The sequence below is a fragment of the Streptosporangium sp. 'caverna' genome, assembly GCF_003203775.1.
Classification (GTDB): Bacteria; Actinomycetota; Actinomycetes; order Streptosporangiales; family Streptosporangiaceae; genus Streptosporangium; species Streptosporangium subroseum.
On sequence record NZ_CP029711.1, the window covers coordinates 10,923,259 to 10,979,088 of the forward strand.

At 68.3% G+C, this 55,830-nt stretch carries 54 protein-coding genes, 1 tRNA gene, 1 pseudogene and 1 riboswitch (2 of these 57 cut by a window edge); of the genes and pseudogenes, 27 read left to right on the plus strand and 29 right to left on the minus strand.

All coding sequences use genetic code 11. The features are described from left to right. Nucleotides 1-563, minus strand: the 5' portion of a protein-coding gene (locus tag DKM19_RS47270) for a helix-turn-helix domain-containing protein (RefSeq protein ID WP_110705095.1). 163 nt of this gene lie to the left of the window's left edge; 563 of the gene's 726 nt are visible here — the first part of the coding sequence; the start codon lies at nucleotides 561-563; its stop codon lies beyond the left edge, outside the window. A gap of 75 nt (nucleotides 564-638) precedes the next feature. Here DKM19_RS47270 and DKM19_RS47275 point away from each other — a divergent pair, with 75 nt between their 5' ends. Continuing rightward, on the plus strand, nucleotides 639-1,565 hold the full coding sequence (locus DKM19_RS47275; protein ID WP_110705096.1) for an LLM class flavin-dependent oxidoreductase: 927 nt from the start codon (nucleotides 639-641) through the stop codon (nucleotides 1,563-1,565). 172 nt (nucleotides 1,566-1,737) lie between these two features. On the opposite strand, the gene DKM19_RS47280 is transcribed toward DKM19_RS47275, so the two are convergent. The 6 genes from DKM19_RS47280 to DKM19_RS47305 all read right to left on the minus strand — a co-directional run bounded on the left by DKM19_RS47280 (nucleotide 1,738) and on the right by DKM19_RS47305 (nucleotide 7,338). Beyond that, a complete protein-coding gene (locus tag DKM19_RS47280) occupies nucleotides 1,738-2,283 on the minus strand; it encodes a DUF4282 domain-containing protein (RefSeq protein WP_162642304.1) in 546 nt (181 codons plus the stop codon). Between the two features lie 333 nt (nucleotides 2,284-2,616). Beyond that, nucleotides 2,617-3,624: a hypothetical protein gene (locus tag DKM19_RS47285; RefSeq protein WP_110705098.1), complete on the minus strand. Its 1,008-nt coding sequence runs from the start codon at nucleotides 3,622-3,624 to the stop codon at nucleotides 2,617-2,619. Between the two features lie 109 nt (nucleotides 3,625-3,733). After that, entirely contained in the window at nucleotides 3,734-4,708 is a 975-nt protein-coding gene (locus DKM19_RS47290) for a glycosyltransferase (RefSeq protein WP_162642305.1), read from the minus strand. 320 nt (nucleotides 4,709-5,028) lie between these two features. Continuing rightward, on the minus strand, nucleotides 5,029-6,078 hold the full coding sequence (gene trpS / locus DKM19_RS47295; RefSeq protein ID WP_369990808.1) for a tryptophan--tRNA ligase: 1,050 nt from the start codon (nucleotides 6,076-6,078) through the stop codon (nucleotides 5,029-5,031). A gap of 267 nt (nucleotides 6,079-6,345) precedes the next feature. After that, nucleotides 6,346-6,756 carry a hypothetical protein gene (locus tag DKM19_RS47300; RefSeq protein ID WP_110705101.1) on the minus strand — a complete coding sequence of 137 codons (411 nt, stop codon included), beginning with the start codon at nucleotides 6,754-6,756 and terminating at the stop codon, nucleotides 6,346-6,348. A 165-nt stretch (nucleotides 6,757-6,921) separates the two neighbouring features. After that, nucleotides 6,922-7,338, minus strand: a complete 417-nt coding sequence (locus tag DKM19_RS47305) for an STAS domain-containing protein (RefSeq protein WP_162642307.1) — start codon at nucleotides 7,336-7,338, stop codon at nucleotides 6,922-6,924. Nucleotides 7,339-8,085: 747 nt separating this feature from the next. On the opposite strand from DKM19_RS47305, the gene DKM19_RS47310 reads away from it, so the two are divergent. The 5 genes and pseudogenes from DKM19_RS47310 (at nucleotide 8,086) to DKM19_RS47330 (ending at nucleotide 11,189) form a co-directional block, all read left to right on the plus strand. After that, nucleotides 8,086-8,388, plus strand: coding sequence for a hypothetical protein (locus tag DKM19_RS47310; RefSeq protein WP_204358556.1), 303 nt, complete (start codon nucleotides 8,086-8,088; stop codon nucleotides 8,386-8,388). Nucleotides 8,389-8,657: 269 nt separating this feature from the next. After that, nucleotides 8,658-8,750, plus strand: a pseudogene (locus DKM19_RS53205) (AAA family ATPase); the annotation flags it as partial. A 39-nt stretch (nucleotides 8,751-8,789) separates the two neighbouring features. Beyond that, nucleotides 8,790-9,239, plus strand: coding sequence for a DUF1931 family protein (locus DKM19_RS47320; protein WP_110705103.1), 450 nt, complete (start codon nucleotides 8,790-8,792; stop codon nucleotides 9,237-9,239). A gap of 203 nt (nucleotides 9,240-9,442) precedes the next feature. Then, entirely contained in the window at nucleotides 9,443-10,594 is a 1,152-nt protein-coding gene (locus tag DKM19_RS47325) for a glutathione-independent formaldehyde dehydrogenase (protein ID WP_110705104.1), read from the plus strand. A gap of 124 nt (nucleotides 10,595-10,718) precedes the next feature. After that, nucleotides 10,719-11,189 carry an ester cyclase gene (locus DKM19_RS47330; protein WP_110705105.1) on the plus strand — a complete coding sequence of 157 codons (471 nt, stop codon included), beginning with the start codon at nucleotides 10,719-10,721 and terminating at the stop codon, nucleotides 11,187-11,189. A gap of 72 nt (nucleotides 11,190-11,261) precedes the next feature. Here the strand turns inward: DKM19_RS47330 and DKM19_RS47335 are convergent, their stop codons facing one another. Next, on the minus strand, nucleotides 11,262-12,131 hold the full coding sequence (locus DKM19_RS47335) for an alpha/beta fold hydrolase (protein ID WP_110705106.1): 870 nt from the start codon (nucleotides 12,129-12,131) through the stop codon (nucleotides 11,262-11,264). Nucleotides 12,132-12,205: 74 nt separating this feature from the next. Next, entirely contained in the window at nucleotides 12,206-12,502 is a 297-nt protein-coding gene (locus DKM19_RS47340) for a type II toxin-antitoxin system Phd/YefM family antitoxin (protein ID WP_110705107.1), read from the minus strand. 133 nt (nucleotides 12,503-12,635) lie between these two features. Between DKM19_RS47340 and DKM19_RS47345 the strand changes: the two genes are divergently transcribed. Beyond that, a complete protein-coding gene (locus DKM19_RS47345) occupies nucleotides 12,636-13,913 on the plus strand; it encodes an MFS transporter (protein WP_162642309.1) in 1,278 nt (425 codons plus the stop codon). A gap of 221 nt (nucleotides 13,914-14,134) precedes the next feature. On the opposite strand, the gene DKM19_RS47350 is transcribed toward DKM19_RS47345, so the two are convergent. Next, on the minus strand, nucleotides 14,135-14,647 hold the full coding sequence (locus DKM19_RS47350) for a hypothetical protein (protein ID WP_110705109.1): 513 nt from the start codon (nucleotides 14,645-14,647) through the stop codon (nucleotides 14,135-14,137). 211 nt (nucleotides 14,648-14,858) lie between these two features. Here DKM19_RS47350 and DKM19_RS47355 point away from each other — a divergent pair, with 211 nt between their 5' ends. Continuing rightward, complete coding sequence (locus DKM19_RS47355) at nucleotides 14,859-15,395, plus strand: peptidylprolyl isomerase (protein ID WP_110705110.1); 537 nt, start codon at nucleotides 14,859-14,861, stop codon at nucleotides 15,393-15,395. Between the two features lie 116 nt (nucleotides 15,396-15,511). Beyond that, nucleotides 15,512-16,402: a rhomboid family intramembrane serine protease gene (locus DKM19_RS47360; RefSeq protein WP_110705111.1), complete on the plus strand. Its 891-nt coding sequence runs from the start codon at nucleotides 15,512-15,514 to the stop codon at nucleotides 16,400-16,402. 47 nt (nucleotides 16,403-16,449) lie between these two features. On the opposite strand, the gene DKM19_RS47365 is transcribed toward DKM19_RS47360, so the two are convergent. Then, on the minus strand, nucleotides 16,450-16,695 hold the full coding sequence (locus DKM19_RS47365; RefSeq protein WP_089213181.1) for a cell division protein CrgA: 246 nt from the start codon (nucleotides 16,693-16,695) through the stop codon (nucleotides 16,450-16,452). 224 nt (nucleotides 16,696-16,919) lie between these two features. Here DKM19_RS47365 and DKM19_RS47370 point away from each other — a divergent pair, with 224 nt between their 5' ends. Genes DKM19_RS47370 through DKM19_RS47375 form a run of 3 tightly spaced genes read left to right on the plus strand, consistent with a single transcriptional unit; the run spans nucleotide 16,920 to nucleotide 18,288 of the window. Next, nucleotides 16,920-17,522, plus strand: a complete 603-nt coding sequence (locus DKM19_RS47370; protein WP_239513980.1) for a class E sortase — start codon at nucleotides 16,920-16,922, stop codon at nucleotides 17,520-17,522. A gap of 22 nt (nucleotides 17,523-17,544) precedes the next feature. Next, on the plus strand, nucleotides 17,545-17,703 hold the full coding sequence (locus DKM19_RS51425) for a hypothetical protein (RefSeq protein WP_204358557.1): 159 nt from the start codon (nucleotides 17,545-17,547) through the stop codon (nucleotides 17,701-17,703). Between the two features lie 12 nt (nucleotides 17,704-17,715). Then, a complete protein-coding gene (locus tag DKM19_RS47375; protein ID WP_110705113.1) occupies nucleotides 17,716-18,288 on the plus strand; it encodes an aminodeoxychorismate/anthranilate synthase component II in 573 nt (190 codons plus the stop codon). Between the two features lie 314 nt (nucleotides 18,289-18,602). Here the strand turns inward: DKM19_RS47375 and pknB are convergent, their stop codons facing one another. From pknB to DKM19_RS47410, 7 genes are all read right to left on the minus strand, one after another. Further along, entirely contained in the window at nucleotides 18,603-20,459 is a 1,857-nt protein-coding gene (gene pknB / locus DKM19_RS47380) for a Stk1 family PASTA domain-containing Ser/Thr kinase (protein WP_110705114.1), read from the minus strand. Between the two features lie 82 nt (nucleotides 20,460-20,541). Continuing rightward, on the minus strand, nucleotides 20,542-21,954 hold the full coding sequence (locus DKM19_RS47385; protein ID WP_110705115.1) for a serine/threonine-protein kinase: 1,413 nt from the start codon (nucleotides 21,952-21,954) through the stop codon (nucleotides 20,542-20,544). Continuing rightward, a complete protein-coding gene (locus DKM19_RS47390) occupies nucleotides 21,951-23,408 on the minus strand; it encodes a penicillin-binding protein 2 (RefSeq protein WP_110705116.1) in 1,458 nt (485 codons plus the stop codon). Before DKM19_RS47390 ends, DKM19_RS47385 begins: the two co-directional genes overlap by 4 nt. After that, nucleotides 23,405-24,787 (minus strand): FtsW/RodA/SpoVE family cell cycle protein, encoded by a 1,383-nt coding sequence (locus DKM19_RS47395; RefSeq protein ID WP_110705117.1) that lies wholly within the window; start codon nucleotides 24,785-24,787, stop codon nucleotides 23,405-23,407. Before DKM19_RS47395 ends, DKM19_RS47390 begins: the two co-directional genes overlap by 4 nt. Nucleotides 24,788-24,796: 9 nt before the next feature. After that, the gene (locus DKM19_RS47400) at nucleotides 24,797-26,086 is read right to left on the minus strand and encodes a Stp1/IreP family PP2C-type Ser/Thr phosphatase (RefSeq protein WP_110705118.1); all 1,290 of its coding nucleotides are present in this window, start codon (nucleotides 26,084-26,086) and stop codon (nucleotides 24,797-24,799) included. Beyond that, nucleotides 26,083-26,553 carry an FHA domain-containing protein gene (locus DKM19_RS47405; RefSeq protein ID WP_089213172.1) on the minus strand — a complete coding sequence of 157 codons (471 nt, stop codon included), beginning with the start codon at nucleotides 26,551-26,553 and terminating at the stop codon, nucleotides 26,083-26,085. The genes DKM19_RS47400 and DKM19_RS47405 overlap by 4 nt, the downstream gene beginning before the upstream one ends. 17 nt (nucleotides 26,554-26,570) lie before the next feature. After that, complete coding sequence (locus DKM19_RS47410) at nucleotides 26,571-27,311, minus strand: DUF3662 and FHA domain-containing protein (RefSeq protein ID WP_089213171.1); 741 nt, start codon at nucleotides 27,309-27,311, stop codon at nucleotides 26,571-26,573. Nucleotides 27,312-27,548: 237 nt separating this feature from the next. Between DKM19_RS47410 and DKM19_RS47415 the strand changes: the two genes are divergently transcribed. Next, nucleotides 27,549-27,631, plus strand: a tRNA-Leu gene (locus DKM19_RS47415). 352 nt (nucleotides 27,632-27,983) lie between these two features. Here DKM19_RS47415 and DKM19_RS47420 read toward each other — a convergent pair. Both DKM19_RS47420 and DKM19_RS47425 read right to left on the minus strand, forming a co-directional pair. Further along, nucleotides 27,984-29,018 (minus strand): hemolysin family protein, encoded by a 1,035-nt coding sequence (locus DKM19_RS47420; RefSeq protein WP_110705119.1) that lies wholly within the window; start codon nucleotides 29,016-29,018, stop codon nucleotides 27,984-27,986. Further along, entirely contained in the window at nucleotides 29,015-30,469 is a 1,455-nt protein-coding gene (locus DKM19_RS47425) for a hemolysin family protein (RefSeq protein WP_110705120.1), read from the minus strand. Before DKM19_RS47425 ends, DKM19_RS47420 begins: the two co-directional genes overlap by 4 nt. A gap of 293 nt (nucleotides 30,470-30,762) precedes the next feature. Here DKM19_RS47425 and DKM19_RS47430 point away from each other — a divergent pair, with 293 nt between their 5' ends. Further along, the gene (locus DKM19_RS47430) at nucleotides 30,763-32,049 is read left to right on the plus strand and encodes an LCP family protein (protein WP_239513981.1); all 1,287 of its coding nucleotides are present in this window, start codon (nucleotides 30,763-30,765) and stop codon (nucleotides 32,047-32,049) included. A gap of 130 nt (nucleotides 32,050-32,179) precedes the next feature. On the opposite strand, the gene DKM19_RS47435 is transcribed toward DKM19_RS47430, so the two are convergent. Continuing rightward, nucleotides 32,180-32,842, minus strand: a complete 663-nt coding sequence (locus tag DKM19_RS47435) for a GPP34 family phosphoprotein (protein WP_110705121.1) — start codon at nucleotides 32,840-32,842, stop codon at nucleotides 32,180-32,182. Between the two features lie 136 nt (nucleotides 32,843-32,978). Between DKM19_RS47435 and DKM19_RS47440 the strand changes: the two genes are divergently transcribed. The 3 genes from DKM19_RS47440 to DKM19_RS47450 all read left to right on the plus strand — a co-directional run bounded on the left by DKM19_RS47440 (nucleotide 32,979) and on the right by DKM19_RS47450 (nucleotide 36,475). Beyond that, nucleotides 32,979-33,302, plus strand: a complete 324-nt coding sequence (locus DKM19_RS47440; protein ID WP_110705122.1) for a rhodanese-like domain-containing protein — start codon at nucleotides 32,979-32,981, stop codon at nucleotides 33,300-33,302. 768 nt (nucleotides 33,303-34,070) lie between these two features. After that, a complete protein-coding gene (locus tag DKM19_RS47445) occupies nucleotides 34,071-34,772 on the plus strand; it encodes a hypothetical protein (protein ID WP_110705123.1) in 702 nt (233 codons plus the stop codon). A 254-nt stretch (nucleotides 34,773-35,026) separates the two neighbouring features. Then, nucleotides 35,027-35,138: riboswitch (TPP riboswitch) on the plus strand. Further along, nucleotides 35,129-36,475 (plus strand): cytosine permease, encoded by a 1,347-nt coding sequence (locus DKM19_RS47450; RefSeq protein ID WP_110705124.1) that lies wholly within the window; start codon nucleotides 35,129-35,131, stop codon nucleotides 36,473-36,475. It overlaps the preceding riboswitch by 10 nt. 147 nt (nucleotides 36,476-36,622) lie before the next feature. On the opposite strand, the gene DKM19_RS47455 is transcribed toward DKM19_RS47450, so the two are convergent. Continuing rightward, on the minus strand, nucleotides 36,623-37,207 hold the full coding sequence (locus DKM19_RS47455) for a methylated-DNA--[protein]-cysteine S-methyltransferase (protein WP_089213506.1): 585 nt from the start codon (nucleotides 37,205-37,207) through the stop codon (nucleotides 36,623-36,625). A gap of 126 nt (nucleotides 37,208-37,333) precedes the next feature. Here DKM19_RS47455 and DKM19_RS47460 point away from each other — a divergent pair, with 126 nt between their 5' ends. After that, nucleotides 37,334-39,229: a PAS domain S-box protein gene (locus DKM19_RS47460; RefSeq protein ID WP_110705125.1), complete on the plus strand. Its 1,896-nt coding sequence runs from the start codon at nucleotides 37,334-37,336 to the stop codon at nucleotides 39,227-39,229. 156 nt (nucleotides 39,230-39,385) lie between these two features. Continuing rightward, complete coding sequence (locus DKM19_RS47465) at nucleotides 39,386-39,850, plus strand: ATP-binding protein (RefSeq protein ID WP_110705126.1); 465 nt, start codon at nucleotides 39,386-39,388, stop codon at nucleotides 39,848-39,850. Nucleotides 39,851-40,000: 150 nt separating this feature from the next. Here DKM19_RS47465 and DKM19_RS47470 read toward each other — a convergent pair whose 3' ends face one another. From DKM19_RS47470 to DKM19_RS47480, 3 genes are all read right to left on the minus strand, one after another. Beyond that, nucleotides 40,001-40,696: a membrane protein insertase YidC gene (locus DKM19_RS47470; protein ID WP_110705127.1), complete on the minus strand. Its 696-nt coding sequence runs from the start codon at nucleotides 40,694-40,696 to the stop codon at nucleotides 40,001-40,003. Between the two features lie 66 nt (nucleotides 40,697-40,762). Beyond that, nucleotides 40,763-41,029: a DUF6412 domain-containing protein gene (locus tag DKM19_RS47475; protein WP_110705128.1), complete on the minus strand. Its 267-nt coding sequence runs from the start codon at nucleotides 41,027-41,029 to the stop codon at nucleotides 40,763-40,765. Further along, nucleotides 41,026-41,211 carry a hypothetical protein gene (locus DKM19_RS47480; RefSeq protein ID WP_162641157.1) on the minus strand — a complete coding sequence of 62 codons (186 nt, stop codon included), beginning with the start codon at nucleotides 41,209-41,211 and terminating at the stop codon, nucleotides 41,026-41,028. The genes DKM19_RS47475 and DKM19_RS47480 overlap by 4 nt, the downstream gene beginning before the upstream one ends. Before the next feature lie 176 nt (nucleotides 41,212-41,387). Here DKM19_RS47480 and DKM19_RS47485 point away from each other — a divergent pair, with 176 nt between their 5' ends. Together DKM19_RS47485 and DKM19_RS47490 are read left to right on the plus strand one after the other, a co-directional pair. Then, a complete protein-coding gene (locus DKM19_RS47485) occupies nucleotides 41,388-42,083 on the plus strand; it encodes a response regulator transcription factor (RefSeq protein WP_110705130.1) in 696 nt (231 codons plus the stop codon). Then, complete coding sequence (locus DKM19_RS47490; protein WP_204358559.1) at nucleotides 42,080-43,237, plus strand: sensor histidine kinase KdpD; 1,158 nt, start codon at nucleotides 42,080-42,082, stop codon at nucleotides 43,235-43,237. Before DKM19_RS47485 ends, DKM19_RS47490 begins: the two co-directional genes overlap by 4 nt. Here the strand turns inward: DKM19_RS47490 and DKM19_RS47495 are convergent. Further along, nucleotides 43,224-43,739: a hypothetical protein gene (locus DKM19_RS47495; RefSeq protein ID WP_239513982.1), complete on the minus strand. Its 516-nt coding sequence runs from the start codon at nucleotides 43,737-43,739 to the stop codon at nucleotides 43,224-43,226. The two genes, DKM19_RS47490 and DKM19_RS47495, sit on opposite strands and share 14 nt — an antisense overlap. Before the next feature lie 225 nt (nucleotides 43,740-43,964). Here DKM19_RS47495 and DKM19_RS47500 point away from each other — a divergent pair, with 225 nt between their 5' ends. The 3 genes from DKM19_RS47500 (at nucleotide 43,965) to mptB (ending at nucleotide 46,796) form a co-directional block, all read left to right on the plus strand. Next, nucleotides 43,965-44,315, plus strand: coding sequence for an STAS domain-containing protein (locus tag DKM19_RS47500; protein WP_089213510.1), 351 nt, complete (start codon nucleotides 43,965-43,967; stop codon nucleotides 44,313-44,315). Beyond that, nucleotides 44,315-44,995, plus strand: a complete 681-nt coding sequence (locus DKM19_RS47505) for a glycosyltransferase (RefSeq protein WP_110706498.1) — start codon at nucleotides 44,315-44,317, stop codon at nucleotides 44,993-44,995. Before DKM19_RS47500 ends, DKM19_RS47505 begins: the two co-directional genes overlap by 1 nt. Before the next feature lie 328 nt (nucleotides 44,996-45,323). Next, a complete protein-coding gene (mptB, locus tag DKM19_RS47510) occupies nucleotides 45,324-46,796 on the plus strand; it encodes a polyprenol phosphomannose-dependent alpha 1,6 mannosyltransferase MptB (protein ID WP_204358560.1) in 1,473 nt (490 codons plus the stop codon). Here mptB and DKM19_RS52400 read toward each other — a convergent pair. Beyond that, entirely contained in the window at nucleotides 46,678-49,209 is a 2,532-nt protein-coding gene (locus DKM19_RS52400) for a hypothetical protein (RefSeq protein ID WP_239513983.1), read from the minus strand. The genes mptB and DKM19_RS52400 overlap by 119 nt on opposite strands. A 159-nt stretch (nucleotides 49,210-49,368) precedes the next feature. Here DKM19_RS52400 and DKM19_RS47520 point away from each other — a divergent pair, with 159 nt between their 5' ends. From DKM19_RS47520 to serS, 3 genes are all read left to right on the plus strand, one after another. Continuing rightward, the gene (locus DKM19_RS47520) at nucleotides 49,369-50,805 is read left to right on the plus strand and encodes a glycosyltransferase 87 family protein (RefSeq protein WP_110705131.1); all 1,437 of its coding nucleotides are present in this window, start codon (nucleotides 49,369-49,371) and stop codon (nucleotides 50,803-50,805) included. Between the two features lie 121 nt (nucleotides 50,806-50,926). After that, a complete protein-coding gene (gene pheA / locus DKM19_RS47525) occupies nucleotides 50,927-51,847 on the plus strand; it encodes a prephenate dehydratase (protein ID WP_110706500.1) in 921 nt (306 codons plus the stop codon). Nucleotides 51,848-52,066: 219 nt separating this feature from the next. Next, entirely contained in the window at nucleotides 52,067-53,329 is a 1,263-nt protein-coding gene (gene serS / locus DKM19_RS47530; RefSeq protein ID WP_110705132.1) for a serine--tRNA ligase, read from the plus strand. A gap of 72 nt (nucleotides 53,330-53,401) precedes the next feature. On the opposite strand, the gene DKM19_RS52870 is transcribed toward serS, so the two are convergent. Both DKM19_RS52870 and DKM19_RS47540 read right to left on the minus strand, forming a co-directional pair. Further along, nucleotides 53,402-55,396 (minus strand): hypothetical protein, encoded by a 1,995-nt coding sequence (locus DKM19_RS52870; RefSeq protein WP_162642310.1) that lies wholly within the window; start codon nucleotides 55,394-55,396, stop codon nucleotides 53,402-53,404. Between the two features lie 354 nt (nucleotides 55,397-55,750). Continuing rightward, a protein-coding gene (locus DKM19_RS47540; protein ID WP_012886943.1) for a cold-shock protein crosses the window boundary here: on the minus strand, nucleotides 55,751-55,830 show its end. 124 nt of this gene lie beyond the right edge of the window; only the last 80 of its 204 coding nucleotides appear in the window; its start codon lies beyond the right edge, outside the window — the gene reads right to left on this strand; the stop codon is at nucleotides 55,751-55,753.

The window sequence follows — 55,830 nt, forward strand, 5'->3', positions numbered from 1 at the left end:
ACGTGGTCGGGCCCCGGCGCGACGTGCGGCACGTAGCCGGACAGCTCGTCGTAGAGGTCGCCGCGTGGGATGCGGTCGAAGATGTGCTGCGCCCACTGCGACAGGTTGGCGATCCGCGCCGCCAGGCCCTCCGGGTGCAGGGAGAGGCGCAGCACGTTGACCGGCGGGCGCAGGAGGTGCTCCGCGACACCCTCGGTGAGCAGGGAGAACGCGTCGTTGGCGAGCACCAGCTCATGCTCCGCGTCCACGACGATCGCGGGGTAGGGCAGGTGCCCGGTCAGGATGTGCCCCAGCGCGGTGCGTACGTGCTCCAGGCTCGGATCGTCGAGCGGGGTCTGCGGGTAGACGGGGGCGTAACCGGCCGCGAGCAGGAGCTCGTTGCGTTCCCTGAGCGGCAGTTCCATCGACTCGCCCAGCCGTACCACCATGGTCCGGCCGGGCCGGGAGCGTCCGCTCTCCATGAAGCTGAGGTGACGCTGTGTCGTGCCCGCGCGCAGGGCGAGATCGAGCTGGCTGAGGTGGCGGCGATGCCGGTTCGCGCGCAGGGTCTGAGAGAAGTCCACACTCCCAGTCTGCGGGGTCCGTCTATTCCGTCGAGGGAATTGTCGGTATTCACGGGCGGGAGCACGATCCGTCCCATGAACACGCGACTGGGGGTTCTGCTCCCCACCAACCACAGCCAGTGGAACGACGCCCGCCGGTTGGTCGACTTCGGCGTTCGCGCCGAGCGGCTCGGCTACGACTCGGTCTGGGTCAATGACACCCTGCTCGGCGCGCGCGTCGAGCCGCTGGCCATGCTCGCCGCGCTCTCGCCGATGACCGAACGCGTCACGCTCGGCACCGCGGCGCTGCTGCCAGCCTTCCGCCGCCCGATCATGGCCGCGCAGGAGCTGGCCTCCATCGATCACCTGTCGGGCGGGCGGCTGGTCGTCACCGTGGGCGCGGGTTTCCCCGGCCGGTCGGAGGTCGAGTACGCGCTGTCAGAGGTGCCGTGGGAGCGCCGCTTCGGGCGGCTGGACGACACGGTCGCCCTGTGGCGGGCCTTGTGGGCGGGCGAGCGGGCGTTCCACGGCAAGACGCTGCGCTTCGACGAGCTGCCCGAATCCACGCCGTCCTACCGGCCCGGCGGGCCACCGATCTGGCTGGGCGGGGGGAGCGAGTCGGCGCTGGGGCGCACCGGGCGGCTCTACGACGGGTGGATGCCCTACCCGCCCGACCCCGCCGACTACCGCGCGGGCCTCCAGACGGTACGGCGCACCGCGAGGGAGGCGGGGCGCTCCGCCGGCGCGATCACCCCGGCGTTGTTCCTCACGGTGCTGGTCACCGACGACGCGGAGCGGGGCGGACGGGAGCTCGACGCCTACTGCCGGACCACGTACGGCCTGCCGTACGAGAGGGTGCGGAAGATCCAGGCGATGGTCGCCGGCTCTGCCGAGCAGGTGGTCGCCACGCTGACCCGTTACGCGGAGGCGGGCACGGAGCACGTGGTCTGCCGTATCGCGGCCCCGGACCTCGACACGCAGCTCGACCAGCTGGAGATGATCGCCGGGATCGTCCGCCCATGACCGGGCGGTGGTGCGGCACAACCACGTCGGATCGCCATCCCATCGAGACGGGTGCCGGTGGATCCGGGTCCGTGGATCGACGCGGTGCCTGACAGCCTCGCCTCCGTGATCATGCGGGCCGGGACGCGGTCTCCGTCCGGTGATTCCGATCCCCCTGAAGAAACGGGACACCTCAGATTTCGCCGCGGGCGCGGATTGCTCCCAGGTCTTCCTTGATCTTGAAGATGACGATCAGCAGTTCCATCCATACGCGGGTGAGGAGGACGGCGAAGAACCAGACGATCGGTGCGACCAAGAACGTGATGATGCCGGCCGTCGTGCTCGCGACGAAGGCGGAGGCCACAAAGGAGAGCGCCGAGAGCCCCTGGAGCACCACGATGACGATAAAGATGACCTTGATGACGCTCGTCGTCACATAGTGGTCGAAGCTCAGATCGAAAAGGCGGGCGAAGAACCCGTTTCCCGTGGTCTTGGGCTGCTGGTACATCTGCTGCTGGTAGGTGGGCTGTGAGGGCTGCTGTCCGTAGTTTCCGTAGCCCTGCTGTGGATCCTGAGTCTGGTAGGGATTGGCGCCGTACTGCGGTTCCTGGCTCTGATAGGGGCCGGCCCCGTACTGCGGGTCCTGGGCCTGGTAGGGGTTGGCCCCATACTGCGGATCCTGCGCCTGGTAGGGGTTGGCGCCGTACTGCGGATCCTGGTTCTGGTAGGGGTTGGTCATCGTTCCGTCCTTGATCGGGGGGTGGTGATCCCAGATACCTTGCCAGAAAATCGACAGGGGCAAGGGGGGCGTTATACGGAGAGGTTCGACTTCCTGCGAGATTGATCGAGATCACCATGGACTCGCAGCGATGAGTCCCATTGGGGTTTTATGGGCTTGTGCTTGATGGTGTGCTCTGATCTCCTGTTTCACAGGGGAAAGAACGTGGAAATCGGGAGATGCCCGCAGCGCGCGATCGTACGTGCTCCCCTCGGTCTTCGTCAGGTCCTCGGCGATTTCCGCGGCGCTGTCGCCTGCCGGCTCCGCGACGAGAGGCGAGGGTGCCGCCGGGTGTCACGGCGAGGCCGGCTCGAAGGAGGAGATGACGAGCCAGACGGCCGCGACCACGATCACGACCAGTACGGCGAGGTCCTTCGGCCGTCCCGGGATCCTGCTCCGCAGCGAGCGAACGACCCCGGTCACGGAGAGCGGCTCTCGGCGGCTCCAGGTGGCTGCCACGACGAGAGCGGCCGCAAGGAGCAGGGGCCATCTGACCAGGCCGAGGGGATGTTCCTGAAAATCACCCTCGTAGGGGCTGAACCGCACGACGGCATCAAGCAGGGCGAAGACGAGAAGGAGCGCCCCGGCTCCGGCACCGGCCGGCCGCCCCCACCGGGCGGAGGCGCCCTTCGCCGCCGCGGCCAGTGCGACGATCACGATCGGCAGGCCGATCGCGTCGGCTCCGGAGACCCATGCGTTAAAGGCGTCCCAGAACGACTCCGGAGCCCCATAGCGGAGGCCGGGGGTCAGGACATCGGTCGCTGTCGGAAAGCTCCAGGTCATCGTCGGAAGGCGGCAGGTGATCGCCGTCCACGCCGCGGCGGCGACGGCGAGCATCCAGAGAGCGCCTCCACGCTCCGTGCGTGACAGCGGTGACCGGGCCGCCAGGGCCAGTGACACCGCGGCCACCGGGTAGCAGGCGATCAGAAGCCAGGGCAGCACGACGGGAAGCTCCCGCACGCCGCACGGGTCGGTGCCGGGTAGGAAGATCGCTGTGAACAGCCCGAGCGCGAGCACGGAGCCGATCGCCAGGGCGGCCGTGAGAGTGGCCCGGCGCGGCGCGCGCAGGACGAGGCCGGCCAGGACGACCGGTAACAGGAGTTCGGCCCAGAACAGCAGCTCCCGCGACGCGCTCTCCAGGGCGTGGGAACCGGAAAAAGTTCCGGAGCAGACCCATACGGTGCTTTCCCCGCCGATCTCGAGAGCCATCAGGATCACCGGTCCCGCCGCGGCCAGAACCGCGCCGAAGCGGAGAGCCGCCGTCGCCGATGATGCCGTCTCCGCCTGCGGTACCTGAGCCATGTGACCCTTTCTGTCTTCGCCCCCGAAAACAGATCAACTCAGGTGAGGGTAGTGGAGCGCCGTCCGCTCCGCGGCACAGCACGGGTGCGACCTCGGCTGACGATTCACCTCAGGATTTCTGCGATGAGAGAGAGCGCCGGGAGGCGAGGGAGTAGGCCTCACGGAGACCGTGCGTGAGCATCTGGGTTCCGTATCGCGCAGCCACCTCCGATGCCTGCTCTCCCCACTTCGCCCGCTGTGCCTCGCTCTCCATGCTCCGGATCATCTCAACGTAGTCCGTTACCGTCTCGCCGTGCACATACGCATCCTGGAGCCAGTTCTGATAACAATCCAGGTCGCTGAGGATCAGGGGCAGGCCGGCGGTGGCGGCCTCCAGGGTTGCCAGTCCGAAGGTCTCGTGTTTGGACGGGAGAAAGAAGACGTCGGAGGCCGCGTAATATTCGAAGACCTTTTCCCGGGGAAGCAGTCCGGTGAATCTGACGTTTTCCGGTGCGTTCTCGCAGAGATGCGTGAGCTCGCTCCGCCTGTCAGACAGTACGCCGAAGGGCATTCCGCCCACCCAGACGAACCGCAGGTGCGGGAGCCTCCTGGCGCACTCGACGAATTCTTCTATGCCCTTTCGCGACTGTATTTGGCCGACGCCGAGAACGACCAGTTCGTCGCCCCAGCCGAACTCCTGGCGCAGGCTGACTCTCTGGTGGGAAAGCAGTTGGATCTGCCGTTCGTCGATGGCGTTGACCGTGAGATGGATCCGGCGCCGGACGCCGATCTCCTCAAGCTCCGCCGTCGTGGCCTGGCTGACCGACAGGACGAGATCCGCCAGGTTATAGACGACCTTCATGTACCAGCGGGCGAATCCGGGGAAGTAATCGGCTCCAAGAATGTTTCCGATAAGCGATGCCGGCGTGACGTGAGCGGTGATCAGTCGCGGACCCCGATGGGTCAGCATCCGAAGCACCATTACGGGGCCCATCGTGTGCACGTGAAGAATGACAGATCTGCCATACGCCCGAAGGCCTGAAACCTGCTCTACGTCGGGCATTCCACTGGTCGCCTGGAGGCACTCCTCATAGGCGGTGTGCACCCCGTGGCCACGTATGGTGAAAGTGGTCTCTGATACCACACGCACCCGTAAGGACGACGGTCCGCCTGACGTGGGCCTGCGTCGGAAATGAAGCACTCATCGAGCGTAGCAAAAGCAACACTAATCCCTTAGGTGGTAACTGAGGATTATCCGCCTATTCACCCTGTGATACGGCTGTGTCCCCGAGCCTGGGCGAGAGCGGCGGTCCCGCTGGCGGGATGCGGTGGCGCTCTCCACGGCGGAGGCCCTTCGGCGGCGGCTGAGAAGGGCCGCCGGTCTGCGGTGGCGCCCTCCCGTGGAGAGCGCCACCGGGGTCGGTGCTAGTAGAGGGCGTTCATGGCGGTTCGTACCTCTTTGAGGGTGGTCTCGGCGATGGCGTTGGCGCGTTCGATGCCGTCGCGTAGGACCTGTCGGATGTAGGCGCGCTCTTGGGCGTACCGGGCGCGGCGTTCCCGGATCGGGGCCAGGTGTTCGTTGACGGCCTCGGTGACGGTCCTCTTCAGGGCGGCCGCTCCTCCCGCGCCGATGTCCTCGGCGACCAGACGGGGGTCGCGGTTCAGGCAGAGCGCGGCCAGCAGGACGAGGCTGGAGACCTCGGCCCGGGCGGCCGGATCGTAGGTGATGTGCCGGTCGGCATCGGTCTTGGCGCCCCGGATCAGCTTGGCGGTCTCATCGGCGCTCGCGGCCAGGGCGATGGCGTTGCCGCGGCTCTTGCTCATCTTGGTGCCGTCGGTGCCCAGCAGCAGCGGCGCGGCGGACAGCAGGGCGTCGGGCTCGGGGAACACCGCCGCGTCGGTGCCGTAGCGGTCGTTGAAGCGGCGGGCGATGGTACGGGTGAGTTCCAGGTGGGGCAGCTGGTCCTGGCCGACCGGGACGAGGTTGGCCTTGCAGAACAGGATGTCGGCCGCCTGGTGGGCGGGGTAGGTGAACATGAGCCCGCTGACGGAGGACTGCCGGGAGTGGGCGATCTCGTCCTTGACGGTGGGGTTGCGGCTCAGCTCCGCGACCGAGACCAGGCTGAGGAAGGGCAGGAGCAGCTGGTTGAGAGCGGGAATCGCGCTGTGAGCGAAGATCGTGCTCCGGTCGGGGTCGATGCCGATGGCCAGATAGTCCAGCATCAGGCCCTCGACGTGCTCGGTGAGGTGATCGGCGACGTCCCGGTCGGTGAGGACCTGGTAGTCGGCGATGACCAGGAACATCTCCACACCGAGGTTCTGCAGGCGGACCCGGTTGTGGAGGGTGCCGAAGTAGTGGCCCAGGTGCAGCGGGCCGGTGGGACGGTCTCCGGTGAGCACGCGGAACCGCCCGGGATCCCGGCGGATCGACTCCTCCAGCGAAGCGGTGCGGCGCTGGGCGGTGGACACCCCCAGCACGTCGGAGGGAGGAGGAAGGCGTGCGGCGTGGACGGGCTGTTCAACATCGAGGCTGGTGTTCACAAGGGTCTCCTGGCTGCTGGGTGATCCGCCGTTCTGAGGGCGGTCCTCTTCATCCGGGGAAGACGCGGAAGCATCCAGGAATGCAGAAGGGCCGTCCATTCGAACGGCCCGGGGTCATGCGCGAGAGATGGCCGCTCCTACGAGGAGCGCCACCAGCTCAGACACGACAGACGATGCATGTCTCTACTTTATCAGCCCGGATCATCCGGCCTCGGAGCGAACGATCCGTCCGGTGATCAGGAGGAGGAGGGAGGATAGTTCGTCCTCGACAGGCCGATGTTGCGGTGGATCGCCCACGTAGTGCTCGGAGAGCAACCCCGTGGCACTGAGATGGTCGATCACCGCGACCTTCGCGTGCGGGCGTGGCATGGACTCCGGTAGCCGGAAAGCGATCACATCGAGTGAGTCGATCCCGATCCCCGGATAGCGGGCCCTCACCCGGCCGATATCGGGATCTGGATCGTGAAGATGGAGCCAGGTCCTGACCTCCGGAGGAAGGCCGGTGGTACCCACGTAGATCACATGGCCTTCGAGCATCCAGACGTAGATCCAGGATCCGGAGTCGGCGAGGTTTCCGTCACGGACACGCAGCTCTACCAGATCACGTCCCATGTGAGAATCCTGCCGCAACGTCTCCGCCGATCTCTTGATCACCAAGATGCGGTGATCAAGACGTTACGGGCCTGACGGAATCGCTGCCATCACGGCGGGTCTCAATCGCCGTCCGGACAGGGTGAGCACGGCCGGCGGCGATGAGATATCCCCATCCGTCGCCGCTCAGACCCTGCTCTGTCCGGCCATGGGTCGTTTCTCGCTCGATTCCGCCGTGGACCGCTCGGGGCGATGGTCGGCGAGCCGGAGGTAATCCGCCGCCGCCATTTGAGGAAACGCACAGAAGTGCTTGTCCAGGTGGGTGATTCTGAGAAGCGACAGGACGACGGGCGGCGTTCCGGCAAGCACCAGTTCCGTGTGGACCAGCTGAGCCTGACGCTTGACCATGATGAGCGCGCTCAGGCCCTGGGCGTCGATGAAGGTGATCCCGCTGAGATCGAGAACGACCATGCCGACGCGAGTACTGATGATGTTGTTCACATAGTGGATGAGCTCCGGCTTGGTGGCTATGTCGAGTTCACCGGAGACCGTGACCAGCACGCAGCCGGTCAGGCTCTTGGTTGTGAACCGCAGCGCGGTCATCGTCACCTCCTCGCAGGTATCGCATGAAGACACGTGAAGGTGGCGGAGCGGCATCGAGGTATTGACCTCGGTCGCGATCGCTCAACCCCCACCGCGTCGGTGCTGCAGGGTCTGAACAGCCCTGGAGCTTGCGATGTCCGCGACGCTTCGGACGGTACAAATCATAGCGTTCCTTGATGAAAGGCATCCGAGATCAATCGCAAATGTAACTTTTCGCATTCATCATGAAATCCAAACGCCCGAAGACCTGATATGAGCACGATCGGCGATGGGATTCCGATCCGCCGGTAATCACTTACCGGTGATCACATGGTCGGGACCCGTGGCGCATATGAGTTGTCGCGTTCTCCGAAGAAGTCCACACCGAAGCGGTTTCTCATGGAGCCCTTTGCCGAGGAATCAGGATTTCTCCCAGGATATGCACCGTTCTCGCGGCGCGGGTCATCGGTGGGTAAAGAGCGTGGCGCGTTGGTCCGAACGGCCGTCAACGACCGGACCTCGGCCGAGGTCCTGCCTGCTTCGGCGTGTCATGCCCGCCCAGCTTGCGCCCCTACCCCCGGAAACTCCCTGCGAACGCCCTGGGAACTTCCTGGGAATGAGCGGGGGAACCGGGCCCGTGGCATCGGCCGGCGGGGCAGGGCACGGCGGGGGCCTGGGTCAATGATTCACGTGAAACCTTCGTTGTCGATTGCGACCATCGCCCCGAGAACCCCCGCTACGTGGGCCGTACGCAACCTTCGGGATCTTGTGCGGCTTACGTCGCTGATGGGCTGCCTGCCGGTGCGGGAGGTCGAGCGGGCGCTGCTGACCCGCGTGGCGGCGCTGGAGAGCGCGGTCTTCTCCTGTGACGCGCACATGAAGGGTCTCCAGGAGAGCGGGATCCCTCGCCTGCTCATGCTGGAGCTGGAGTGCGAGCGGGCACTCCGGCACGCGGAGCTGGAGTGGGTGCGGAGCGTCCTGGAGGGCCTCGGCTCCGGGCAGCTCGCCTGGTCGGAGCAGCTCAAACCGGACCTGCTGGGAGAGCCGGATGAAAAAGACCCTGCTGTTTGAGGCCGCCGGAACGATCGGACCTTGCACCGGTGGCTGACCGCCTACCGGAACGACGGGCTCGCGGGCTCGGCCCTTGTCCGCCGCCCGCGCGCGGACAAGGGCCGAGCCGGCCCTCACCTGCCGCCTCTGTTGTTTGATCCAAAAATGGATATCTGGGGGTTTCGGGGGAGCGACCCGAGCCCTTTGACTGGATCTGTAGGGGGCTGATCTTTGGCTGTGGCTGATGGCGCGTGACCGAGGCTTCTCAGTAGCGCAGCGAAACCGTCCTCGTCTTCGACGCCGGGCGGCTCACCGATGCCCCGGGCCGTACGGTCGACTTCCGCAACACCATGATCATCATGACGTCCAACATCGGCTCGCAGACTGGAGAGTGATTCCAGGCCGGAAGGAAGGAGACCTCCATGGCTGTCATGGCGGTGCCGAGATTCGAACGCTTCTTCCGCAGCGCGGCAGGTGTCGACGTCGACAAGGACGACCTCCGGCGCTACAGCGGCTTCGTGAACGACAAGCTCTACGACCTTCTGGTGATCGGCCAGGCCCACGCCAAGGCGAACCGTCGCGACATCATCGAACCCTGGGATCTACCTGTCACCAAGGGCCTCCAGGAGAGCATCCACCGGTTCCGCCTCCTCGATGAGGACATCGAGCTGAAACCCATCCTGGAGCAGCTCGCCACGCTGCCTCCGCTCGACCTGTCGGTCGGCGAGGAGACCGCCGACCGCCTGCCCGAGATCGTCGGCGGCCTGTCAGTGGCACTGGCTCAGGCTTTCAAGATCGTGGATCCGGAGGTGAAAAACCCCGCGACCGAGCAGTGGGAACGCACGATACGTGTCTTCGACCTGCTGCTCTGAGACGACCGGGACGGCCTCGGCGATCAGCTCGGAACGGCCGCCCCGGACGCCCGGTGAATCCGGCGCCGAGCCCTCCCAGGGGCGCGGCCGCAGCGAGCAAGGAAGGAGGAACGAACCGTTGACCTGCTGTACGGCGTAGAACCTCTCGCCCCGTCGCTGACGGGTAAGGCGATCCTTCGCAATCAACCGCATGCGGGGAAATCATGAAAGCAATCGTGTACAACGGACCTCGACAGGTCAACGTCGAGGAAGTCCCGGACGCGCGCATAGAGCGGCCCACCGATGTCCTGGTTCGCATCACCACGACCAACATCTGCGGGTCGGACCTGCATATGTACGAAGGCCGGACCGACTTCGAGACGGGCCGCGTCCTCGGTCACGAAAACCTCGGCGAAGTGGTCGAGGTCGGACCGGCCGTCGACCACGTCCGCGTCGGCGACGTGGTCTGCATCCCGTTCAACATCTCGTGCGGCTTCTGCGTGAACTGCGAAAAGGGCCTGACGGCCTACTGCCTCACCACCAATCCCGAGCCGGGCATGGCCGGAGCGGCCTACGGCTTCGCGGACATGGGGCCCTACAACGGCGGCCAGGCCGAGTTGTTGCGCGTGCCGTACGGCGACTTCAACTGCCTCATCCTCCCCGACGACGCGAAGGAGAAGCAGAACGACTACGTGATGCTCGCCGACATCTGGCCGACCGGCTGGCACGCGACCCAACTCGCCCAGGTGGAGGCGGGCGACTCGGTCGTGATCTACGGAGCGGGACCCGTCGGGCTGATGGCCGCCTACTCCGCCACGTTCAAGAGCGCGAGCAAGGTGATGGTCGTCGACCGCCACCCCGACCGGCTCGCCAAAGCCGAGGAGATCGGCGCGATCGCGATCGACGACTCCCAGTCGTCACCGGTCGATCAGGTCATGGAACTCACCAACGGCCTGGGCGCCGACCGGGGCTGCGAGTGCGTGGGCTACCAGGCGCACGACCCGCAGGGACACGAGCACCCCAACATGACGCTCAACAACCTCGTCAAATCGGTCAAGTTCACCGGGAGCATCGGCGTCGTCGGCGTCTTCATCCCGTCGGACCCCGGCAGCCCGGACGATCTCTTCAAGCAGGGCGAGATCGCCTTCGACTACGGGATGTTCTGGTTCAAGGGCCAGATGATCGGCAACGGCCAGTGCAACGTGAAGCGCTACAACCGGCAGCTCCGTACGCTCATCCACGAAGGAAAGGCCCGGCCGTCCTGGGTCGTCTCGCATGAACTGAACCTGGACGACGCACCGGACGGCTACGAGCACTTCGACCGGAGAGATCTCGGCTGGACCAAGGTCGTCATCCATCCCGGCGAGCTCAACTGACACGCGGCGCCCGGACCACCGACGCGAGTGCGCACACCATCACGGCGGCCAGCGCCGAGAGAAGGCCGGCCGCCGTGACGGCGTGTCCGTCGCAGGAAGGGCCCCAATCGAAGGGGGGATAACCATGGGCGACGCCCGCGCGCTCAAGGGCAAGCTGCTCGAGGCCTTCAACACCCACGATCTGGATCGTGTTCTTCAGTGCCACAGCCGGGACGGCGTCCTGGTGACCCCGGCGGGCACCGCGGAAGGACACGACCAAATCGCCTCGTTCTACGAGGAGATCTTCAAAGGGTTTCCGGACCTGAGCATGACGGTCTGGCACGCGGTGTTCTGCGCCGATCCCGCGGTGACCGAATGGATGCTCACCGGCACGCACAACGGGCCTGTCATGCTGCCCGGCGGAGGTGTGCTGGACGGAACGGGCCGTCCCGTCGCCGTTCGCGGCACCAGCACCTGCTCCGTCGGCAACGACAAGATCATCACTCATCGGATCTACTACGACCAGCTGGAGTTGTACAGTCAGCTAGGTGGCGAACTCGTCTTCGACGATCGCTCATCATCCGCGGGCGAGGAACGGCCGTCGCCCGGCGACTGAGGATTCGATGTCGCCGCCGTTTGGCGTGGCTGTCGGGCGGCTCCGCGGGCATCCGCCGCCCGGCCGGAACCGTCAACGATGGCCGGCGCTCTCCAGCTCCTGGAGAAAGCCCAGCAAGGCCGCGTTGAACTCGTTCGGGCGCTCCAGCGGTGGCAGATGCCCGGTCCGCGGCAACTCGATCCGGCGGACCCCCTTGATGCTCTCCACCAGGAGGTCCGACAGGGCGAGGATCCCGGGAACGTCGGCCAGCCCCGTGACCACCAGCGTGGGGATCTTGATCTCGTGGAGCCGGGTGATCGCCGGCGGCTGTGCCGTACGCGAGGCCGGCTGCGGCCTGGACCAGGCCCGCTGGTTCAGCCGCCGGTCCATCGCGAGCGCCGCCTTCCACACCTCGGGGTCGAGATCGTCGCGGGTACGGCTCGGCCCGGCCACCAGGAACTCGGTCTCGGCCTCGCAGTAGGCGTCCAGCTCCGCGGGGTCGATGGTCTCGGCCTCTCCGGTCCTGTACAGCCGCAGCCGGTCGAGGCCGACCACGTCGTGCACCCGCTCCCGGTAGAGCGAGGTCATCGACGACGGCCATTCGTGTCCGGAGACTCCCGGGGCGACCAGCGTGAGCGAAGTGATCCTTCCGGGCGCGGTGAGCGCAGCATCCAGCCCGATCTTGCCGCCGTCCGAACTGCCCACCACCGCTGCCCGGCCGATCTCCAGCGCGTCCATCAACGCCAGCAGATCCTCATGGTGCGCGAAGTCGCCGATCGCGTCGGCGGATTCGCCGTATCCACGCCAGTCGTATCGGACCACCCGAAAGTCCGCCTTCAGCGCCTGGAACTGGTGCTCCCACATCCGTCGGTCCGCGCATCCGGCGTGCACCAGCACCACCGCGGGACCGTTTCCCGCCTCGTCGTAGGCGAGATCCGCACCGTTGATCCGCATCGTTGCCATACGGCAAGTGTGGATCATTTGATACCGCTCCGCGAAGGAAGCGGTTCGACCAGGGGGCGGTGGAGCCTGCTCGATCAGGGAGTGGCGCCGCCGGGCGGGGCCTGCTCGGCCGCGATGTCGAAACGGCGAGGGTCCTGCCGAGGGGACGGCTCGGCAAGGTCGAATGACGTCTTTCCCAAGGACACGACCTGCGACGGCTCTTCCTGCTCCGCCATCGCCTGAAGCCTCTCCAGGTCGGCGATGGAGACCAGGGCGACCGCGGGCTTGCCGTGGCGGCTCAACACGATCCTCTCGCCGCCGTACGCCACCCGCCCCATCAACTCGGCCAACTGGCTGCGCGCCACCGTGAAGGGCACTGTCTCCGCGCTCATAGCTGCACAGTACTGCAGTTCTGTACGTTTCTAAATTGTACAAAATTTAAATTCTGTACATAATGACCAGGCGGCCCCCAGCCCGATGGGACGGCCACGCTTGTCCGAGCTCGGCGACATCGGCGGAGGCACCATGACCAGCACGGGTCAGATCGATGAGAACGAGTCCGGGGTGGCCTCGGAGCCCTTACGACGCAACCGGGACTTCGTCCTGCTGTGGAGCGCCAACTTCACCTCCACCCTGGGCGCGCAGGTTTCGTCTCTCGCCTACCCCCTCATAGCCCTGGACCTGACGGGGTCGGCCGTCCAGGCGGGGCTGATCGGGTCGGCGGGCATCGTCACGCACATCGTGTTCAGGCTGCCCGCCGGAGCCCTGGTGGACAGATGGAACCGGCGCCGGACCATGCTCACCTGCGACCTGGTGCGGGCCGGCATGCTCCTCGCCATCATCGCCACGCTGATCTCGGGGCTGCTCAACTTCTGGATGCTGCTGGGCGCGACGGTGATCAGCGGCGCCTGCGCGGTCTTCTTCCACCCGGCGGAGATATCCGCTCTGCGGCGCATCGTGCCGACCGATCGCCTACCGCAGGCCTTCGCGCAGAACGAGGCGCGCGACCACGCGGCAACGATCGCGGGGCCTTCCCTGGGCGGCCTGCTCTACGGTCTCGGGCAGGTGGTTCCGTTCGTGGGCCAGCTCCTGGCCTATTTCTTCTCCTTCCTCGCGATACTGATGATCCGGACTCCGATGGACGTCCGGCGCCGGGAAGGACGGGGGGAAGAGCGCAGAAGCCTGTTCCAGGACATCGTCGAGGGTCTTCGATGGACCTGGGGCCAGCGGATGCTGCGCGTGATGCTCCTGGCCGCGGCGGGAATCAGCCTCGTGTTCTCCGCCCTCACCTTCGGTGTGATCGTCATCGCCAAGCAGGGCGGAGCCACATCGGCCGAAGTCGGCCTGATGCTGGGGATCGCCGGCGTGGGCGGCCTGCTGGGCGCGCTGATCGCTCCCCGTCTCATGCGCTTCAGCCCGGCGTTTGTCATCCTCGCGGTGTTCTGGATCAGCGCGGCGCTGATCCCTCTCATGGCGATCAGCCCCACGATCTCCGTCATCGGTCCCACGCTGGCCGCCATGCTTTTCCTGATGCCGACGGCGAACACCATCCTCGGCGCCTACCAGGTCGCCGTCACGCCTGACCATCTCCAGGGCCGGGTGATCAGCAGTCTTGCGCTCATCGGAAGCGTGGCCACCCCCGTAGGTCCTGTGGCGGCGGGACTGATCATTGAGCGGTGGGGTGCGACGGAGGCCCTGCTCACGATCGGCCTCGTCATGCTGATCGTGGCCGCGGGCACCACGGCGAGCCGCACCATCAGGCGCCTGCCCTCCCTGGCCGACGCGGCGCACTCGACCACGTAGACCACCTGGGGACCATCTAGGGCGCCGTCTCCCGTTCTCCCCGGTCAGGCGGACTCCGCGTAGACCGCCTACGGTCCCTCGCCCTCCGGTCGGGCGGACCGCCGTACGGGGTCTCTCCGGGCCGTCCGTGGCGTGCGGGCGCCGTCACCCGGAGACCGGAAGCGCCCTTTCACGAAGGTAGGGCCCACACCATCGATGGTGTGGGCCCTACCTTCGTGAAATCAGGACATCTTCTTGGAGATCTGGTCTGCCTTCGAGTCGGCCTTGCCGCCGAACTCGTCGACCTTCGACGCGGCGTCATGTGTCGCGCCGGAGACCCTGTCAGCCGTGGTCTCCGTCTTCTGCCCAACCCAGTGCGATGCGTCGGACGCGCTGTCCTTCATCGAGTCCGCCCACTGGTCGGCGTTCTTGCGGTACATCGCATAGCCGACGGCTCCGACCGCGAGGCCCATGAACAGCAGGAGCATCGGTGCCCTGTTGCGGGTCTTGACGGTGGGAGCGGGATCGATCCTGGCGGCCGCCTGGGACATCATCGCGCTGATCTTCGGCGCGATCTCCTCCGCGATGGAGTGAGCGGCAGCGTCAAGCTTGGGTGCTGCCCACCCTCGTGCAACGACGATCTTCTCATTGGCGGTGTCACGGGCTTGTGTGGCCATTGGGCCGACCCGATCCGCGGTTCGGACGGCCTGCGCCTTCACCTGGCGCAGCCGCGTTTCCGGAATAACGATCTTCATGTTGCGCTTTCCGAATAGTACTAGAGGCACGACAACCTCCCCAGATCTGTTGGGGCCCCGTCGCCACCCCTTCCCGCTCGAAGGCGGCTCAATCATGACGAGCCGTGGGAGGATGCTTGATGGATCGGCTACGGCCGTATACGTCAGAACATCACAGAAGCACCGCTATACGCAGGCTTTGCCTAACTGACCTGAAGGGGGCAGTCCGATCGTGGCTGAGAAGTTGATTGCGAATCTGAAGACCAACCGCGGCACCGTGAAGGTCCAGCTCTTCCCGGACCACGCGCCCAAGACCGTGCGTAACTTCGTCGAACTCGCCGAAGGCACCCGTGAGTGGACGCACCCGGAGACCGGCGAGAAGACCACCGACAAGCTCTACGACGGCACGATCTTCCACCGGGTCATCGAGAACTTCATGATCCAGGGTGGCGACCCGCTGGGCCAGGGCGTCGGCGGCCCCGGTTACAAGTTCGACGACGAGATCCACCCGGACCTCTACTTCAACCGTCCGTACCTGTTCGCCATGGCCAACGCCGGCATCCAGTTCGGCCGCGGCACCAACGGCTCGCAGTTCTTCGTGACCGTGGTGCCCACGCCGCACCTCAACGGCAAGCACACCATCTTCGGTGAGGTGGTCGAGGGCCAGGACGTCATCGACGCCATCGTCAAGACCGAGACCGATGCCCGGGACCGTCCGAAGAACGACGTGATCCTGGAGTCGGTCACCATCGAGCGCGTCCAGAGCTGATCATTCGCCCGGCGGCCTCCCTCGGGAGGCCGCCGTTCGCGTGCGCGGATGCTCGGGATCATGAATAGGCTGGCAGTCTGTGGATAACACCACCCTCGAAGGGCCAGCCACGCGTCATGACCACCCAGCCACCCAGCGAGCCCGAAACCGCGTCCGTTCCCACCTGCTACCGGCATCCCGGACGCGAAACCTACGTGCGCTGCCAGCGCTGCGACCGTCCCATCTGCCCTGACTGCATGCGCGACGCCTCCGTGGGCTTCCAGTGCCCCGAATGCGTCGCCGAGGGCAACAAGACGGTACGGCAGGCGCAGGCGACCTTCGGCGGCCGGGCGGTCACCGTCCCCCGGGTCACCTGGACGCTGATAGTCATCAATGTCCTGGCCTACCTCGCGGAGATCGCGAGCACCAACTGGGTGCTCAACAACTTCGCGATGGATTCCTACAGCGTCGCCTACCGGGGCGAATGGTGGCGTCTGATCACCGGCGCCTTCCTGCACCAGCCGCTGAGCGGCGGTTCCTTCGCCCTGACCCACATCCTGTTCAACATGTGGGCGCTCTACGCCATCGGCCCGGAGCTGGAACGGCGCCTCGGCCACGCGCGGTTCCTGGCCCTCTACATGCTCTCCGCGCTCGGTGGATCCGTCGCGATCTACCTGTTCGGAATCTCCGCGGTGGGCGCCTCGGGTGCGATCTTCGGCATGTTCGGCGCGCTGTTCGTGCTCGCCAGGAAGCTCGGCTTCGACGTCCGCGGCGTGCTCTGGCTGATCGGCATCAACGTGGTGCTCACCGTCGTGGTCCCCAACATCAGCTGGCAGGGCCACCTCGGCGGCCTGATCACCGGCGGCCTGGCCGCGGTGATCCTCGCCTTCGCCCCGTCCAAGAACCGCAACGCGGTTCAGTGGGGAGGCTGCGTCGCGCTCGCCGTGGTGCTGGTCGCGATGGTCATGCTGCTGCCACCGTTCGCCGTCCAGGCCGCCATCCAGGCCCAGTTGGGCGTCTTTGGCTGATCCACACCCTGGCATCCCCAGGGTGTGGATAAACACTGTGGAAAAAACTAACGCCAGCGCGTGGACAACACCACACCGAAGATGATGAAAACGAACCCGATCAGCAGGTTCCAGTTCTGGAGGGTGCCCAGAAGGGGTGCGTTGGGCGCCACGTAGTAGATGGCGATCCACAGGATCCCGATGATCCAGGAGGCCACCATGACCGGCGCCAACCAGCGCGGGCTCATCTTGACCTGCTGGGACGTCTGCGGCGGAGTGTAAACCGCCTTCTTACGAGTGTTGGGCTTGGGCACTGGGGTTTCTTCTCCTGCGTCAACCCTGCGCGATCCGGATCATGCGCAGGCCATGTCGGCTAGCGTAATCGCTGGTGAGCGATGACCTGATTAAGAATAGTCGGGTCATGTAGGCCGTGGCGATTCCGCGGCGAACCATTACGGGGCAAACCTTGGTTCAACGGCGTGATTCGCGTCCGTCCGGCCCGTCCGGCCGTCACTAGCCTGACCTCATGAGAGCCACATTGAGAGCTCTGGGGGAGCTGAGCATCACGACGGGTCTGGTCCTGCTGCTCTTCTGTGCCTACCTCCTCTGGGGTACCGGCTCCTACACCGTGGAGCAGCAGACCCTGCTGCAGAGGCAGCTCTCCGAGGAGAAGGGGCCCCGGCTGCTCGGCAAGGTCCGGCTGGGCGGAGCGGTGGCGATGCTCAGGATTCCCCGATTCGGTGCCGACTACCGGTACGCCGTGGTGGAGGGCATCGACCGGGATCGGCTGCGGATGGGACCGGGCCACTACCCCGGGACCGCAATGCCAGGAGAAGTCGGAAATTTCGTGCTTTCGGGGCATCGAACTACCTACGCCGCGCCTTTCAACCGCATCGACGAGCTCCGCCGGGGCGACGACATCGTGGTCGAGGCTCGCGAGGCTCGCTACACCTATCGCGTCACCCGCACCCGCATCGTCGAGCCCACCGAGGTGGACGTCATCGCCCCGGTCCCCGGCCAGCCGGGACGTGAGCCGGCCAAGGCCCTGATCACACTGTCCACCTGCCATCCGGAATACTCCGCGGCCCAGCGGCTCATCGTCTTCGGAGAACTGGACAGGCGCGAGGACCGCCGGACCTGAGGACAAGCAGACAAGGAGTCTCATGTACGGCTGGATCTGGCGGCTGCTCCCCGGCAATCTCGCGGCCCGGACGTTCTTCACGGTGGTGCTGGCCGGGCTGGCGGTGGCCGTACTCTGGTACGCGGTGTTCCCCTGGCTTGAACCCCGCATCCCGCTCGACCAGACCGTCCTGAACCGATGAACCCGTGAACCGATGACTCGAGTACTTGTCGTGGACAACCACGACAGCTTCGTCCACACCATCGTCCAGTATCTCCGCGAGCTCGGCGCGACCTGCGACGTACGCCCGCGTGACCGGGTCGTGGTCGAGGATGCGGACGGCTTCGACGGGGTTCTGATCAGCCCCGGCCCGGGCACGCCCGAGGACGCGGGGGTGAGCGTCCCGCTCGTCGGTTACTGCGAGGCCCGCGACCTCCCCCTGCTCGGCGTCTGCCTGGGCCACCAGGCCATCGCGATCGCCCACGGCGCGACCGTGGCACGGGCTCCCGAGCTGGTGCACGGCCGTACCAGCGCGATCGCGCACGACGGACGCGGCGTCTTCGCCGGGCTGCCGTCTCCGGCGACCATGACGCGCTACCACTCGCTGGCGGTCCTGCCCGAGACCGTCCCTGAGATCCTTGAGGTCACCGCGACCACCGCAGACGGAGTGATCATGGGTCTGCGCCATCGCACCGCCCCCCTCGAGGGCGTGCAGTTCCACCCCGAATCGGTGATCTCCGAACACGGTCACCGGCTCCTCGGAAACTGGCTCACCGGAATCGTGTAACGCCGGCCCCAGCCTGAACGATTAACCAGTGAGCCCTTCCGCCATCGCCCCCGAGTGACGGAAGGGCTCGTCCCTTTTCCCGGGAAAAATCCTTCGGCGAGTTCCCAGAAGAAAACCCCCGCGAAGTCGCGGGGCCCCTGCTTTCCAGGGAGTTCCCACGGGGGCGAACCCGTCTCCGGTCACGGCGCCGGGCCCTGTCCTCGCCTCCGGTCACGCACCGAACCCGGTCCCTGCCTCCGGTCACAAGCCGAGCCCGGCCCCGTCTCCAACGACGGGGCCGGGCTCGGCTTCTGCCTTCGGGTACGAGGGTGAGCTCAGCCCCCGTCTCCGGGTGCCGGGTCGAAGATCTGGCCGTCGTCGGTCTCGGTGGGATCCGGTTCCGTGGGCTGGTCGTCGAAGGTCGGCTCGTCGCTCGGGAGGGTCGGCTGCTCCGTCGGCACGGGGGGCGCACCGCTCGACACGATCAGCGTGACCGTGATCCCCGGCTGGTACTTACTGCCCGCCTCGGGAGACTGGCTCAGCACGGTGCCCTCCGGCAGGTCGCTCTCCTGCTCCACGACCTTGGCCTTGAAGCCGGCCTCCTTGAGCGTCTTCTTCGCGTCGTCGACCGTGATGTTGACGACGTTCGGAATCTCCACGGACTCCATGGGCACGTAGATCCGGACCGAGCTGCCCTTGCTGACGCTCTTGCCCGCGACGGGTGAGGTCTCGAAGACGATGCCCTGCTTGCGGCTGGAGGCCTTGGTCTGCAGGCTGACCTTGAAGCCCTTGTCCTCGAGCGCGGCCGTGGCCTCCTCCGTGGTCATGTTGACCACGTTGGGCACCTCGACCTTCTCCAGGCCCTTGGAGACCTTGAGAATGACCTCGCTGTCCTTCTCGACCTCGGTGTCGGCCGCGGGATCGGTCTCGATCACCGTGCCACTCGCCAGCTCCTCGTCGAACTCCTTGACCACCTTGACCTTCAGGCCGAGACCCGTCAGCGCGGCGGTCGCCGCCTTCTCGGTCTGGGAGCTCAGCAGCGGGATCGTCACCTTGCCGCTCACGACGGGGTCGCCGGGGGAGCTCAGGAACAGGTAGCCCACGCCGATGAAGGCGCCGACGACCAGCAGCGGGATCAGGATCCACGCCGCGGTCTTGACCGCCGCGTTGCCGCTCTGCTGCTGACGCCGCCGGCCGCCCCCGCCACGCCCGCCTTCCTCCGTGCCGTATTCGTACGCCGGGACGGCGGTGGTGCGCTGGGTGCCCGGGCCGCCGGCCCCGGGCTGCGGCTGCATGGTCCGCGTGGCCGAGCCGTAGTTGTTGGCCAGCGCCATGGTCTGTGCGTCCATCGGGATGCCGGACATCGCCCGCTGGATGTCGGCCCGCATCTCCCCGGCGTTCTGGTAGCGGTGCGCCGGGTCCTTGGCCATCGCCTTGAGCACGATGGCGTCGGCCCACTTGGGGATGTCGGGGTCGATCTGCGACGGCGGGATCGGCTCCTCGCGCACGTGCTGGTAGGCGATCGCGACGGGGGAGTCGCCGGTGAACGGCGGCTGTCCGGTCAGCAGCTCGTACAGCACACAGCCGGTGGAGTAGATGTCGCTGCGGGCGTCCACCCGCTCGCCCCTGGCCTGCTCGGGCGAGAGGTACTGGGCGGTGCCGATCACCTGGGCGGTCTGCGTCATGGTCGCGGCCGAGTCGGCCATCGCGCGGGCGATGCCGAAGTCCATGACCTTGACGTCGCCATTGCGGGTGATCATGACGTTCGCCGGCTTGATGTCCCGGTGGACGATGCCGCCGCGGTGGCTGTAGTCCAGCGCTCGCAGGATCCCGTCGACCAGCTCGGACGCGCGCTCCGGCAGCAGGCGCCGATCGGCCCGCAGCAGGTCGCGCAGCGTGCGACCGTCGACGTACTCCATCACGATGTACGGCACGGGCGCGCCCTCGGACGTGTCTTCGCCCGTGTCGTAGACCGCCACGATGGAGGGGTGGTTCAGCGACGCGGCGGACTGCGCCTCCCGGCGGAACCGGGCCTGGAAGATGTGATCTCTCGCCAGGTCCGCGCGGAGGGTCTTGATGGCGACGATCCGATCCAGCCGGATGTCTCGGGCGCGATAGACCTCGGCCATGCCGCCACGCCCGACGACGCCGTCAAGCTCGTAGCGATCGCCGAGGCGTCGGGGCTGAGTCATTTCCTGCACTGTCCCTTACCGTTCATCTTGGGTGCCGGCGGGCTTTTGGGCCACCGGTGTCCATCATCGACCCGTTGCCGTGTCACGTCTCCCCATTCGACGGGGCTGTGTCGCCGGGGCCGGGAGTGGTGCTTGGTGTGAGGCTCGGTGTCGCCGTCGGGGTGGTGGGCGTTGGGGTCGAAATAGTCGGGCTGGGGCTGGGCGGTGGCGACTTCGTCGGCCGGATGGTAGGCGTGGCCGATGTGCTTACCGTAGCCGACGGCGTGACCGAAGGGCGGTGCGACTTCGTCGGTGTGACCGGCGGTCTACTCGTCGCGGGCTTGGTTCTGGTCGGCCGGACCGTCGGATGCTTGGTGGCCGGGCTCGATCTGATCGCCGGTTCTTCCGGCTTGTTTCCGCTCGGCCTGTCCGTAAGATCATGGACCACCAGCGCGCCCAGCCCGACGGCCGCGGCACATCCCGCGACCGCGGCGGCGATCACCGTCGTCCTGCGCAGGCCACGCCGCCTCGTGGAGGTCCGTACGGTGCCCGCCGAACCCCAGCCCGGACCCGGGCCCGACCCCGGACCCTGATCCGGGGGCGGGGACAGGATCGGTGCGATCTCCTCCGGCCACTCGGTCGCCGGTTCGGCTCGCCATCCCGCCGGGTCGGTGAGCATGCTCAGGCCCGTGGCGCCTCCGGTGGCGAGTGCCTCAAGCAGCAGGTTTGCCCGCTCGGACAACTCTCTGGCACTGGCCGGACGCCGCTCGGGGTCCTTGGAAAGGCACGACATGATCAGATTGCGCACCCCGGCCGGAATGGCTGCCGGCAGCGGCGGCGGAGGCTCGCTGAGATGCATGAGCGCGATCGCCACCTGCGTCTCGGCGACGAAGGGCGGACGTCCCGCCAGGCATTCGTAGGCCACCACGCCGAGCGAGTAGAGGTCCGTGGCGGGGGTCAGCGGGAGTCCGGAGGCCTGCTCGGGGCTGACGTACTGGGCGGTGCCGAGCAGGATGCCCGTCTGGGTCACCGGTGCGGCCTGCAGAACCCGGGCGATGCCGAAATCTGTGATCTTGATCACGCCGGCCTCGGTGACCAGAATGTTGCCCGGCTTGATGTCCCTGTGGATGATTCCCGAGCTGTGCGCGGCCTGCAGCCCCTTGGCCGTCTGCTGGACCACGTCGAGGGTGACCTCGACGCTCAGGCTGCCGTCGCGGACCAGGATGCCCGCCAGCGACTCGCCGGGAACGAGCTCCATCACCAGATAGGCGATGCCGTCGGCCTCGCCGTAGTCGTAGACCTGGGCGATGCCGGGGTCGGCCAGCCCCGCCGCGATCCGGGCCTCGGAGCGGAACCGTTCGCGGAAGGCCGGATCCGCCGCCATGTGCTGCCGGAGCAGCTTCACGGCCACCTCGCGGCCGAGCAGCTCGTCCTCGGCCCGCCATACCTCGCCCATGCCGCCCGTCGCGATGCGACCCAGGGGGCGGTAGCGGCCCCCGAGCAAGCCGGCGGTCATCTACCCAGCACCGCTTCAATCACGCTCTTGGCGATGGGAGCGGCGGTGTGGCCGCCGGAGGCCTCGCCTCCGGCGCTCCCGGACTCGACGATCAGAGCAAGGGCGATCTTGGGGTCTTCGGCGGGGGCGAACGAGATGAACCACGCGTGCGGGTCACTGCCCTGGGAGGTCTCGGCGGTGCCGGTCTTGCCGGCGACGGTCACTCCCGGGACCTGCGCGGCGCTCGCGGTGCCCTTGGCGACGACGTTGACCATCATCTCCGTGAGCTTGCGCGCGCTGTCCTCGCTGATCGCGGTGGACAGCTCTTCGGGCTCGGCGCTCTGGACCTCGCCGCCCTCCGAGTCCGCGATCTTGTTCACCAGGTACGGCTTCATGACCACGCCCTTGTTGGCGATGCCCGCGGCGACCATCGCCATCTGCAGCGGGGTCATCTGGTTGCTGCGCTGGCCGATCGAGGCCTGGGCGAGCGCGGCCTGGTCCTCGCGGGGACCGATCGAGCTGGGCGAGACCGGCATCGGGATCGCCACCGGGTCACCGCCGATGCCGTACTTCCTGGCCTGCTCCTGGATGGCGTCGTAGCCGAGATCCATGCCCATCTTGGCGAACGGCGTGTTGCAGGACTGCTCCAGCGCGAACGACAGCGTCACGCGTCCGGAGCCGCACGCCGCGCCGCCGAAGTTGGGCAGGTCGGCGGTGGTGTTGGGCAGGTCGAGCACCGTCGGAGCGTCCACCTGGGTCTCCGGGCCGACGGTGTCGTCGCTCTCCAGAAGTGCGGACAGGGTCACCACCTTGAAGGTCGAGCCCGGCGGGTAGGTGCGCTCGATGGCCCGGTTCAGCAGCGGCTGGTCCTTGTCGGTCTCCAGCTTCTTGGAGGCCGCGTTGACTACGCCCTTGTTCGGCTTGGACAGCAGGTTGGGGTCGTAGGTGGGGATCGAGACCATGGCGAGGATCGCCCCGGTCTTCGGCTCGATCGCGACCAGCGCGCCCTTCTTGCCGCTCTCGCCCAGCGCCTTGTAGGCCGCCTCCTGCGCCTTGGGGTTGATCGTCAGGTCGACGTTGGCGCCCTTGGACTGCTTGGCGGTGAACAGGTCGAGGCTGCGCCGGATCAGCAGGTCGGCGCTCGTCCCGTTGAGCAGGGTGTTCTCCGCCTTCTCCATGTCGCGTTCGCTCTCCGGCGCGAAGAACCCGGTGATGGGGGCGTAGACCTTGCCCCCGGGATAGCGTCGCTCGAATCGGAAGTCGTTGGTGCCGGTGTCGACGGACTCGGCGAGGACCTTGTCACCCGCGGTGATCCGGCCACGCTGAATCGCGTAGCGCTCGTAGAAATTACGACTGTTACGTGGGTCCGAGCGCAGACCATCCGCCCGTACGGCCTGCAGGTAGTTCACATTGATCATCAGCAGGCCGAACATGAGCAGGCAGGCCAGGGCGGCACGCTTGAGGGGGCCGTTCATCGCTGGAACACCTGTGTCATTCCTTCGTCCTGGATGGCTTGGGGTGGCGGCTTCCTAGCCGCATCCGACATGCGTACCAGTAACGCGATAAGGATCCAGTTAGCCAGCAGAGCCGAACCACCCTGGGACATGAAGGGCGTGACCAGGCCGGTCAGCGGGATCAGGTTGGTCACGCCGCCGACGATGATGAAGACCTGCCAGGCCAGGATGAACGACAGACCACCCGCCAGCAGCTTGGAGAACGGGTCTCGGGCCGCGATCGAGGTGCGCAGACCGCGCTCCACCAGCAGGGCGTAGATCATCAGAAGGGCCATCAGCCCGGTCAGGCCGAGCTCCTCGCCGGTGGCGGGGAAGATGAAGTCGGAGATGGCCAGCGGGATCAGCTCCGGGTGCCCCTGGCCGAGCCCGGTGCCGAAGATCCCGCCGCTGGCCATGCTGAACAGGCCCTGCATGAGCTGGGCGCTGCCGCCGAGCTCGCGATCGTAGAGCTCCTGGTTGCCCGGGTCGAGGAAGACCTCGAAACGGGCGTACACGTGATCGAAGAGCAATCCGGCGAGAACCGCGCCGCCGATGAAGAGCAGAATGCCGATCAGGACCCATGAGGTGCGCTGGGTGGCGATGTAGAGCATCGCGATGAATGTGCCGAAGATCAGCAATGAGGAACCGAGGTCCTTCTGCATGATCAGCACACCCAGGCTGAGACCCCAGGTGATGAGGACGGGGCCGAGGTCACGGGCGCGGGGCAGGTCGATGAAGAGCAGCCGGCGTCCGGCCAGGGCCAGCACGTCGCGCTTGGCGACCAGGTAGCCGGCGAAGAAGATGATCAGAGCGAGCTTGGCGAACTCGGCGGGCTGGAGCTGGCCCAGACCGGGGATGCCGATCCAGATGCGTGCGCCGTTGACCTCTTGGCCGATGCCCGGCAGTAGCGGCGAGATCAGCAGGAAGAGTCCGATGGCTCCCGCCGTATAGGTCAGCCGCTGCAGTGCGCGGTGGTCGCGCAGCACGATCAGAGTCACGGAGAACATGACGACGCCGATGGCCGTCCACAGGAGTTGCGTGCTGGCCGACGCACCGAACGCGCCGACCTGTTCGAGGCGATAGATCATCACCAGCCCGATGCCGTTGACCAGCGTCACCAGTGGCAGGATCAGCGGATCCGCCCAGGGGGCGAACTTGGCCAGCACCAGATAGGCGGCCAGCACGAGCCCGCCCAGGCCCAGTCCGTAGGTGAGCATTCCCGCGGGGATCTTCTTGTCGATCGCGAGCCCCACGTTGGCGTAGGCGATCATCACGATCACGACCGCTAAAGCGAGCATCGCCAACTGGGCCATCCGCCGCTTGGCGGGCAGGGGGACGGGCTCGGCGCTTGGGGTGCTCATGTGTTACCGCTACCTTGAGGGTTTTGGAGTCGGGGTGGCGCTCGGCGAGACGCTCGGCTGGGAGGTCGGCTCGTCCTTCCCGTCGGGGGTCGCCGACGTCTTGAGTTCTTCGATCTTCTTCAGTCCCGCGTCGACGCTGGGAACGGGGATGCCGTCGCGGACCTGGCCCTGCTGGAACGCGCTGAGGACCGAGACCGACTCGGCGGTGCTCTTGGCGACGTCGAAGAGGTCGACGGGGCCGACGCTGGTCGGCAGGCCCTGAAAAACCACGATCTCGTTACCCCGAGCCCCTACGAAGTATTGGCCGTCGAGCCATTGGTTCCCGAAATACCAGCCGAAGCCGCCGCCGATGACGACGACGCCTCCCACGACGACCATAAGCGGCCACAGTCGACGACGTTTGGCCGGCCGCCCTGTGGCCCTGGCGACCGGCTCCTCGAGATCGTCATCCGTGATGACCGGCTGGGGCATCGTGACCGCGCCGGCATGTCCCGCCGGCGCGTCCGACGCCGGTGACCGCAGGGTCGACCCGGCCGCACCGACCACGGCGGCCTCGGCGAGCGGGGCGAGTGCCTCTTCCACCTCCAGGACGTCGGCGAGGACGCAGGTGATGTTGTCGGGACCGCCACCGCGGTTGGCCAGGTCGATGAGCGTGCGGACCACCGTGTCGGGGTCCTCGATCGTGGAGAGCGTGTGATGCATCGTCTCCGCGGTCACCACCCCGGACAATCCGTCGGAGCAGAGCAGGTAGCGGTCGCCGACCTGGGCCTCGCGCAGGGACAGGTCGGGGTCGACCTCGCCGCTGCCGTCGAGCGCCCGCAGCAGGATGGAGCGCTGCGGGTGGGTGGCGGCCTCCTCCTGGGTGATCCGGCCGTCGTCCACCAGGGACTGCACGAGCGTGTGATCGTGGGTGATCTGGTAGAGCTCCCCCGCCCGCAGAAGATAGGCGCGTGAGTCGCCGACGTGGACCAGGGCGACCCTGGTGCCGGACCAGAGCATGGCGGTCAGGGTGGTGCCCATGCCCTTGAGGCTTGAATCCCGGGCCACCATCTCGTGCAGCCTGCGATTGGCGTCGCGTACAGCCGCCTCGATGGCGCTGAGCAGGTCACCCCCCTGGGTGTCCTCGTCGAGGGAGGACATTGCGGCGATGGCGACCGAGCTGGCCACCTCACCGTGCGCGTGGCCGCCCATACCGTCCGCGACGGCGAGCAGGCGGCCGCTGGCGTAGGCCGAGTCCTCGTTGCCTTCACGGAGGAGGCCGACGTCGGAGCGGGCGGCGTAACGGAGTGCGATGGTCATTTGCGCAATTCGATGACGGTCTTGCCAATGCGGATCGGAACACCGAGCGGCACCGGAGTCGGACGGGTGACTTTAGAGCGGTCGAGATACGTTCCGTTGGTCGAACCGAGATCTTCCACGATCCACTGACCGTCCTGGGGGAAGAGCCGGGCATGCCGGCTGGAGGCGTAGTCATCGCTGACTACCAGAGTGGCGTCGGTTGCTCGGCCGATGGTGATTGGCGTCTCCGAGAGGGTAATGGTGGTGCCTTGCAGGGGGCCACCGGTGACGACCATTTGCCGTGGTTCCCCCTTCTTGGATTTGACCGCGGCGGGCTTTGCGGGTTTGGGGACCTTGCGCGCGGTGACAGCGGCGGCCGTGCGTGATCCGAACAAGTCTGTCCGGATCACACCGACCGCGGCAATCACGAAGAACCACAGCACCGCGAGGAACGCGAGCCGGATCAGCAGCAGCGTGAGCTCGGACATGGACCGTCTGTTTACCTTTAATCGCGCCGGAAAACCAGAGTCGTGCGCCCCAGGGTCACGCGAGTGCCGTTCTGGAGCTCGACCCGGCGAACCGGCTGGCCGTTGACGAAGGTGCCGTTCGTGGAGCCGAGGTCGACGAGTGCGACCTGGGGACCCTCCACGCGCAGCTCGGCGTGGTGCCGGGATACACCCGGGTCGACCAGCCGTAGATCACAGTCGGTGCCCCTGCCGAGCAGCGTCACCGGTGTTGTCAGATCGTAGGACCGTTGTCCCTGCGGGTCGTCCTGGGTGGAGACCAGCAGGCGGGGGTGGCCCTCGAAGGGATTCAGTTTGGGCGCGGGAACGTCGCTCACGGGCTGGCGGATCTCGTCCTGCTCGACCGTCGCGCCGCGGATCACTCCCGAGCGGATGCGGAACAGGCCGACCGCGAGATCGCCGGCGGTCTCGAAGCGGACCCGGACCGGTCCCACGAATGAGTAACCCTGCTCCTTGGCGTACTCCCTGGCGAGGTTCGCGAGCTCGTGGCCGATGCTGTCGGCATAGACCTCGAGGCGTTCGCTGTCGGTCGTGGACAGTTCCACCACGAAGTCGTTCGGCACGAGCGTGCGCCCCTGCGCGACGATCGCCGCCCGTTCGTCCATCTCCCGTTGGACCGCGCTGGCGACCTCTACCGGCTGAAGGTCAGATTTGAACGCCCGCGCAAAGGCCCCTTCAACCAAGCCTTCGAGCCTTCGCTCGAAACGCTGAAGGACTCCCACCGGGTACCTCCCTTCCTCCGTCTATCTGGTCGCGGTCGCTCGGGAACTCGTTGGCTCGGTCGTCGCTTCTCCGCACCCGGTTCCTCCGCCCGCTTACATGATCGCGGGCGCTCGGGCGCTCGTTGGCTCGTTCCTCGCTCTCCTGCACCCGGTCCCTCCGCTTCGCATCTAGGAGGATCGTATCCGGGTTCATGGGTACCGGCCGATTCGTGCTAATGTTTCGACCGCACCCAACAAGGGCGGGTGGCGGAACGGCAGACGCGCACGGTTCAGGTCCGTGTGTCCGAAAGGACGTGAGGGTTCAAATCCCTCCTCGCCCACTTAAGACAATCACGTAAGGCCCCGATCGCGCGGACAGCGCGTCGGGGCTTTGTTCGTTTCTCGGGAGCTGCGCGTTCATCGGGGCCGTCCGTGGAGTTTCGAGTCGGGTGAGCCGGTCAAGCGATCATCGATCAAAGTAGCTGTTCGCTCCGTTATAGAGAAGACCCAGCCGTTACGCACGGTCCTTTTACCTTTTGGGTCGACTGCGGAGTGCGCCCCCGTTTCTAACCACCACCGCTTGCCGATCACTTTCGGATCACTTGCAACCTCCGCGTCGAGGGCCGATCCGATTACGCTGACAGAGAAAACGGGCCGGGGAGAGGTTTCTCCCCGGCCCGTCTGTCATATCCGCTAGCGCGTGACGAGAGCCCGGACGTCCAGAAGCTCGCCCAGAAGGTCGGTGAGGCTCACCATCCCGATGACCTCGCCACCCGCGTCGGTGACGATGCCCACGTGGGCGTGGGCGTCCTGGAGCGTGGAGACCGCCTCGGGGATCGTCGTGGTCTTCTGCAGCCGGGGTGCCGGCCGGGCGAGCTCGGAGGGGCTCGCCTCGGGCCGGATCAGGATGTCCCTGACGTGCAGCACGCCCAGGACGTCGTTCGGCCTGCCCGAGTTGACCAGCAGACGCAGGTGCCCGCTGTCCGCGGCGATCCTGCGCATCTCGGGTCCCGTGGCGTTCCCGGTCACGCAGGTGACCCGCGCGATGGGCAGCATCAGCCGCTCGACCGGCTGCTGGTGGACCCGCAGGGCCCTGGTGAGCAGGTCGTGCTCGTTGCGGTCGAGCAGGCCCATCCGGCCCGACTCACCGACCAGCATGGCCAGCTGAACCGGGGTCCTGGTGGTGGCCAGCTCGTCCCTCGTGTGCACGCCGAACAGCCTGAGCATCGCGTTGGTCAGGCCGTTGAGCGAGGCGAGGACCGGCCGCACCACCCAGGTGAAGCCCCGGAACGGCAGGGCCAGTCCCAGCGCCGCCGTCTCGGGGTGGGTCAGCGCCCACGACTTGGGCGCCATCTCGCCGATCACCATGTGGAGGAAGGTGATCAGAGCCAGCGCGATCACGAGCGAGATGGGCACCCGCAGCGAGTCGGGCAGGCCTATCGCCGCGAAGATCGGTTCGAGCAGGTGCTCGATGGCCGGTTCGGTCACCATGCCCAGGCCGAGCGAGCACAGGGTGATGCCGAGTTGTGCCCCGGCCAGCATCAGGGGAAGCTCCCTGCTCCCGCGTACGGCGGTGCGGGCGGCGATCCGGGTCAACCGGCCGCCCTTGCCCGCGAGCTCCTCCAGGCGGTGCCTGCGAGCCGATATCACCGCGAACTCGGCGGCGACGAAGAAGGCGTTGCCGATCAGCAGGACCACGCCGAGCAGCAGGGCCGCGGTGGCGCTCATCGTTTCTCCACCGCGCTTCGCTCGATCATGGGTGTGCCGGGGCCACGCTCGATCATCCGTGGCGCGGTCATCGCCGGTTCGTTCTCTTTCTCGTCTGTGGGCGCGGCCTCCCCGGGGGCGACGGGCGCGAGCCGTACCCACTCGGGGACCCTGCGATGCACCGACAGCACGGTGAGCACCGCGTCGGCCTCGTCCGCGCCGTCGTTTTCCAAGGGGTCGTTCTCCATGGTCAGGGTGACGGTGACCTGGTCGCCGGGTTCGGCCATCCGCCCGAGGGCGGCGAGCACGAGGCCGGCGATGGTGTCGTAGTCGTCGCTCTCGGGGAGCGACAGCTTGGTGGCCCGCTCGACCTCGTCGAGTCGCAGCGTGCCCGGGAGGTCCCAGGTGCCGTCGTCGCCCGCGACGACCCCCGCGGGCTCCGGGTCGTTCTCGTCCATGAGCTCGCCCACGAGCTCCTCGGCGAGGTCCTCGATGGTGACCACACCGGCCAGACCGCCGTACTCGTCGATGACGCAGGCCATGTCGTCGCCGGCGGAGCGCATGCGCTCCAGCACGGCCGGCAGCGGCAGGGAGGTCGGAACCAGGAGCGCGGGGCGGGTGATCTTCTCCAGCGGGCCGTCGGACAGGCCGGAGCGCAGCAGCTCCCGCACGCCGGTGACGCCGACCACGTCGTCGCCGTTCTCGTTGCAGAGCACCGGGTAACGGGAGTGGCCGTGCTCGCGGACCGCGTCGATCAGGTCGGAGATCGGGAGCTCGTCCCTGAGCAGCACCACGCGGGGCCGCGGCACCATGACGTCCTCGGCGGTGCGGTCACCGAACTCCAGCGCGCGCTCCAGCAGCTCCGACAGCCCCGGTGGGAGGTCGCCGGCCGTGGCCGACTCGGAGATGATCCGGGACAGCTCCTCGGGGCTGGCGCCGTGCTCGATCTCCTCGACCGGCTCCACGCCCACCAGGCGCAGCAGGCCGGTGGCGGCGGAGTCGAACAGCCGGATGACCGGCCCGGCGATCTTGAGATAGACGAGGGTCGAGCCGGAGAGGAACTTGGCCACCGGCTCGGGACGGGCGATGCCCAGGTTTTTGGGGGCCAGCTCGCCGAGCACCATCTGGACGACCGTGGCGATCGCCACGGCCAGGGCCACGGCGATGCCCGGTACGGCACTCCCGGGCACGCCCGCCGTCTGTAGCCACGGGCGGATCACCGTGGCGATGGCGGGTTCGGAGATGAAGCCGACCAGCAGGGCGGTGACGGTGATGCCGAGTTGCGCGCCCGACAGCATGAACGACAGGCGTCCGGTCACCTCCAGCGCCCGCTTGGCGGCGGCGTCACCGGCGTCGGCCTGTTCGCGCAGCACGCCGCGGTCGGCGGCCACGAAGGCGAACTCCTGGGCGACGAAATAACCGGTGGCCAGGGTGAGAAGTAGTACGGCCAGCAGGCCAAGAGCCGTGTTCACCGGGTTGCTCTCCCGGTTGAATCAGCGATTCCCGTGCATTCGCACGGGCAGGTACTCCACGGGTCCGAAGTGGACACGATCATCCTTTCGAGCAGCAGTCGTCTCTACCGTAACGATCCAGATGGGGGTCGATGTTTCCGGATCGGCCGACGATCGCATTGCCGGTGGCTAAGTACCCTTCTGTGTACTTTTACGCAGGAGAACCTTTAAGACCTATCTGCGCACACGGGAGCGACGACGTAGCGTCGATAATGACGTTCTCACCCTGAGATCAAGAAGTGGCGGAACACGACGTGGCTGACTGGCCGGAAGACGACGATCGCACCCGTAAGCTGCGGTCGCCCATGCCCGCGCCCATACCGCCGCGAGCGGCCGGGCAGCCGGCCTACCCGGTGCCGGGCGCGCCTGCGGAGCCCGCAAGGGAAGCGCCGGCGGACGACGCGCGACCCCGGGGATCCTCGCGGGTCTACGGCAAGGCCAGGTCGGGCTCGACCCCCGTCAGGCCCCTGTCGCCGTCCGCCGAGGCGCCTGCCACCGCCTTCCAGGGCGGCCCGCCGGCCGTCTCCGGCGGGGGCTCCGGCGGGAAGGGCGGCCCCCGGACCCCGAGCCGCTCCTGGCGGCCCAAGCGTCCCGGCAGGCTGGCCGTACAGATTCTCGTCGGTCTGCTCGTGCTGCTGCTGGTGCTGGCCGTCGGCGGATATTTCATGATTAATTCGAGGCTGGTCCACGTCGCCGCCCTGAGCGACTATGAAGGCCGTCCCGCCGCCACAGCCGGAACCAACTGGCTGCTGGTCGGCTCCGACAGCCGTGCGGGCCTGACCAAGGCCCAGCGTAAGAAGCTCGCCACCGGCAAGGCCCTCGGCCGCCGGACCGACACGATGATGCTGCTGCACATCCCGGACAACGACGACCGCCCGACCCTGGTCAGCCTTCCGCGTGACTCCTACGTGCCGATCGACGGCCACGGCAGCGACAAGCTCAACGCGGCCTACGCCTTCCAGGACGGCGGGCCCAAGCTGCTCGCCAAGACCGTGGAACAGGTCACCGGCCTGCGGGTGGACCACTATATGGAGATCGGCTTCGGCGGCTTCGTGGGCATCGTGGACGCCATCGGCGGGGTGGAGATCAACGTCCCGCAGGCCATCAAGGACCCCAAGGCCGGGATCAACCTGAAGAAGGGCCTGCAGGTGATGGACGGCGGAACGGCCCTCGGATTCGTCCGCACCCGTGCCACCGGCGCCATCCCCGACTTCGATCGGACCAAGCGCCAGCGCCAGTTCTTCTCCGCGGTGGTGAAGAAGGCCGCGAGCCCGGGGGTCCTGATCAACCCCTTCACCTCCGTCCCGCTCGCGCTGAGCGCCGCCGACTCCGTGACCATCGGCGAGGAGAGCGGCGCCTTCAACCTGCTCTCCCTCGGTCTCGCCATGGGCGGCAACCCGGTCACCACGGTCGTTCCCGTCGGCTCGCTGCCCACCATCAACGGCCAGGCCGTCGTCAAATGGGACACGGACAAGGCCCTTCGCATGTTCAGGGCCCTGGCCGAGGACAAGCCCGTTCCCAAGGACGTCCTCCCGAAATGACCCCGTGTCTCCGGCGTGAACACCGGAGACGCCTCCCGCCGCACCAAGCGCGGGCCTTTCTCCCCGGCTTCACGTCGGGAGAAAGGCCCGCGTCTCTGCGGCGGTCGTAGCGGTTCGACCGGCGGAGACGCTACTGGCCGGAGGCGCCCGCCGAGGAGGCGCCGGCGATGGCTCCGCTCATCACGGCCACCATGATCGCGGCGTTGATCGACGCGATGGTCTTGGCGACCGCCTCGCCGGCCCACTCGCCCTCGGTGATCTCCCGGATGCGATCCCCGCTCGCGTCGGGAAACGCCTTGCGGTCGATCTTGGCCGCATGCAGTACGGCGACCAGCACAGCGATCCGCTCGTCGGGATCGGTCCCGGACAGCACGCTCTGGACGCGCTCGCGGATTCCCCGCTCAATGCTCGGATCCCGCTCCGGGTAGCGGGTGGAAGGGAAGATCCCAAGGATCTTGCGCTGCTCCTCGCGCAGCACGCCCCGCTCTGCCAGGCGGGAGAGCAGGCGCTTGCGAAGCTTGGTCGAATGGAACTTCTGGACCCACCACTCGGGCTTGCGCTCCCTCGGCTCCCCGGCGATCCTGGCCAGTGCCGCGTCGAGCTCCTCGTCCCCGAGGGGGGTCGCATCGCGGACGGTGACCTGCTTGCCCGCGAGGTCGATCCGGTCGTGGATCGCCAGCTCCGCCAGTATGGCGCCGCCAAGTGCGGCGTCCAGCTCCGAGGAGCCGATCAGTTGCCTGCCCTCCGCCTCGCTGTAGGCGAGGAGGAGCACTTCCTCCGCGATCGTCGTCATCGCTCGACCCTACGTCGTGAGCACCATGTGAGGGCCGAGCGCGAGGGATGGCCCACGAGCTCGCCTTCTGGGGCGTTCCCTGAGCCTCCGAGCGGCTTTGGGACACATTCGGTGAAGGACTTGGGACAATGGGTTCATGAGTGTTCCTGAAATCGAAGTGCAGGCCGTGCCGGATGATGCGTTCCTGCTCGACGTACGCGAGATCGACGAGTGGCGAGCGGGCCACGCGCCCACCGCCGTCCACATCCCGCTGGGCGAGCTGCAGGCCCGGGCCGGAGAGGTGCCCAAGGACGCGCCCGTATACGTGATCTGCCGCCTCGGCGGTCGTTCCGCGAACGCCGCCGCCTGGCTGAACCATGTCGGCTGGGATGCGATCAACGTCGGTGGCGGCATGCAGTCCTGGGACCTCGCGGGCCGTCCCATGATCGGCGAGAACGGTGGAGACCCGTTCGTGGCCTGAGAGCCGGTAAGAACGCCGGGGCCGTCCTTCATCCCCCGGATCCCGGGCCGATCCGCCCCGGCCGGTGTGAGCACACCGGGAGGCGTCATCCGGGGCGGGGGTGTGCGCGGCCCTCGCGGTACCGGTCGCCGGTGGATCCCGCGATCAGTCTCCAGAGGTCCCTCCAGGTCTGGAGAGAGCAGGCCTCCAGACCTGGAGGAGCGGTTTCGACGGTGGTCACCGCACGACCGAGACGGGACGGGGTGGCAGAAGCCGCGCCTCGCCCGAGCTTCCGTCCCCTTCGGTCCCTGCGCTCGCGGCACCGGCCGCGATGGGCTCGCTCAATACAGAAGCCCCTGAAATAGCGTCGATATCTCATTTTTCTTCATTCCGTCACGTTTCACGGAATCATTGTTGCTTAATCCGTAAGACGATCGTTTCGTAGCATGAAGATTCGGTCCCACCCCGGAAATTCGAGGCGCCGACCGACATTCGTGGCCTTTTGGCGCCCATTCGTGAAGAGTGGGGAAGTTGTCGTAAACTCCCCTTGTCTTCCTGTGATCATGGCTCTGAGCTGCCCATATGCGCTCTCGCGGCAAATTTTCGTCGCGGATGATCCCCATCGACTTCCCTGAGGGCGGATCGACATCAATGCATTTGGGCATAAATATTAGGTGGACTTAATAAATTATCTTCAATTCATTTCTTTACTCGGGTTTTCAATGGCAATGGGCGGAGAACAATCCGTCCGGGCGTCCAAAGACGCCGCTGTCATTGAAAGGGACTCTTATGCTTCGTCTTCGGAATATTGCCGTCGGTACCGCCGCGATCGCCGCTTTCGGCCTGGCCGTGCTCGGCACTCCTGCGATCTCCAACGCCGCCACGACGGACCCCGCACCCGAGGCCTCCAACGCCGCCCCGATGGACCCCGCTCCCGAGGTCTCCAACGAGGCCCCGATGGACTCGGCTCCTGCGGTTTCCAGTGAGGCCCCGATGGACTCGGCTCCTGCGGTCTCCAACGAGGCCCCGATGGACCCCGCTCCCGAGGTCTCCAACGAGGCCCCGGCGGACTCGGCTCCTGCGGTTTCCAGTGAGGCCAAGGCGGACTCCGCTCCTGCGGTTTCCAGCGAGGCCCCGGCGGACTCCGCTCCTGCGGTTTCCAGCGAGGCCCCGGCGGACTCGGCTCCTGCGGTCTCCAGCGAGGCCCCGATGGACTCGGCTCCTGCGGTTTCCAATGAGGCCAAGGCGGATTCCGCTCCCGAGGTTTCCAGTGAGGCCAAGGCGGACTCGGCTCCTGCGGTCTCCAGTGAGGCCAAGGCGGATTCCGCTCCCGCCGCCGCGCAGGCGGACCTGTGCGCGAACGTCAAGGCCGCCACCGGGCCGTTCCTCAGCCTGGTCGGCGCCAGGCTGATGCCCCTCGGCACCGCCCTTGACATCAGCTCCGACATCACCGGCGCGACCGTGCCCCAGATTCTCGGCTGCCTCGTCTAAGAACCGTTTCGCCTCACCACCGGGTCCTCGCGTGATGCGGGGGCCCGGTGGTGTTCGCGTTCGGGCCCGGTGCGGAACCACTCGTCCGGAGACCGAATGCCTGCAGTACGGCCGTGGGCGCACGGTCTCGCCGCTTACGCGGCCGTGCGCCCACGAATTCGTACCGTGGGATGGGCGCTTCAGCCCGGCGCTGGCTGAACACGGACACATAGGGCATCATGAGGGCGCGAGCTGGGATGATCCCGGCTTTGCGCACCAACCGACGCGGGAGCTTGGGGCAACCAGGCTGAGAGGGCAGCTACAGCTGCTGCCGACCGCATGAACCTGTCCGGGTAATGCCGGCGTAGGGAGCGTTAATGACGCCTGCCATCGTTGATCACAGCGCGGCCGAGGCCCCTCTCACCCTCGACGAGGCACCCCCCAAGACCCTCGGCGCGCTCGATCAGGGCGCGTTCTGGGCCAATCTGGGTGTCAGCCTGCTCGGGTTCTCCTTCGCGCTGTTCCTGATCAATCCCCTGCTCGACGAAAACCCGCTCACCTTCACCGCGGCGCTGGTCGCGGCCCTCGTCGGCAGCCTGATCGGCACCGCGATGGTCGGCCTCGCCGCGGTGCCGGGAGCGCAGACCGGCCAGCCCGCCATGGTGCTGCTGCGCGGGCTGTTCGGCGCGAAACTCTCCTACGTCCCCACCGTGCTGAACATCATCCAGATGATCGGATGGGGCGCGTTCGAGCTGTGGGTCGTCGCGATGGGCGCACAAGCGATCTTCGGATCGTCGGTCCCCTACGCGGTCTGGGCGATCGTGGCCGGGGTCCTGACGACGGCGCTGACCATCTACCCCCTGGGAGCCATCCGGCTGATCCGGCGTTTCGTCACGGTCGGCGTGATCATCTCGATGGCGTGGTTCGCGGTGGTCTTCTTCCGTGACACCCCCGTCCAGACCGGCGGCTCCTGGGACGCCTTCGCGCCGGCCGTGGACTTCGTGGTCGCCCTGTCGGTGTCGTGGGTGCCGGTCGCGGCGGACTACGCCCGGCACTCGCGCTCCAGCCGCGGGGCCTTCATCGGCGTCGTCGGCGGCTACACCATCGCCCAGGTCGCCTGCCTGGCCGTCGGCGTCTACGCGGTGGCGCTCGCCGGGCACAACCTGGTGCTGGAGCAGCCGACCGCCGTGTTCGCCCCGTTCGTGGCGGCCCCGCTCGGCGCGCTGTTCTTCGGCATCCTGGTGCTGCGCGAGACCGACCAGTCGTTCGCGAACGTCTACTCCACGGCGATGTCGCTGCAGAACCTGATGCCACGGGTGGACCGCCGGATCTTCTCCGTGATCATCGGCGTGCTGACCACGGGCATCGCCCTCGTCATCGACGTCAACTCCTACAGCGCGTTCCTCAGCATCATCGGCGCGGTGTTCGTGCCGATGCTCGGAGTGCTGGTGGTCGACTACTTCCTGCTCGGTCGCGGCAGAGACTGGAACACCTCGGAGAACGCCCCCTCGCGCTGGCTCATGGTGATCCCGTGGGTGCTCGGCTTCGTCACCTGGTGGCTGCTCGCCGCGCCCTCGGCGGTGTCGTGGTGGGCGCAGATCTGGGACGGCGTCAGGGGAGCCATCGGGTTCACTCCTCAGCCGTGGATGAGCGCGTCGATCGGCGCGTTCCTCGTCGCGGGCCTGCTCACCCTGGGCATCGGCCTGCTCCGGCGCCGCTCCTGACCCTCCGGGCGCCGGGGTGGTTCCGGACCCCGTGGGTTCGGCGCACTCCGGCGTCCCTCCGCGATCCCCGGGCTTTTGGCGAGCCCGGGGCCTCGTGGCTTCGGCGTGCCTCCGGTGCCGTCGCCGGACTTCCGGATGCTCGGCGGCCTACGAGCCGCCGGGTGCGTGGCCTGCGCCGTTGGCCTCGATGCGCAGCAGCCGTTCCTTGACGGCCGGGCCTCCCGCGTAGCCGCCGAGGACGACCTCGCTCTCGACCACCCGGTGACAGGGCACGATCACGCACACGGGGTTGCTGCCCAGCGCGTTTCCGACCGCGCGCAGCGCCCGGGGCCTGCCGATCCGCTCGGCGATCTCGCGGTAGGTGGTCACCGTCCCGTACGACACCGCGAGCATCATCTGCAGCACGGTCCTGGCGAACTGCGTGGCCAGCCGTAGGTCGATCGTTGTCGTGAAGGCGCGCAGCCGGCCGGAGAAGTAGGCGTCCAGCTCCCGGCGGACCGGGTCGAGACGCCGCGCGTCCGGCCCGATGAACGTGCCGACCTCCCTGCTGACCCGCTCGAAGACGATGTTCTCGTCCTCGTAGCTGCATGCCACCACGCCCCGGTTCGTCACGGCGAGGGTGAGGCGTCCCACCGGGCCGTCGAGAGTGCCGAACGCGATGTCCGGATGGCTCGTCCCGATGTAGTTGGGCGAGGTCACCCGTAGCAATGCATCGATGTCGCCGGATGACATGGCCCCACCCTTTCGTATCCAGGTGTGTGGTGACCGCAGCGTATCGGACGGATCGCCCCGGCGAGTGGCGACACGTGCGGGGCGAAAGTGCCAAGATCAGGCTGGTGGAAGCGGCACTATGGATACGTGGGGTACGACGGGGCCGGAAGTGACGGTGGCATCGGCCATGTGGCCGTTGCCGGTGCTCCCCATGCGATCGTCGCCGGTGCTCCCAACGCGATCGTCGCCCTTGACCGGGACGAGACCGTTCTCACATGGAATCCCGCCGCGGAACGCCTGTTCGGCTGGTCGGCCGGGGAGATGCTCGGCCGCCGCGCGCCGGTGGTCCCCGAAGAGCTGGTGGCCGAGCACAACGCGGTTCTCGAGCGCGTCCGCACCGGCGGTCAGGTGTCGTTGCGGACCAAGCGGTTCCACCGGGACGGCAGCCTGTTCGACGTGCGGGTGGACACCAGCGCGCTGCGCTCGGAGACCGGCGACCTGCTCGGCTATGTCAGCGTCTACCACCTGGCCCAGGACGACGAGACCGCCGACGACCGGACCTCCCGCCGGGCACAGCTCGTCCGGAGGCTCGCCGACGTGGTCGCCGACATCAACGCGGAGCGGGAGCTGCCCGCCGTGCTCGACCGGATCGCGGCCAGCCTCACCGAGCTGACCGGAGCCGACGCGGGCGGGTTCGTCCGCATCGAGGGCGACCGGCTCCGTCTCGTGGCCCGCCACAAACTCCCCGAATCGCTGCACGGCTCCACCGCCGACCTCCGTACCAGCCTGGTCGGCAAGCTGCTGCGCGGCGGCAGGACCGTGCTGCTGGAGACCGGCGACCAGGGCCGGCTGGACGAGCTGATCTGGTCGCGGCTGCCCGGCCTGCACACCATCGCGCTCGGCCTCGCCGCGATGGGCGGCCGGCCGTACGGCGCGCTGTACGCGCTGTTCGCCAAGCGCAAGGTCGGCCATCTGGAGCTGGAGCTGCTGGAGCTGCTCGCCGGGCATGCCGGGATCGCCGTCGGCAACGCCATGGCCTACCAGGAGGCCGAACGGCAGCGCGCCCACGAACGGGCGGTGTTCGACGCCAGCGCCGACGGCATCGCGGTCCTCGACGGTCTGGGCCGGGTCGTCCAGTGGAACCCCGCGGCCACCGAGCTGACCGGCTTCCACGCGGCCGAGGTGATCGGCTGGCCGCCGCCGTTCCAGCTGCCGGAGCCGGGCGACAAGCTCACCCTCCAGCTTCCCTCGGGCACCTGGCTGGACGTGCTCTGCGCGGAGATCGTGGAGACGGGAGAGATCGTGGTCGACTTCCGCGACATCACCCGGAGCAAGGAGCTGGAGGAGGCCAAGGACCTCTTCCTGGCCACCACCAGTCACGAGCTGCGCACTCCGATCACCGTGGTCCGCGGCTTCGCCAGCACGCTCGACGCGCGCTGGGACAGCATGACCGACGCCGAGCGCCGTTCCGCCGTGCACACCATCGCCGAACGGGCGCGTTCCCTCAGCCAGCTCATGGACCACCTGCTGCTGGGCTCCCGGGCCGGAGCCGGTGAGCTGACGCTCAGGATCGAGGGCTTCGACCTCGGCGAGCTGGTCCGGGCCGCCACGCTGGGCCTGCCGGTCCTGCCCGAGCTGCATCGGATCGAGGTGAACGTCCCCGAGGACCTGCCTCTGGTCTCCGGCGACGCGTTCGCCACCGACATCCTGCTGGGCCAGCTCCTGGAGAACGCGTTCAAGTATTCACCGGACGGCGGTCTGATCAGGGTCGAGGCCTGGGTGGACGGCGATCAGGTGGTGCTGGTCGTCGACGACGAGGGCGTCGGGATCGCCCAGGCCAGCCGGGAGCACGTCTTCGAACGCTTCGTCCAGGGGGACAGCGGTGATCGCCGCCGGTTCGGCGGGGTCGGCCTCGGCCTCTACATCGTGCGGAGCCTGGCACGCGCCCAGGGCGGCGAGGTGTCGGCGCACCCGCGTCCCACCGGTGGCACTCGAATGCGGCTGGCCTTGAGCATTGCCGACACGCCCGGCCCCCTTACCTAACCGACACGCCGATGCGGTAACGAGTCGGTCACGGAAGAGCTGATCTATTGTCGAATGTGCACAAGCTGTAATTGACACCCGGTTTCTAAGACCATCTAACGGGGCATTTCGGTCGTACAGGGGTGTGTTCCTTAGGGGGAACAGGGATACGGGGAGGTGAGTGCGTCGAGCGTCGTGTTGTTGCCGTATGCACCGTCCAGCGTCGCTGTCGCACGTCAACGCCTCTCCTCTGACCTGCAGGAATGGGGCGTTTACGAAACCGCGATCGATGATGCGGTGCTCGTGGTCAGCGAACTGTTGAGCAATGCGCTTCGTCACGCGCACCCACTGCCGTCGGGGCAGATCAGAGTGGCGTGGCGCTGGGCCGAAGAACACGTCGAGGTTGCGGTGAGTGACGGTGGCGCTGCCACCGAACCTCGGGCAGGCCGCCCCACGCTCTCCTCTCTGGGGGGACGGGGCCTCGGCATCGTCGAGTATGTGGCTTCCCAATGGGGGGTCAGGCACGAGGGCGAGACCACCACGGTGTGGGCGGTGGTTACCGCTGTCAGCACTGTCAGTAATGGCCAGGTGGGCAACGGCCAGGTCTCCGTCGCCGAGCCCGCCCTGCGGGAATGCGGTTAGCTCCTGTCCTGCCTCACGGTGTGGTGAGACAGGACAGGAGCTCGCAGATCAGCACCCGGCAAAGTGCCACCCGGGCCGGTGCCCGGTGAGCCGCCGGACCGAGTGGAGAGCGCTCCGGGCCCGGTCGGTGTCGGCCGGGGCGGAACGGGGTCAGTGCCCGGCGAGCGCCGGACGGTGCAGGAAGGCCCGCTCACCGGCCGCCCACGAGGTGGTGACGAGCAGATAGATCCCCGCCGCCAGCGGAAGCACGGCCGCGGCCAGCACCGTCCCGAACGGCATCAGCGGCATGACCCCGCGCAGGAACTCCGGCTGGACCTCGTCGCTCATCGTCCGCCGTATGCGCTGTGATGTGATAAATGCCACAACGAGCAGCATCAGAAAGAGTCCGGCGAAGACCAGCGTCGGCCCGCTGAGCAATCCGAACCCGGCCACCGTGCTCGCGAACTGCTGTCCCAGCGGCACCCCGAACAATCCATGGGTGAGGAGCGCGTTGGCGTTCCCGGCGATCGTCGAAGAGATGAAGACCTGGTACATCACCATGAAAAACGGCATCTGGGCGACCCCCGGCAGGCAGCCGGCCAGTGGCGAGGTCTTCTCCCTGGCGTAGAGGGCGGACAGCTCTCGCCGGAGGCGCTCGGGGTCGCGGCCGTACCGCTTTCTCAGCTTCTGGACCTCGGGCGAGAGCCGCGCCCTGGCCCGCTCGCCCCTGGCCTGCATGACGCCGAACGGCAGCAGCAGGAGCCGGACGCCGAGGGTGAACACGATGATCGCCAGTGCGGTGGAGTTCAGGGGCTGGGCGAGCGCGGTGATGAGACCGGCGGTGAACTCGATGACGGAGTCGAACATGGGAGCCCTTCTGACTGGAATGGAATCAGCACAGAAGGCGCCCGCGATCCGGACGTGTCTGGGTGGCTACGCGGGCGCCGAGCCCGCCGAGGGTGCTCTGGACCGGGACCGCCCGGCCGCGTCGGGGTCGCGCTGCCGGACGAACATGGTCCGCCTGGCCCGGTCGCGCCGGGAGAGCGGCGAACGCCGTCCCGCTTCCGAGGCGACGGGAACCTGACGAAGCGCCCAGGCGAGCAGGAGCACACCCAGCCCGACCACGGCGGTCGCCGTCATGAGCCCGCCGCCGTCGAACAACCAGACGGAGAGCGTCTGGAGGGCGAGGAGCAGGTTCACTTGCCGGACTTGCCGGACTTGCCGAACTTGCCGACCACGGTGACCGCGGCGACGGCCACGACGGCCACGAGAGCAAGGAGGAACGCGAACTTGAGAAGCCCGAAGAGTGCCGGCAGCACGAGCCCGAACACCACGTAGAGCGCGAGCATGACGCCCAGAACTGCCATCACGATACGACCCATGCGGACCACCGTACGTCCTCGGCCGGAGCGGAGAGAGTCGGAACCATAACGATCTAGTGATCACGGATCGGAGGCGAGGCCACGGGGAGCCCGCGGGCCGGTGGCGGAGTCAGGGAGTGCTTACGGACCGGTGACGGGACTGAGCAATCCGCCCGTCCGGGCCTACCGTGGGGACCATGAGCGCACGGATTCTGGTGGTCGACGACGATCCGATGGTCGCCGAGGTCGTGGCCCGCTATCTGGAACGCGACGGCCACACGGTCGAGTGTGTGGGAGACGGCGAGGAGGCGCTCAGACGAGCGCTGGCCGATCCGCCGGACCTGCTGGTGCTCGACCTGATGCTGCCCAGAATGGACGGGCTCCAGGTCTGCAGGAAGCTCAGGGAGCGATGGCCGGTTCCGGTGATCATGCTGACCGCGCTGGGCGACGAGATGGACAGGGTCGTCGGCCTGGAGACCGGCGCCGACGACTATGTCACCAAGCCGTTCAGTCCTCGCGAGCTGGCCCTGCGGGTCCAGTCGGTCCTGCGGCGGGCCCGCGGCGTCTCGGTGCCCTCCGGCGTCGGCGTGCTCAGGGACGCCGAGCTGACGGTCGACGTCGGCGCCCACGAGGTGCGGCTCGGCGACGAGGAGATCATGCTGACCGCCCGCGAGTTCGACCTCCTGGCCCACCTGATGCGCAACCCCCGTCAGGCCTTCAGCCGCTCCACCCTGCTCAACCAGGTCTGGGGCTGGTCCTTCGGCGACTCCTCCACGGTGACGGTCCACGTCCGCCGCCTCCGCGAGAAGATCGAGCCGGACCCGACCGTCCCCCGGCGCATCGTCACGGTGTGGGGTGTCGGCTACCGCTACGAGCCCCTGGCACTGCCGTGATCCCCGAGATGCTGCTGATCGTCGCGGTCACGGCCGGGCTCGGCCTGCTGGTCGCGGTGGCCGGGCTGGGCCTGATGCGGCTGCTGCGGGAGCGGTCGATCGGGGTGATGCTCGCGGTGGTCGCCGTGGTGACCGTCGTGGCGACGGTGGGCGGCGTGGTCGCCATCACCCTACAAATGATCATCGAGGGCGCGCCCAGGGACATCGTGCTCAGCGTGGTCGCGGTCGGCGGGCTGGTCGGCCTGGGCGTGGCGACGGTGCTCGCCCGCCGGGTCGTGGCGGCCAGCCGCAGGCTCGTCGACGCCGTGCACGCGGCATCGCCCACGGGGGAGTTCGTGCCGCCCGGCGGCCTGCCCGCCGAGCTCGGCACGATCGCGAAGACCCTGGAGCAGGCCTACCGCAGCCTCCGCCTGGGCCACGAACGCGAACGCTCCCTGGAGAGCGCCCGCCGCGAGCTCGTCGCCTGGGTCAGCCACGACCTGCGCACCCCCCTGGCGGGCATGCGGGCCATGGCCGAGGCGCTGGAGGACGGCGTGGTCGCCGATCCGGAGACCGTGAGCCGTTATCACCGGCAGATCCGCCTCGAGGTGGACCGGCTGTCGGGCATGGTGGACGACCTGTTCGAGCTGTCCAGGATCCATGCCGGGACGCTGCGCCTGTCTCGCCGGCGGATCGGTCTCAGCGACCTGGTCGCCGACGCGCTGGCCGGGGTGGAGCAGCTGGCCAGGGCCAAGGGAGTACGGCTGGCGGGTGAGGCCGACGTGGCGGTCCCGGTCCAGGCCGACGCGGGAGAGCTCTCCCGGGCGCTGGGCAACCTGGTGGTCAACGCGATCAGGCACACCCCGGAGGACGGCACGGTGTGGGTGCGCGCGGCGGTGGAGGAGGGGGTCGCCTGCCTGTCGGTCGCCGACTGCTGCGGCGGCATCCCGGCAGACGACCTGCCCCGTGTGTTCGACGTCGCCTTCCGCGGGGAGACGGCCCGGACCCCCAGCACCGACGGAGCCGGCGCGGGCCTCGGCCTGGCGATCGCGCGCGGCATCATCGAGGCCCATCAGGGGGTCATAGACGTCGTCAACGCCGGCCCCGGATGCCGGTTCGAGATCCGCCTCCCCCTGTCCGTGCCCGAGGGGCCTGCGGCCGTCATGTCCCGGTGACTCCGTTTTTCCCGATGACCATGTTGGGAGCCGCGAGGTCACCCTCGGTCCTGCGGGAGACCAGGAGGGTCATCGGGGCCGGCTCGTCGTCGTGGTCGATCTCGACGTGCTGGCAGGACGTCGGGGTCCTCGCGGTGCCGAAGGACTCGGCCATGGCGCGGAAGGTCGGGCACGGCCATCGCCACATGCAGCTCCGGCAGCGCAGGATCGGGTGCGCCGTGTCGCTGGTGATGCCGCCCGCGTCGCGAGGCTGATGGAGGTCGAGCAGCCTGACCCCGAGCGTCGCGAAGTCCAGCAGCTCTTCGCGCGCTCCTTCGAGGAAGTCGAGATCCTCGCTGGACAGGCGGGTTCTGATCGGGACGTAGCCCTCGTGGTTCACCAGACCGCGGAGGGAGTTGGCCGCATCGCGCCACGATGTGGCTTTCTCGGTGCAGGCGATCGTGGACTCCAGGTGCTCCCGGAGTCGCTGTCGTTGTGGATCCTCTGATAGGTCGGTGTTCATTGCGCGTTCGAGCCCGTTTCTCTACTCAACGGCCGTCACTGTCGTAGCGCAGCGATGGTCGGGAGGTGCCGGGTCTCCCCCCTTTCCGGCCATGCCGGTGTCGCACAGTGTTAAGTTTCGCGCACCCAGGGTTTCCATGGGGCCGAAACGGGGGACAAAGGGCTGACGACTCGGGTTACTCGAGAGAACGTGACCAGCAGCCCTCGCGCCGCTAGTGTGCCCGCTGTGGAGCTAAAAGTCTCAACTCGATCTCATGCCGGGCACACCGTCGTGACCATCGTTGGCGAAATCGACCTATATACCGCGCCTCGCCTGCAGTCCGAGTTCGCTCGGGTGCTGGAGGAGAGCCGGACCACTCTCGTGGTCATCGACATGTCCGGCGTGGAATTCTGTGATTCCACCGGCATGAACGTGCTGCTCGCCGCGCTCAAGCGATTGCGAGAGCGTGACGGCACGCTGGAGCTGGCGGCGCCTCGGCCCGCCGTGCGAAAGATCCTCCAGGTGACAGGCCTCGACTCGGTGTTCACCGTGCACGAAGCCGTGCCCGAGAAGCTGCTGACGTCCGAGCCCCAGTGATGACCGGCGTAGCGGCGATCATCCCTGCCAAGGACGAGGGCGACCGGATCGGTGCCACCGTGGCCGCGGCCCTGGTGTTGCCCGGTGTCGACCTCGTCGTGGTCGTGGACGACGGCTCGTCCGACCAGACGGGACGGGTGGCCAAGGCGGCCGGAGCCCGTGTCGTACGGCACAGTCGAAACCGGGGCAAGGCCGCCGCCATGGAGAGCGGTGCGGAGGCCGTGCGCCTGCTCGACGGCGCCGAGTCCCGGCACCTGCTGTTCCTGGACGCGGACCTGGGCGAGACCGCCCGCATGGCCGCGCCCCTGATCGAGCCGGTCGCGGCGGGTGAGGCGGACATGACGATCGCCGTGTTCGTCACCCGCGTGAAGCTCGGCGGTCACGGGTTCGTGGTGAAGCTGGCCCGCGAGGGTGTCCAGCGCATCGCGGGGTGGACGCCCGACCAGCCGCTGAACGGCCAGCGCTGCCTGACCAGAGCCGCCTTCGAGGCCGCCCGCCCCCTGGCACGGGGCTTCGGCGTGGAGACGGGTCTCACCATTGATCTGCTCCGCAAGGGCTTTCGCGTGCGCGAGGTCCAGGTGGAGATGGCCCACCGGGCGACCGGCACCGACTGGAAGGCCCAGCTTCACCGGGCCAGACAGTTCCGCGATGTCGCACGGGCCCTGGCGGCCCGCATATAGATCAGGTCAGGGCCGCTCGCACGGCCCGCATACGAAATATCAGGACAGCCCTTCGGCCGACCTGCAGATGGATGTCCGGCCTGTACACAGACACAGGTCACGGGCACTCGCCCGGTCCACGTACGGATCGGGTCATGGTCGCTCGCCCGGTCCGCGCGGACCAGGTCATGATCGCCCGGCCCGGGCAGGCCGGGTTCTGCTGCCGCGCCCATTCGGTCCCGATCGCCGTACTCCGTCGCGTGTCCTTTGGCCGGCTTCCACCGGCGGTGCGTGGCCGGTCGGCGAGACGCCGCCCCGGGCATCGCGCCGGGTGTGCTGAAATTTGCGGGTGACTTGGGATGCGCCGGTTGTCGACGAGAGGCGGAGCCCCGCTCGTGGCACGCCGCGGGGGCTCGACATCGTCGCGTTCACGGCCATCGGGCTTTCTGCGGGGCTGACGATCCTGATCGGGCTGCTGGGACCCTCGGCCATGGTTCCGCGACTGGCGGGCCCGTCCTGGCAGCCCCCGTTCTCGCTGGACCTGCGCCCCGACGGCCATCTGGTGATCGCCATGGCCGCGGCCGCGATCGTGCTGGGAGGCCTCGGCCTCGCCGGAGCCCTGCGGTCCCGGTGGAGACCGGATCCGCGCTGGCTGCTCGCGGCGGGCTGCGTGGTGGCCGCGCTGCTCGCCTTCCTGCCGCCGTCGGGCTCGGCCGACCACCTGAACTACGCCGCCTACGGCCGTCTGGTCACGCTCGGCCAGAACCCCTACGCCGTCCCTCCCACGGCGCTGCCCGCCGACCCCGTCACCGGCGCGGTCGAGGAGTGGGCGGGCGTGACCAGCGTCTACGGCCCGGTGGCGACCGCCGTCCAGGCGCTGGCGAGCCTCGTCGGCGGCGACTCGGTCAGGCTGACGATCCTGGTGATGGCGCTGGTCAACGCGGCGGCGTTCATCGGGACGGCGTTGCTGCTGCACCGTTTCACCCAGGGCGACGCGGATCTGCAGCGGCGGGCGGCGCTCCTGTGGGCGGTCAACCCGCTGATGATCTATCACCTGTCCGCCGGGATGCACGTGGACACCCTGGCCATCGCCTGCATGGTCGCGGCGCTCATGGCTCGTGGAGCCTCCTCGGGGCTCCTGCTGGGAGTGGGGATCGGGGTCAAGCTCAACGCCGGGCTCGTGGCGCTCGGTCCGGCATGGGAGCTGCGCCGCTCGCCCGGCAGGCTCGCGGTCGTGGCGGGGACCGCGACGGCCACCGTGCTGGTGATCTACGGCCTCGCCGGGTCGCACGTGCTCGACCAGGTCGGCGCGGCCAGCAAGAAGGTCTCTCTCGCGACGCCGTGGCAGCTGGCCAAGGGCGGGCTCCAGACCGTGTTCGGGCCGGGCGCCTACTCGACCTGGATCCAGGTCGGCTCCCTGCTCATGCTGGCGGGTCTGGCCTGGCTGATCCTGCGGGCACTGCCGGGGGCCCCGTCGGGGGACACGGCTCCGGCGGTCGCCGCGGTGATGGTGGTCGCCTGGCTGTTCGCCGCGCCGTACGCGCTGCCCTGGTATGACGGGCTGGCCTTCGCGCTGCTGGCCATGGCCTCCTGGCCGGTGCTGGAGGGCTTCATGGTGGCCAGGGTGACCATCCTGTCCCTGGGCTACCTCCCGGCCAGGGAGGCCCTGCGCCCCGAGGACCTGCTCTGGCTCAAAACCCTTCTCAGGGAGCGGGTGGTGCCGTGGTCCCTGCTGGCGCTGACGCTCGCTCTGGTGTGGTGGGCGGTGAGTGCCGGAGCGCGCGCACGCAGGCCGTCAGCGTCAGCGGCACCGCCACCGTGAGGGCCATCGCCGGGATCGCGATCCCCGAGTCGTTCATCAGGAACCCGATCAGTGAGCAGGTCAGCGCGCCGATCAGCCCGGCGCGCAGTGCCGGGGCGAGCGCGTAGGCCCGGCCCAGCGCGGGGGCGCCCCATTGGGAGGGGCGGTTCAGCACCAGGAAGAGGAAGGCCAGCGCGACCAGCGTGAGCAGGGTCAGCGACCAGTTTCCGACCGTGACCCCGATCATCGCGCCGAACTTGCGGCTGATCACCGTCCAGGCCTCGCCGTCCAGCACCTGCTGGACGAAGGTGCCCAGGTGGGTGCGCGCGCTCGGCGGTTTGAGCCAGTCGACCACCGCGATGGTCCCGATCAGCAGGACGCCCGCCAGGCCGACCAGCCCGAGCTTGACCGGCGAGACCCGGCGGCCGGACAGCAGGATCAGGAAGACGGCCACCCCGACCAGGAAGGCCGGAACGCCGCCGAAGTCGGCTCCCCACGCCGGCCAGCCGTCGACGACGACCGCGAACAGGCCGTAGACCCCGCAGACCACCAGCGCGAGCGACCGCCGCCCGCGCGAGATCAGCCACTGGGCCACCCCGGACAGGGCCAGGATCGTCCCCGCCGAGTAGACGGCGAAGGCGATGTTGCTGAAGCCGTAGAAGCGCCCGCCGGTGACCGGTTCGTAGCCGGTGACCGCGTTCACCTGGAGTCTGGAGCCGGTCATCACGTCGGCCAGCAGGGCCAGCGAGGTGATCCCCGCGACCACGGTCAGCGGGCCGAGCACATGCGCCCGCCACGGCCCGCCGAGGGCCAGTCCGGCGATCACGCAGGCGATGGCGAGGATGGTCAGGATCACTCCGGCCATCGGGGCGGGCAGGTTCCACCAGGGCACGAGCTGGGCCAGGAAGGTCGCGATCGCGATCGCACCGCTTACCGTCGCGACGACCTGGGTGGCCGCCAGCGCCCGCGATCCGCCCCAGCCGCGCCGGATCGCGACGGCGGCCAGCAGGTAGAACAGGATCTGCACGGTCACGAACACCGCGAAGAACGGCCCCCGCACCTCGCGCAGCACCTGGCTGGCCAGATCGTCGTCGGCCAGGTTCACGACCATCTCGGAGGCCTGCTCGGAGCTCGGCTCGCCGCTCTGCCAGGCGCGGCCCACGACGCCGTTCGGGGCCTCCAGACCGAGGAGCCCGATCGCGGTGGCGGTCAGGTCGGTGTTGGTGACCAGCCCGTCCTGGCGGGTGGAGGCGGCGGTGAGGTAGCCGTGGGAGTACGGCTCGCCGCCGGGGGACACGCCGCGGGCGATCGCCACGTGCAGGTGGGGCGCGATCGTGGTGTCCGACAGGCCCCCGAGCAGGATCGTGGTCCCCGAGCTCCCCGAACCTTCCGGGCTCTTCGTGATGCCCGGACTTTCCGAGCTCCCCGAGCTCCCCGAGGGCTCCGGGCTCTTCGTGATGCCTGGACCTTCGGTGCTCCCCGGGTTCTCGGGAGTCTTCGTGATGTCCGGGCCTTCCGGGGTCCCCGTGTTTCCCGCGGTCTCCGGCGGCAGCCGGTCGAGGACCGTGCCCACCTGGCGGTCGACCCTCGCCACCGCCTCCCGCCTCGCCTGGCCGGTCATCGAGATCGGGTCGCCGTCCTGGTCGAGACCCGTCCGGGACCACGTCTCGGCCAGGTCCCCGGCCTCCACCACGATCAGCCTGTACGGTGCCAGGTCGCCAAGGTCGTCAACGTTCGCCACATATTTCGCGACTTTTCCGGACTTGTCGGCCGCGCCGAGCACGGCCCCCGGCCCGACCGCGGCCACCTTCCCTCCGGCGTCCACCGTGAGCTGCCCGAGCTGCCCGAGCGTCGGCCGGTAGGAGGTGGTCGTGTTGAAGGCCACCAGCTCCGCCCAGTCCGGCACGCTGGCCCCGCCGTCCGGCGTCGCCGCCGGGGTCGGCGGCGGCGCGCAGCTCGCCCCAGGCGCGCCGGCCCGCTGACCCGCCGAGACGGTCAGCCAGCCCGCGACCGGGCAGGTGATGCCCCGGTCCGGCGGCGGCACGGCCCGGGTGGACAGCGACGCGGCCCCGCCCTGGTCGACCAGCTTCCACAGGTTCGGCGTCCGGACCCTGTCCAGGTCACTCCACTCCAGGCCGGGCACCCCGATCACCACGACCCTGGCGGGAAGCGGTCTCGCGACCGCGGCGCCGGCCGTACCGGGCCCGAAGAGCCCGGAAAGCCCGGAGAGTCCGGAAAGGAGGAAGAACGCGGTGGCCAGCGCGGTGCACACGACCCAGCGGTGAGCTCGCGTTCCGAAGGGGGTCGCGGTGACCGGTGCGGTGCGGATCATCCAGCGGTGAGTTCGCGTTCCGAGGAGGATCGCGGTGACGGGCGCGGTGCGCGCCGTCCAGCGGTGAGCTCGCGTTTCCCGGCTGCCACGCGTGACGGCCATCGTGGAGCGCGAGGACGTATGCTTCCCCCCGGAGCCAGATGATCTTTCGCCGCCCTGGCGGACGACTCTCTGACCGCCGTGCGTCGAACCCATCCGGTTCCCCCGTATCCGTAGCCGTTGGCGGCCGTTTCCCCCAGGCCCACGGTAACCTGCCTGGTCGTGACGACTGGCAAGATGACCGCGCCGAGGCGGCCCCCGTGGACGTGGCTGCTCGCGCTGCTGCTTGTCGTGGTGGCGGTGGCCCCGCTGGTGCTTCAGTGGCTGGGCAACGTCGGCGACCAGCGTCTGGTCGATCTGGATGTGTACCGTACCGGCGGCGAGGCGGTCCTGGAGGGGCGGCCGGTCTACGACTTCTTGACGCCCGCTCCGCAGCTCCTGCCGTTCACCTACCCGCCGATCGCGGCGCTGCTGGCCACGCCCCTGGCGGCGATGTCGTGGCCCGCGGCGCAGTGGGTGTGGACCATTCTGATCTTCGTGACGTTGGCGGTCAGCGTCGGATTCGGCTTTCGAGCCGTCCTGGGCCGGCTCCGTCGGCCGGTCCCCGTCGACGGGCGTCCGGTGCCGTCCTCCGGGGCCGGACACGCGGGTCGCGAGGATCGGAAGGCCGAGCACACGGGTCGCGAGGATCAGGCCGGCCGACCGGATCCGGACCGGGCAGGCTCCCCGACCGTCCTGAACCGGGCACGCGGCCTCTGGCTGCCGATGGCGTTCGCCTTCCTGATGGTGGCGTGCACCTATCTGATGCCGATCAGGGATCAGGTCCGCTTCGGCCAGGTGGACATCCTGCTGGTCGCGCTCTGCCTGGCGGACTGCGTGGCCCGGCGGCCGGTGTGGCCGCGCGGCATGCTGATCGGCCTGGCCACCGCGGTCAAGCTCACCCCCGGCGTTTTTCTGATCTACCTTCTGATCGCCGGTTTCGGCCCCGGCGCGAAGGAGGAGCACCGCAGGACCTTCTTCATGGCGGCCTTCACCGCCGCGTTGCTGACCCTGCTGCCCTTCCTGGTGATCCCGGACGACGCCTCCGAATTCTGGTTCCGCGCCCTGCTCGACCCCGAACGGCTCGGCGCCAACGCGGCGACCACCAACCAGTCGCTGCGCGGCATGCTCATCCGGCTCTACATGCCCGACTGGCTGACCACCCTGCTCTGGCTGGCCCTGGTCGCGGTGATCGCCTGGTACGGCTTCCGATACGCCCGCAGGGCGCTGCTCGACGGGCACCGGGTGACCGGGGTGGCGCTGGTGGGCCTGATGGCCGTCCTGTTGTCGCCGGTGGCCTGGATCCACCACCTGGCCTGGGTGGTCGTGGTGCTGGGCGCGCTGTTCGGCAGCGGGCTCGACCCGGTGAGGGTCCGGATGGCGGCCGGGGTCTGGCTCTACTACGTGCTGCCGATCCCCTGGTGGGGAGTGACGATCAAGGCCGCCGAGATCCCGGTGCTCAGCCCCGTACTGGGCAAGATCGTGCAGAACGGATTCGGGCTGGGCGCGCTGGTCCTGGTCTGGTTGCTGGGGGTCCGGCTGCCGAGACGGCGCGAGGCTTTCCGGGTGATCTCCGACGCGCGAGGAGAGGTCTCCCGCGCGGTCCCCGACGGCGGGTGAGAGGTTCCCCGCGCGATCTCCGGCGGACGGCGGTGGGGAAGGCGGGACGGATGAGGGCGATGAGCTGCCTGATGTGGAGTTCTGTACACACTTTCGGATAGGCGCCGGATAACCTGTGGTCATGCCCAAACTCGCCTACCTGGGACCGGAGGGCACCTTCACGGAGGAGGCCCTGCGCATCCTGGCGCCGGAGGCCGAGCGCCTGCCGAGTGCGAACGTCAGTGCGGCGCTGGACGCTGCCCGGCGCGGTGAGGCCGACGGAGCCGTCGTCCCGCTGGAAAACTCACTCGAAGGCGCCATCACCACGACCTTGGACGAGCTCGCCTGGGGTGAGCCGCTGCTCATCACCGCCGAGCTGCTGCTTCCCGTCGAATTCTCGCTCCTGGCCCGCCAGGACGCCGTGATCTCCCGGATCAAGCGGGTCTTCACCCACCCGGCGGCCATCACCCAGTGCCGCAACTTCATCGCCCGGGAGCTGCCCGACGCCGTGGTGATCGCCGCCCCGTCGACCGCGGCGGCGGCCCAGGAGGTCGCCCTTCCCGGTTCGCCGTACGACGCGGCCATCGCCGCGCGCATCGCCGGGGAGCACTACGGCCTGGTCGAGCTCGCCGCCAAGATCGGTGACCGCTCCGACACGGTGACCCGATTCGTTCGCGTGTCCCGCCCCGGCTCGATGCCCGAGCCCACGGGTTCCGACCGCACCTCCCTGGTCGCCTTCCTCACCGACGACCATCCGGGCGCGCTGCTGGAGATGCTCACCGAGTTCTCCGTACGCGGTGTCAACCTGACCCGCATCGAGTCGCGGCCCACCGGCGATGGCATCGGACGCTATTTCTTCCACTTCGACTTCGAGGGCCACGTGTCCGACGCCCGGGTCGGCGAGGCGCTCTCCGGTCTCCACCGGATCTGCGAGGACGTGCGCTTCCTCGGCAGTTACCCGCGTGCCGACGGGTTCTTCCCGCAGATCAAGCGCGGTATGGCTGACGCCGACTTCGCCGAGGCCGAAGACTGGCTCACCAGGATCCGCACCGGTCGGGCGTGATCCGGCGAGGGGATCCGATCCGGCATCCGTCGGGTCCGACCCGCGCCCGTCAGGTCTGATCCGGCATCGAGCTCCGGCGTCGGCCAGCCTCGATCCGGTCGGTCCGAGGCGCCGCGTGTCCTCAACGGACGGGAGCGTGCGGGCTTGACGTTCCGGAGCTTCGGCGGCCGGGCGTAATGCATGTGCGGGTGCGAGCCGTACATCGGTAGCCTTGTGGTTGTGATTGACCTGCGTACCCTTCGTGAGGATCCCGACCGGCTACGGGCGTCGCAGCGTGCCCGCGGTGAGGACGACTCTGTCGTCGAAACGCTGCTTGACCTCGACGAGCGGCGGCGCGGTGCGCTGAGTCGCTTCGAGACGCTGCGCGCCGAGCAGAAAAGCATCGGCAAGTCGGTGTCCCGTGCCTCAGGGGACGAGAAGACGGCTCTGCTCGAGCGGGCCAAGGACCTCTCGACGCATGTCAAGTCGGCCGAGGCCGAGGCCGAGGAGCTGGGCGGGGAGCTCGACGATCTGCTCTACACGGTGCCCAACCTCGTGGAGGAGGGGGTTCCGGCCGGCGGCGAGGACGATTACGTCGTGCTGGAGGAGATCGGCGAGAAGCCGAGCTTCGATTTCACGCCCAAGGATCACCTGGAGCTCGGCGAGCTGCTCGGCGCGATCGACATGGAGCGCGGGGCGAAGGTCTCGGGATCGCGGTTCTTCTTCCTGAAGGGCGCCGGCGCACGGCTCCAGCTCGGGCTGCTCAACATGGCCATGCAGCAGGCGATCGAGGCGGGCTTCGTCCCGATGATCACTCCGGTGCTGGTCAAGCCGGAGTCGATGAAGGGCACCGGCTTCCTCGGCGCCCACGCCAGCGAGGTCTACCACCTGCCCGAGGACGACCTGTTCCTGGTCGGCACGAGCGAGGTGCCGATGGCGGCCTACCACGCCGACGAGATCCTCGACGGTTCCGCGCTGCCGTACCGCTACGCCGGCTGGTCCTCGTGCTTCCGTCGCGAGGCCGGTTCGTACGGCAAGGACACCCGGGGCATCATCCGGGTCCACCAGTTCGACAAGGTCGAGATGTTCTCCTACGCACGTCCCGAGGACGCGCACGAGGAGCACCGGCGTCTGCTCGCCTGGGAGAAGGAGATGCTCGCCAAGGCCGAGCTGCCCTACCGGGTGATCGACACCGCGGCCGGCGACCTGGGATCCTCCGCCTCGCGGAAGTTCGACTGCGAGGCGTGGGTCCCCAGCCAGGGCCGTTACCGCGAGCTCACCTCGACCTCCAACTGCACCGACTTCCAGGCCCGCCGCCTCGGTGTGCGGTTCCGTGACTCCGGTGGCAAGCCCCAGCACGTGGCCACGCTGAACGGCACCCTGGCCACCACCCGCTGGATCGTCGCCATCCTGGAGAACCACCAGCAGGCCGACGGCTCCGTCGTGGTCCCCAAGGCCCTGCGTCCCTATGTGGGCCTCGACGTCCTCGAACCCGTCAAGTAGCCGCTCCGCCGGCCTCGACGTAGGCAACCGTTCGCAGTGAGGGTCCCGCCGTACGGCGGGACCCTCACGCGTTCACGCCGCTGGATGTCCCGCCCATTTCCTCCCGGTCATCCAGCCGACCATGACGGATGCCCCGATTCCGGCGCCGCCGGCGAGGCAGGCCAGGAAACTCGCCGTCGAGTAGTCGTCGAGGGGGCCCGACTCCCAGGCGGAGAAGGTCGCCCAGATCGCGAACGACGTACAGGGGGCGAGGGCGAGCAGCGCGAACCAGGTCCGGGTCGGCACGCGCGACCGGACCGCCGCCGTCGCCGATAGAGCCGCCGCGATGAGGGTGCAGGCCAGGCCGAACAGGAACGCCGGGGGGCTGTCGGACGACAGGCTGATCAGAAACCCGATGGAGGCGAGGATGTACGCGAACACGGCCAGGCCGTTGACCCGCGGTTCATGACGGTGTGCCCCGGCCATGCCGGCCATGAAGGCGATCAGTCCGACGAAGAAGCCGACGAGATGCTCCGTCCTCAGATCGACGTGCGGCGAGGGAAGCGGGGGCGCCGCGTCCGCGGAGAAGCCCTCGGACGTGAAGCCGAGCCGCCGCCAGGTCCCCTGCGCGTCCCGTACGGCGATGCCGTCGGTGCCGTTGGCCACGACCACCACGTGGCCGCCCGCCACGCGCTGCACCGCCACGGCCTGAGAGCCCTCCCACGCGACCGGGGCCCTGTCAGGGCTCCACCGACGCGGCTCCTTCTCCCGCCGCTCCGAGACGCCCCAGGGCGTCTCCCAGGTGGCTCCGCCGTCCCACGACTCGTCCACGCCGAGCCGCGGTGGGACGACGCGGTAGCAGTGCAGGGGCTCTTCGGGCACGCAGACCCAGGTTACGGGGGCGGGCAGGACGTCCAGAGGGCCCGGGGAATCCGGGAAGTACGGAGAGTACGGAGAGCCCAGGAGGCTCGGGGAGCCCGGAAGGTACGGGGAGGCCGAAGGGCTCAGGGAGTCTGGGAAGTACGGGGAGGCCGCAGGGCTGGAGGAGCTTGGGAAGTATGGAGAGGCCGCAGGGCTGGGGGAATCCGGGAGGCCCGGAGAGCTCAGAGGGCGCGGGGAGCCCGGAAAGTACGGAGTGGCCGAACCCTCCGGGGGGTCTGGGAAGTATGGAGTGGCCGTAGGGCCCGGGGAGTCTGGGAAGTACGGGGAGGCCGCTGGGTTCGGAGAATCCGGGAAGGCTGAAAAGTACGGAGAGCTCAGAGGGCTTGGGAAGGCCGGGAGGGGATAACCCGGGCTGGGCGAGGGAGAGACGATCCACGTGAGCCCGCCGTCGTAGGACAGGACCTTCTGGTTGGAGGCGAAGTAGTGGTCGCGGACGACGGTGATGACCCCGTCGGTCAGGGAGACCCGCTTCGCGGTGGACGGCGGAGGGGTTGCCGAGGTGGCGGTCACCCCGAAGAACGCGATCGGGACGATGATCAGCGCGCGGGCACGCCGTACCGCCCGATCGCTCTGGCACTCGCGCCAGAGCAGCCAGGTGACGCCGAGCGCGGGCAGGGCGATCAGATCGGTCGGGTCGGCGAGGACCCGCGAGGGGCCCGCGAGCAGGGTCCACACCTGGGAGGCGAGCTCCGCGCCCGCCTCCGTGGTCTTGACCAGGGTGAAGCCGAGGCCGGTGACGACGATCGCGGCGGGGGCGGCGAACCGGGCGAGGGCGAGAGGGCCGGTTCGGGAGGGAGCGGGGGCCGGGGAGGGAGAACCGGCTCGGGACAGGGCCGGCGAGAGGGAACCGGCTCGGGACGGGGCGAGGGAGCCGGCTTGGGACAGGGCGAGGGAGCCGGCTTGGGACGAGGAAGCGGCTCGGGACGGGGCGAGGGCCGCGAAGCGTGACAGAGCGAGAGCCAGGGAGAGAGCGAGGGCGAGCAGGGGCGGGGCGACCAGCAGCCCCGCGACGTCGCTCAGCTTGCCGGTGACCGGACCGGGCCACAGGGCCTTGAGGAGATGGTCGTTGATCGGCAACACGATGGTGGCGACCACGGTCGCCGGGTGCCCGAGCCAGGCGAGGACGGGACCGTGCGGATGCTCCATGGGTGAGTAGACCTGCCGCGACACGGCCTGGTTCGGGCGCGGCGGCATTCGTGACCGGGTCGTGCCCTTCGGCGGATCACTCCACGAGAGGGCACTGCACGTCGTCTTCGCCGGGCGGCTCTCATGACCGGCCACCATGAACAAGCACGTCCGGCCGATCCGGAACCCGGCCCTGCGGACTCTGGAGCTCAACCCGACCTTCCGCCGTTTTCTCGCCCGGCGACTCTCGGGTCCGGTCTACCGGTGAGATCGGCCGGACACCGCCGAGAACACCCGGAACATCCGGAAACAGAGAAGGCGGAGTTCGCGTAAAGCGAACTCCGCCTTCTCTGGCAACTAGAGGTCTATGCGGCGTCAGACGGCGCGGACCTGCGAGGCCTGCGGGCCCTTCTGACCCTGCGTGATCTCGAATTCGACCCGCTGGCCGTCTTCGA

Coding starts and splice junctions, on each gene's coding strand:
- DKM19_RS47275 (WP_110705096.1), top strand. CDS start 639: ATGAACACGCGACTGGGGGTTCTGCTCCCCACCAACCACAGCCAGTGG.
- DKM19_RS47280 (WP_162642304.1), bottom strand. CDS start 2,283: ATGACCAACCCCTACCAGAACCAGGATCCGCAGTACGGCGCCAACCCC.
- DKM19_RS47285 (WP_110705098.1), bottom strand. CDS start 3,624: ATGGCTCAGGTACCGCAGGCGGAGACGGCATCATCGGCGACGGCGGCT.
- DKM19_RS47300 (WP_110705101.1), bottom strand. CDS start 6,756: ATGGGACGTGATCTGGTAGAGCTGCGTGTCCGTGACGGAAACCTCGCC.
- DKM19_RS47305 (WP_162642307.1), bottom strand. CDS start 7,338: ATGACCGCGCTGCGGTTCACAACCAAGAGCCTGACCGGCTGCGTGCTG.
- DKM19_RS47320 (WP_110705103.1), top strand. CDS start 8,790: ATGGCTGTCATGGCGGTGCCGAGATTCGAACGCTTCTTCCGCAGCGCG.
- DKM19_RS47325 (WP_110705104.1), top strand. CDS start 9,443: ATGAAAGCAATCGTGTACAACGGACCTCGACAGGTCAACGTCGAGGAA.
- DKM19_RS47330 (WP_110705105.1), top strand. CDS start 10,719: ATGGGCGACGCCCGCGCGCTCAAGGGCAAGCTGCTCGAGGCCTTCAAC.
- DKM19_RS47335 (WP_110705106.1), bottom strand. CDS start 12,131: ATGGCAACGATGCGGATCAACGGTGCGGATCTCGCCTACGACGAGGCG.
- DKM19_RS47340 (WP_110705107.1), bottom strand. CDS start 12,502: ATGAGCGCGGAGACAGTGCCCTTCACGGTGGCGCGCAGCCAGTTGGCC.
- DKM19_RS47345 (WP_162642309.1), top strand. CDS start 12,636: ATGACCAGCACGGGTCAGATCGATGAGAACGAGTCCGGGGTGGCCTCG.
- DKM19_RS47350 (WP_110705109.1), bottom strand. CDS start 14,647: ATGAAGATCGTTATTCCGGAAACGCGGCTGCGCCAGGTGAAGGCGCAG.
- DKM19_RS47360 (WP_110705111.1), top strand. CDS start 15,512: ATGACCACCCAGCCACCCAGCGAGCCCGAAACCGCGTCCGTTCCCACC.
- DKM19_RS51425 (WP_204358557.1), top strand. CDS start 17,545: ATGTACGGCTGGATCTGGCGGCTGCTCCCCGGCAATCTCGCGGCCCGG.
- DKM19_RS47375 (WP_110705113.1), top strand. CDS start 17,716: ATGACTCGAGTACTTGTCGTGGACAACCACGACAGCTTCGTCCACACC.
- pknB (WP_110705114.1), bottom strand. CDS start 20,459: ATGACTCAGCCCCGACGCCTCGGCGATCGCTACGAGCTTGACGGCGTC.
- DKM19_RS47385 (WP_110705115.1), bottom strand. CDS start 21,954: ATGACCGCCGGCTTGCTCGGGGGCCGCTACCGCCCCCTGGGTCGCATC.
- DKM19_RS47390 (WP_110705116.1), bottom strand. CDS start 23,408: ATGAACGGCCCCCTCAAGCGTGCCGCCCTGGCCTGCCTGCTCATGTTC.
- DKM19_RS47395 (WP_110705117.1), bottom strand. CDS start 24,787: ATGAGCACCCCAAGCGCCGAGCCCGTCCCCCTGCCCGCCAAGCGGCGG.
- DKM19_RS47400 (WP_110705118.1), bottom strand. CDS start 26,086: ATGACCATCGCACTCCGTTACGCCGCCCGCTCCGACGTCGGCCTCCTC.
- DKM19_RS47405 (WP_089213172.1), bottom strand. CDS start 26,553: ATGTCCGAGCTCACGCTGCTGCTGATCCGGCTCGCGTTCCTCGCGGTG.
- DKM19_RS47420 (WP_110705119.1), bottom strand. CDS start 29,018: ATGAGCGCCACCGCGGCCCTGCTGCTCGGCGTGGTCCTGCTGATCGGC.
- DKM19_RS47435 (WP_110705121.1), bottom strand. CDS start 32,842: ATGACGACGATCGCGGAGGAAGTGCTCCTCCTCGCCTACAGCGAGGCG.
- DKM19_RS47440 (WP_110705122.1), top strand. CDS start 32,979: ATGAGTGTTCCTGAAATCGAAGTGCAGGCCGTGCCGGATGATGCGTTC.
- DKM19_RS47445 (WP_110705123.1), top strand. CDS start 34,071: ATGCTTCGTCTTCGGAATATTGCCGTCGGTACCGCCGCGATCGCCGCT.
- DKM19_RS47450 (WP_110705124.1), top strand. CDS start 35,129: ATGACGCCTGCCATCGTTGATCACAGCGCGGCCGAGGCCCCTCTCACC.
- DKM19_RS47455 (WP_089213506.1), bottom strand. CDS start 37,207: ATGTCATCCGGCGACATCGATGCATTGCTACGGGTGACCTCGCCCAAC.
- DKM19_RS47470 (WP_110705127.1), bottom strand. CDS start 40,696: ATGTTCGACTCCGTCATCGAGTTCACCGCCGGTCTCATCACCGCGCTC.
- DKM19_RS47480 (WP_162641157.1), bottom strand. CDS start 41,211: ATGGGTCGTATCGTGATGGCAGTTCTGGGCGTCATGCTCGCGCTCTAC.
- DKM19_RS47485 (WP_110705130.1), top strand. CDS start 41,388: ATGAGCGCACGGATTCTGGTGGTCGACGACGATCCGATGGTCGCCGAG.
- DKM19_RS47495 (WP_239513982.1), bottom strand. CDS start 43,739: ATGAACACCGACCTATCAGAGGATCCACAACGACAGCGACTCCGGGAG.
- DKM19_RS47505 (WP_110706498.1), top strand. CDS start 44,315: ATGACCGGCGTAGCGGCGATCATCCCTGCCAAGGACGAGGGCGACCGG.
- DKM19_RS52400 (WP_239513983.1), bottom strand. CDS start 49,209: ATGGCCGTCACGCGTGGCAGCCGGGAAACGCGAGCTCACCGCTGGACG.
- pheA (WP_110706500.1), top strand. CDS start 50,927: ATGCCCAAACTCGCCTACCTGGGACCGGAGGGCACCTTCACGGAGGAG.
- DKM19_RS52870 (WP_162642310.1), bottom strand. CDS start 55,396: ATGGAGCATCCGCACGGTCCCGTCCTCGCCTGGCTCGGGCACCCGGCG.